At 64.2% G+C, this 56731-nt stretch carries 54 protein-coding genes and 3 riboswitches (1 of these 57 running past the window's edge); of the genes, 34 read left to right on the top strand and 20 right to left on the bottom strand.

Annotation, left to right across the window (positions count from 1 at the left end; translation table 11 throughout):
• Nucleotides 1-45: 45 nt before the first annotated feature.
• Nucleotides 46-366, bottom strand: coding sequence for a thioredoxin family protein (locus P0D71_RS17030; RefSeq protein WP_408345914.1), 321 nt, complete (start codon nt 364-366; stop codon nt 46-48).
• 241 nt (nt 367-607) lie between these two features.
• On the opposite strand from P0D71_RS17030, the gene P0D71_RS17035 reads away from it, so the two are divergent.
• From P0D71_RS17035 to P0D71_RS17050, 4 genes are all read left to right on the top strand, one after another.
• On the top strand, nt 608-904 hold the full coding sequence (locus P0D71_RS17035) for a DUF2628 domain-containing protein (RefSeq protein ID WP_091808309.1): 297 nt from the start codon (nt 608-610) through the stop codon (nt 902-904).
• A 174-nt stretch (nt 905-1078) separates the two neighbouring features.
• On the top strand, nt 1079-2401 hold the full coding sequence (locus P0D71_RS17040) for a sugar efflux transporter (protein WP_408345911.1): 1323 nt from the start codon (nt 1079-1081) through the stop codon (nt 2399-2401).
• A gap of 298 nt (nt 2402-2699) precedes the next feature.
• Nucleotides 2700-3797, top strand: coding sequence for a phosphogluconate dehydrogenase (NAD(+)-dependent, decarboxylating) (gnd, locus tag P0D71_RS17045; protein WP_408481258.1), 1098 nt, complete (start codon nt 2700-2702; stop codon nt 3795-3797).
• A gap of 15 nt (nt 3798-3812) precedes the next feature.
• Nucleotides 3813-4505 (top strand): HAD family hydrolase, encoded by a 693-nt coding sequence (locus tag P0D71_RS17050; RefSeq protein WP_091808317.1) that lies wholly within the window; start codon nt 3813-3815, stop codon nt 4503-4505.
• Between the two features lie 151 nt (nt 4506-4656).
• Here the strand turns inward: P0D71_RS17050 and P0D71_RS17055 are convergent, their stop codons facing one another.
• Both P0D71_RS17055 and P0D71_RS17060 read right to left on the bottom strand, forming a co-directional pair.
• Nucleotides 4657-5193 (bottom strand): ankyrin repeat domain-containing protein, encoded by a 537-nt coding sequence (locus P0D71_RS17055; protein WP_408481151.1) that lies wholly within the window; start codon nt 5191-5193, stop codon nt 4657-4659.
• A 136-nt stretch (nt 5194-5329) separates the two neighbouring features.
• Nucleotides 5330-5455, bottom strand: coding sequence for a hypothetical protein (locus P0D71_RS17060; RefSeq protein ID WP_286162203.1), 126 nt, complete (start codon nt 5453-5455; stop codon nt 5330-5332).
• A gap of 413 nt (nt 5456-5868) precedes the next feature.
• Between P0D71_RS17060 and P0D71_RS17065 the strand changes: the two genes are divergently transcribed.
• Both P0D71_RS17065 and P0D71_RS17070 read left to right on the top strand, forming a co-directional pair.
• Complete coding sequence (locus P0D71_RS17065) at nt 5869-8262, top strand: phosphoketolase family protein (RefSeq protein WP_408481153.1); 2394 nt, start codon at nt 5869-5871, stop codon at nt 8260-8262.
• A 13-nt stretch (nt 8263-8275) separates the two neighbouring features.
• Nucleotides 8276-9436, top strand: coding sequence for an acetate/propionate family kinase (locus P0D71_RS17070; protein WP_408481155.1), 1161 nt, complete (start codon nt 8276-8278; stop codon nt 9434-9436).
• 2 nt (nt 9437-9438) lie between these two features.
• Here the strand turns inward: P0D71_RS17070 and P0D71_RS17075 are convergent, their stop codons facing one another.
• Nucleotides 9439-9699, bottom strand: a complete 261-nt coding sequence (locus P0D71_RS17075) for a BON domain-containing protein (RefSeq protein ID WP_408345899.1) — start codon at nt 9697-9699, stop codon at nt 9439-9441.
• 181 nt (nt 9700-9880) lie between these two features.
• A complete protein-coding gene (locus tag P0D71_RS17080; RefSeq protein ID WP_091808326.1) occupies nt 9881-11092 on the bottom strand; it encodes a D-amino acid dehydrogenase in 1212 nt (403 codons plus the stop codon).
• Between the two features lie 190 nt (nt 11093-11282).
• A riboswitch (glycine riboswitch) is annotated at nt 11283-11375 on the bottom strand.
• A 209-nt stretch (nt 11376-11584) separates the two neighbouring features.
• Here P0D71_RS17080 and P0D71_RS17085 point away from each other — a divergent pair.
• Nucleotides 11585-12217: a LysE family translocator gene (locus tag P0D71_RS17085; RefSeq protein WP_408183923.1), complete on the top strand. Its 633-nt coding sequence runs from the start codon at nt 11585-11587 to the stop codon at nt 12215-12217.
• A gap of 41 nt (nt 12218-12258) precedes the next feature.
• Nucleotides 12259-12654, top strand: coding sequence for a PaaI family thioesterase (locus P0D71_RS17090; protein WP_091809312.1), 396 nt, complete (start codon nt 12259-12261; stop codon nt 12652-12654).
• 27 nt (nt 12655-12681) lie between these two features.
• Here the strand turns inward: P0D71_RS17090 and P0D71_RS17095 are convergent, their stop codons facing one another.
• The 3 genes from P0D71_RS17095 to P0D71_RS17105 form a co-directional block, all read right to left on the bottom strand.
• Nucleotides 12682-13209, bottom strand: coding sequence for a GNAT family N-acetyltransferase (locus P0D71_RS17095; protein ID WP_408481158.1), 528 nt, complete (start codon nt 13207-13209; stop codon nt 12682-12684).
• A gap of 6 nt (nt 13210-13215) precedes the next feature.
• Nucleotides 13216-13788 (bottom strand): helix-turn-helix domain-containing protein, encoded by a 573-nt coding sequence (locus P0D71_RS17100; protein ID WP_408481160.1) that lies wholly within the window; start codon nt 13786-13788, stop codon nt 13216-13218.
• Between the two features lie 104 nt (nt 13789-13892).
• Nucleotides 13893-14465 carry a lipocalin family protein gene (locus P0D71_RS17105; RefSeq protein ID WP_408183920.1) on the bottom strand — a complete coding sequence of 191 codons (573 nt, stop codon included), beginning with the start codon at nt 14463-14465 and terminating at the stop codon, nt 13893-13895.
• Between the two features lie 205 nt (nt 14466-14670).
• Between P0D71_RS17105 and P0D71_RS17110 the strand changes: the two genes are divergently transcribed.
• Nucleotides 14671-15375 (top strand): YceH family protein, encoded by a 705-nt coding sequence (locus P0D71_RS17110; RefSeq protein ID WP_091808336.1) that lies wholly within the window; start codon nt 14671-14673, stop codon nt 15373-15375.
• A 3-nt stretch (nt 15376-15378) separates the two neighbouring features.
• Here the strand turns inward: P0D71_RS17110 and P0D71_RS17115 are convergent, their stop codons facing one another.
• From P0D71_RS17115 to P0D71_RS17140, 6 genes are all read right to left on the bottom strand, one after another.
• Complete coding sequence (locus P0D71_RS17115; protein WP_408345887.1) at nt 15379-15897, bottom strand: SLATT domain-containing protein; 519 nt, start codon at nt 15895-15897, stop codon at nt 15379-15381.
• 104 nt (nt 15898-16001) lie between these two features.
• Nucleotides 16002-17267, bottom strand: coding sequence for an acyl-CoA dehydrogenase family protein (locus P0D71_RS17120; RefSeq protein WP_408481162.1), 1266 nt, complete (start codon nt 17265-17267; stop codon nt 16002-16004).
• A 146-nt stretch (nt 17268-17413) separates the two neighbouring features.
• Nucleotides 17414-18319, bottom strand: a complete 906-nt coding sequence (locus P0D71_RS17125) for an ABC transporter permease (protein ID WP_408481164.1) — start codon at nt 18317-18319, stop codon at nt 17414-17416.
• 2 nt (nt 18320-18321) lie between these two features.
• On the bottom strand, nt 18322-19236 hold the full coding sequence (locus tag P0D71_RS17130; protein WP_408481166.1) for an ABC transporter permease: 915 nt from the start codon (nt 19234-19236) through the stop codon (nt 18322-18324).
• Nucleotides 19237-19340: 104 nt separating this feature from the next.
• Complete coding sequence (locus P0D71_RS17135; protein ID WP_091808349.1) at nt 19341-20636, bottom strand: ABC transporter substrate-binding protein; 1296 nt, start codon at nt 20634-20636, stop codon at nt 19341-19343.
• Between the two features lie 101 nt (nt 20637-20737).
• Nucleotides 20738-21796 (bottom strand): ABC transporter ATP-binding protein, encoded by a 1059-nt coding sequence (locus P0D71_RS17140; RefSeq protein ID WP_408183916.1) that lies wholly within the window; start codon nt 21794-21796, stop codon nt 20738-20740.
• A gap of 316 nt (nt 21797-22112) precedes the next feature.
• Here P0D71_RS17140 and P0D71_RS17145 point away from each other — a divergent pair, with 316 nt between their 5' ends.
• The 3 genes from P0D71_RS17145 to P0D71_RS17155 are packed head-to-tail and all read left to right on the top strand — an operon-like array spanning nt 22113 to nt 24409.
• Nucleotides 22113-23078, top strand: coding sequence for a polysaccharide deacetylase family protein (locus tag P0D71_RS17145; protein WP_408345872.1), 966 nt, complete (start codon nt 22113-22115; stop codon nt 23076-23078).
• Nucleotides 23075-23809, top strand: coding sequence for a GntR family transcriptional regulator (locus tag P0D71_RS17150; RefSeq protein WP_408481169.1), 735 nt, complete (start codon nt 23075-23077; stop codon nt 23807-23809). The genes P0D71_RS17145 and P0D71_RS17150 overlap by 4 nt, the downstream gene beginning before the upstream one ends.
• 9 nt (nt 23810-23818) lie before the next feature.
• Nucleotides 23819-24409, top strand: coding sequence for a flavin reductase family protein (locus tag P0D71_RS17155; RefSeq protein WP_408481171.1), 591 nt, complete (start codon nt 23819-23821; stop codon nt 24407-24409).
• Nucleotides 24410-24458: 49 nt separating this feature from the next.
• On the opposite strand, the gene P0D71_RS17160 is transcribed toward P0D71_RS17155, so the two are convergent.
• From P0D71_RS17160 to P0D71_RS17170, 3 genes are read right to left on the bottom strand one after another with little or no spacing between them, the layout of a single operon-like run.
• The gene (locus tag P0D71_RS17160; RefSeq protein WP_408481173.1) at nt 24459-26045 is read right to left on the bottom strand and encodes a gamma-glutamyltransferase family protein; all 1587 of its coding nucleotides are present in this window, start codon (nt 26043-26045) and stop codon (nt 24459-24461) included.
• Nucleotides 26046-26055: 10 nt separating this feature from the next.
• The gene (locus P0D71_RS17165; protein WP_408481175.1) at nt 26056-27249 is read right to left on the bottom strand and encodes an amidase; all 1194 of its coding nucleotides are present in this window, start codon (nt 27247-27249) and stop codon (nt 26056-26058) included.
• Nucleotides 27246-28046 carry a cysteine hydrolase family protein gene (locus P0D71_RS17170; RefSeq protein WP_408297771.1) on the bottom strand — a complete coding sequence of 267 codons (801 nt, stop codon included), beginning with the start codon at nt 28044-28046 and terminating at the stop codon, nt 27246-27248. Before P0D71_RS17170 ends, P0D71_RS17165 begins: the two co-directional genes overlap by 4 nt.
• Before the next feature lie 208 nt (nt 28047-28254).
• On the opposite strand from P0D71_RS17170, the gene P0D71_RS17175 reads away from it, so the two are divergent.
• The 14 genes from P0D71_RS17175 to P0D71_RS17240 all read left to right on the top strand — a co-directional run bounded on the left by P0D71_RS17175 (nt 28255) and on the right by P0D71_RS17240 (nt 43285).
• Complete coding sequence (locus P0D71_RS17175) at nt 28255-29232, top strand: BMP family protein (protein WP_408481177.1); 978 nt, start codon at nt 28255-28257, stop codon at nt 29230-29232.
• 1 nt (nt 29233) lies between these two features.
• Nucleotides 29234-30904 carry an ABC transporter ATP-binding protein gene (locus P0D71_RS17180; protein ID WP_408481179.1) on the top strand — a complete coding sequence of 557 codons (1671 nt, stop codon included), beginning with the start codon at nt 29234-29236 and terminating at the stop codon, nt 30902-30904.
• The gene (locus P0D71_RS17185) at nt 30901-32001 is read left to right on the top strand and encodes an ABC transporter permease (protein WP_408345851.1); all 1101 of its coding nucleotides are present in this window, start codon (nt 30901-30903) and stop codon (nt 31999-32001) included. The genes P0D71_RS17180 and P0D71_RS17185 overlap by 4 nt, the downstream gene beginning before the upstream one ends.
• Nucleotides 31998-32915, top strand: coding sequence for an ABC transporter permease (locus P0D71_RS17190; protein WP_408481181.1), 918 nt, complete (start codon nt 31998-32000; stop codon nt 32913-32915). Before P0D71_RS17185 ends, P0D71_RS17190 begins: the two co-directional genes overlap by 4 nt.
• A gap of 81 nt (nt 32916-32996) precedes the next feature.
• Nucleotides 32997-33740, top strand: coding sequence for a TetR/AcrR family transcriptional regulator (locus P0D71_RS17195; RefSeq protein ID WP_091808374.1), 744 nt, complete (start codon nt 32997-32999; stop codon nt 33738-33740).
• Between the two features lie 218 nt (nt 33741-33958).
• Nucleotides 33959-35818, top strand: coding sequence for an allophanate hydrolase (gene atzF, locus P0D71_RS17200; RefSeq protein ID WP_408481260.1), 1860 nt, complete (start codon nt 33959-33961; stop codon nt 35816-35818).
• Nucleotides 35819-35867: 49 nt separating this feature from the next.
• A complete protein-coding gene (locus tag P0D71_RS17205; RefSeq protein WP_408481183.1) occupies nt 35868-36965 on the top strand; it encodes a BMP family ABC transporter substrate-binding protein in 1098 nt (365 codons plus the stop codon).
• A gap of 48 nt (nt 36966-37013) precedes the next feature.
• Nucleotides 37014-38129 carry an ABC transporter permease gene (locus tag P0D71_RS17210; RefSeq protein WP_408481185.1) on the top strand — a complete coding sequence of 372 codons (1116 nt, stop codon included), beginning with the start codon at nt 37014-37016 and terminating at the stop codon, nt 38127-38129.
• A complete protein-coding gene (locus tag P0D71_RS17215; RefSeq protein WP_408481187.1) occupies nt 38122-39048 on the top strand; it encodes an ABC transporter permease in 927 nt (308 codons plus the stop codon). Before P0D71_RS17210 ends, P0D71_RS17215 begins: the two co-directional genes overlap by 8 nt.
• Nucleotides 39049-39109: 61 nt before the next feature.
• The gene (gene biuH / locus P0D71_RS17220) at nt 39110-39802 is read left to right on the top strand and encodes a biuret amidohydrolase (protein WP_408183902.1); all 693 of its coding nucleotides are present in this window, start codon (nt 39110-39112) and stop codon (nt 39800-39802) included.
• A 2-nt stretch (nt 39803-39804) separates the two neighbouring features.
• Nucleotides 39805-41415, top strand: a complete 1611-nt coding sequence (locus P0D71_RS17225; protein ID WP_408481189.1) for an ABC transporter ATP-binding protein — start codon at nt 39805-39807, stop codon at nt 41413-41415.
• Complete coding sequence (locus tag P0D71_RS17230) at nt 41412-42107, top strand: cysteine hydrolase family protein (RefSeq protein WP_408481191.1); 696 nt, start codon at nt 41412-41414, stop codon at nt 42105-42107. Before P0D71_RS17225 ends, P0D71_RS17230 begins: the two co-directional genes overlap by 4 nt.
• Entirely contained in the window at nt 42098-42484 is a 387-nt protein-coding gene (hpxZ, locus tag P0D71_RS17235; protein ID WP_091808388.1) for an oxalurate catabolism protein HpxZ, read from the top strand. Before P0D71_RS17230 ends, hpxZ begins: the two co-directional genes overlap by 10 nt.
• A 33-nt stretch (nt 42485-42517) precedes the next feature.
• The gene (locus tag P0D71_RS17240) at nt 42518-43285 is read left to right on the top strand and encodes a GntR family transcriptional regulator (protein WP_408297791.1); all 768 of its coding nucleotides are present in this window, start codon (nt 42518-42520) and stop codon (nt 43283-43285) included.
• A 48-nt stretch (nt 43286-43333) separates the two neighbouring features.
• Here the strand turns inward: P0D71_RS17240 and P0D71_RS17245 are convergent, their stop codons facing one another.
• The 3 genes from P0D71_RS17245 to P0D71_RS17255 form a co-directional block, all read right to left on the bottom strand.
• Nucleotides 43334-44377, bottom strand: coding sequence for a rod shape-determining protein (locus P0D71_RS17245; RefSeq protein ID WP_091808392.1), 1044 nt, complete (start codon nt 44375-44377; stop codon nt 43334-43336).
• Nucleotides 44378-44538: 161 nt separating this feature from the next.
• Nucleotides 44539-45627: an ABC transporter substrate-binding protein gene (locus P0D71_RS17250; protein WP_143048424.1), complete on the bottom strand. Its 1089-nt coding sequence runs from the start codon at nt 45625-45627 to the stop codon at nt 44539-44541.
• A gap of 183 nt (nt 45628-45810) precedes the next feature.
• A riboswitch (guanidine-I (ykkC/yxkD leader) is annotated at nt 45811-45949 on the bottom strand.
• An 84-nt stretch (nt 45950-46033) separates the two neighbouring features.
• Entirely contained in the window at nt 46034-46402 is a 369-nt protein-coding gene (locus P0D71_RS17255) for a MarR family transcriptional regulator (RefSeq protein ID WP_408183896.1), read from the bottom strand.
• Nucleotides 46403-46558: 156 nt separating this feature from the next.
• Here P0D71_RS17255 and P0D71_RS17260 point away from each other — a divergent pair, with 156 nt between their 5' ends.
• From P0D71_RS17260 to P0D71_RS17295, 8 genes are all read left to right on the top strand, one after another.
• Nucleotides 46559-47482: a sugar phosphate isomerase/epimerase family protein gene (locus P0D71_RS17260; protein ID WP_091808396.1), complete on the top strand. Its 924-nt coding sequence runs from the start codon at nt 46559-46561 to the stop codon at nt 47480-47482.
• A 14-nt stretch (nt 47483-47496) separates the two neighbouring features.
• Nucleotides 47497-48558, top strand: coding sequence for an isopenicillin N synthase family dioxygenase (locus P0D71_RS17265; protein WP_408481193.1), 1062 nt, complete (start codon nt 47497-47499; stop codon nt 48556-48558).
• Between the two features lie 453 nt (nt 48559-49011).
• A riboswitch (guanidine-I (ykkC/yxkD leader) is annotated at nt 49012-49145 on the top strand.
• Nucleotides 49146-49202: 57 nt separating this feature from the next.
• Nucleotides 49203-49958 carry an urea amidolyase associated protein UAAP1 gene (locus P0D71_RS17270; protein ID WP_408481195.1) on the top strand — a complete coding sequence of 252 codons (756 nt, stop codon included), beginning with the start codon at nt 49203-49205 and terminating at the stop codon, nt 49956-49958.
• Nucleotides 49959-49969: 11 nt separating this feature from the next.
• On the top strand, nt 49970-50626 hold the full coding sequence (locus P0D71_RS17275; protein ID WP_091808403.1) for an urea amidolyase associated protein UAAP2: 657 nt from the start codon (nt 49970-49972) through the stop codon (nt 50624-50626).
• Entirely contained in the window at nt 50623-54228 is a 3606-nt protein-coding gene (gene uca, locus P0D71_RS17280) for an urea carboxylase (RefSeq protein WP_408481196.1), read from the top strand. The genes P0D71_RS17275 and uca overlap by 4 nt, the downstream gene beginning before the upstream one ends.
• On the top strand, nt 54225-55691 hold the full coding sequence (atzF, locus tag P0D71_RS17285; RefSeq protein ID WP_408481198.1) for an allophanate hydrolase: 1467 nt from the start codon (nt 54225-54227) through the stop codon (nt 55689-55691). Before uca ends, atzF (P0D71_RS17285) begins: the two co-directional genes overlap by 4 nt.
• On the top strand, nt 55678-56649 hold the full coding sequence (locus P0D71_RS17290; protein ID WP_091808409.1) for an ABC transporter permease: 972 nt from the start codon (nt 55678-55680) through the stop codon (nt 56647-56649). The genes atzF (P0D71_RS17285) and P0D71_RS17290 overlap by 14 nt, the downstream gene beginning before the upstream one ends.
• Before the next feature lie 59 nt (nt 56650-56708).
• Nucleotides 56709-56731: the start of an ABC transporter ATP-binding protein gene (locus P0D71_RS17295; protein WP_091808410.1), read on the top strand. The gene runs 892 nt beyond the window's last position; the window shows 23 of its 915 coding nt (coding positions 1-23); its start codon is at nt 56709-56711; its stop codon lies off the right edge, out of view.

Raw genomic sequence — 56731 nt, forward strand, 5'->3', positions numbered from 1 at the left:
GTACAGCACGACGCGGTTCGACGTAACTCGACATTAAAGAGACATTTAGAGCGATGTGAACGCCTCAGCGATTTGCGTTGCGTTCGCCGGTCGCACCACGCGCGCGACTTCGGCGCCATTGCGCATGAGGATCAGCGTGGGCCACAGCTTGACCTTGAACGAGCGGCCCAGCGGCCGGCCCGGGCCGTCTTCGATCTTCAGGTGCCGGACGTCCGCATGCGGTTCGAGCGCTTGGGCAATCGATGCTTGCGCACCCTGGCAATAGCCGCACCAGTCCGTGCCGAATTCGACGATGGTGGTGCCCGGCAGGGCATCGAGCTCGGCCCGCGAGGGGGCTTTGGAAGAATAGGCGGTCTGCGTGGCCATGCGTGCTCCGAAGCGGTTTAACCTGTGCTGGCGGGGTTGCGCTGTGATGGCGCGCCCTGCGGGTGAATCTGGTAAGAGTAGCAGCTATGCCCGCGATCGTCAGGCAACGCCGCGCCGACCAACGTGCGGCGAAGCACGCGGCAGCGTGAATTTCACGCGGACTCGCACAGTTGCCGGCATGACGTGGTAAACATCGTCGAGGCCGCGAGGCGGCGGCGAATCATCGTGGTCAGGAAAGGATATGGGCGAAAGGATTTATCTGCGGTACCCGGGCAAGGACGAAACCGTCGCGGTCGCCACGGGCTTCAGTTGGGGCGCGTGTCTGCTCGGTTTCATCTGGGCGTTGTCGAAGAAAATGTGGTTTGCCGCGTTCGTCATGCTGGCGGTCAATCTTCTGCTGTTCTGCTCGGGCTTGTGGGGCGAAACCGCCGACCTGATCGGATTGGCGCTGTCGGTGGTGTTCGGCATGGCCTGCGGCTTCTATGGCAATCAGTGGCACCGCTGGACGTTGGAAAAGCGCGGCTACGTCGTGCTGTGACCGGTGCCGCATCCTGCGGCCTGCGACCGGCGAATGTGCTTCGCAAATTTGGGACGCGGTGACGCGGGTTTACGCGCCCGCAAGCTAAGCCGATAATGCCCCGGTCGTTCCGGCCACGAAGTTTGCGGCGCGCATAGCGCGTGGCAGGCTCGCTTTCCCTGATCCTCCGCCCCCGTGTTGAAAACCTCACGTTTTTTCGACCTGCTACGCATCCCCGGCTTCAAGCCGCTCGCCGCCGCGACTCTGATGCTCGGTGTGGCGATGTCGTTCACCGCTCCCTATCTTTCCCTGTTCGGGGTCGAGCGCGCGGGCATGACGCCGTTCAGGCTCGGCGTCTTCATGACGCTGATCGCGGCGAGCGGGGTGCTCGCCAGCACCTTCGCGGGCCGCTGGAGCGACGCGAGCGGACGGCACCGGCCCTTGCTGCTGGCGGCGCTGGTGGCGGCGGCGCTGGGTTATCTGTGTTTATGCGTCGTGCGTGACTACCGGTTGCTGCTGGTGGTCGGGATCGTCTTTATCGGCGCGGGCGGCTCGGCTATTTCCATGGTCTTTTCGTTCAGCCGCGCGGCCTTGCCGGTAGCCGATCCGGCGGAGCGCGTGTTCGCCAGCGCGACCTTGCGGACGATTCTCTCGGCGGCGTGGGTGTTCGGGCCGTCGGTGGGCGCGCTGGTGCTCGCCGCCAGCAGCTTCTACGGGCTCTTTCTGTTCGCCGCCGCCAGTTTCGGTGCCTGCGCGGCCATTGTCTGGCGCATGCGGGAGCCGCAGGGTCATCTGGGCGATCACACGGTGGAAGACACGGCGTCCGAACCTTCCGCTTCGATTACCGTGCCGCCGCTCACCGCACCCGGCGAGGACGCACACGAGGACCTGCCCGGCGTCGCCTCGGCCAACGACATCCGCCGCGCGGTTGCCGCGCTCACGTTGCTCGGCCTTGCCGCGAACGCCACCATGATCGTGCTGCCGCTCTATATCGTGCACGGTCTGAGCGGCACGCACCTGGACGTGTCGATCATGCTCGGCCTCGGCGCTCTGATGGAGATTCCGATGATGCTCGCGCTCGGCGCGAAGTCGTCGGCGTTGCACAAGCCGAACTGGCTCGGCGCGTGTGCTGCGGTGCACGCGGTGTATTTCGCCGGGATGGCACTGGCGGGCAATGTTCATGTGCTGATTCCAATGCAGATGCTCAACGCATTCGTCGTCGCGGTGACCTCGTGTCTGGGCATGACGTATGTGCAGGATCTGATGCCCCACGCGCCCGGCCGCGCCACCGCGCTCTTCTTCAACGCGGCGCGGGTCGGCTCGATTCTCTCGGGCGTGTTGTCCGGTTTGCTGGTGCAGGCGTTCGGCTATCGCGGCACGTTTATGTTCTGCGGCTTGCTGGCGTTATGCGCGCTCGTGCTCTTCGCCGTGCCGGGAGATCGCTATCCGGTGATGTGGCAGGCCGTAAAGCGTTTTGTGCGTTCGCAATACGGCAAACTTCAGGCAAGGCGGCAATAGACGCTCAAGCCCGTTCGAGTCCCCGCCTGCGAGGCCGAAGTGTAAGAGGTCCGTCAGCCGAATCGAAGCCTGCGCGAGCGGGATGCCGCGCAGTCACTCATGTCAGGAACTTTACGCCGCGCAAAGCCTCTGCAAAGAAGCGTATCGTCTTTCGATACATACGGTGGCGCAGCTTCGCAGCACGAGACAAACGCGCGGCTGCCGCGCGTTTGGCGCACGCAGGAAAACACAACTAAAGTAAGCGTAGTCGCGCGCGATCGTTCGCGCCGCCATTGGAACACGCAGCGAAATCACAAACATTGCCGCAGTACAACGAAGCAAATCGAGCAGCGCAACGAGGCACTTTTCGGAGCGAGATATGCAGCTAGGCATGATTGGTTTGGGACGCATGGGCGCCGACATGGTGCGGCGTCTGACGAAGGGCGGTCAGCAATGCATCGCTTACGACGTGCAGCCGGCGGCGGTGGAGAAGCTGAAACAGGACGGCGTGGCGGGCGCGGCGTCGCTGGAAGATCTGATCGCGCAACTCGAGAAGCCCCGCGCCGTATGGCTGATGGTGCCGGCGGCGGTGGTCGATATGACGCTGGAGAAACTCGTGCCTTTGCTGGAGCCTGGCGACATCGTGATCGACGGCGGTAATTCCTACTATCACGACGACATTCGCCGCAGCGCTGAGTTGGCCAAACGGCGGCTTCACTATGTGGACGTCGGCACGAGTGGCGGCGTGGCGGGCCGCGAGCGCGGCTACTGTCTGATGATCGGCGGCGAACCGGAGGTCGTGAAGCGGCTCGAACCGATTTTCTCGACCCTCGCGCCGGGCGCGGGCGCCGCGCCGGCTACACCGGGCCGCGTCAGCGGCGCGAGCACCGCGGAGCAGGGCTTTCTGCACTGCGGGCCGCACGGCGCGGGGCACTTCGTCAAGATGGTTCACAACGGCATCGAGTACGGCATGATGGCCGCCTACGCCGAGGGGCTGAACATTCTGCGCCACGCGGACGCCGGCAAGCACGCGCGCGAGGCCGACGCCGAGACCTCGCCGCTGCGCCGTCCCGAGTTGTACCAATACGATCTGAATCTCGCCGACGTCACCGAGGTCTGGCGGCGCGGCAGCGTGATCGGTTCATGGCTGCTCGATCTGATCGCCGGCTCGCTGGTCAGCGACGCCGATCTGCAGAACTACGCAGGGCGCGTATCCGATTCGGGCGAGGGGCGCTGGACGGTGGCGGCCGCCATCGACGAAGGCGTGCCCACGCCGGTGCTGAGCGCCGCGCTGTTCGCGCGCTTCAGTTCGCGCGGCGAAGCGGATTTTGCGAACCGGGTGCTTTCGGCGATGCGGCATGATTTCGGCGGCCACGTCGAGAAAGCGGCCACGCCGTCCGATGGGCCGAAAGGCTGATTCCAGGGAGCCGCGATGCAAGCCACTACTGCTACGCCGCACGACGTCGTGTTTCTGTTCGATTGCGATAACACTCTGCTGGACAACGACCTTGTGCTGGCCGATCTGCGCGCGCACATGATGCGGGAGTTCGGCGCGCAGAACGCCGCGCGATACTGGGAAATCTTCGAGACGCTGCGCACGGAACTCGGTTACGCCGACTACCTGGGCGCGCTGCAGCGCTATCGCCTTGAGCGGCCGCGCGACACGCGGCTCCTGCTCATGTCCTCGTTCCTGATCGACTATCCGTTTGCGAGCCGTCTGTATCCGGGCGCGCTGAATGTGCTGCGGCACCTGAGCGCACACGGTCCCACGGTTATCCTCTCCGACGGAGATGTGGTGTTCCAGCCGCGCAAGATCGAGCGCTCCGGGCTATGGGATGAAGTCGAAGGGCGGGTGCTGATCTACATCCACAAAGAGTTGATGCTCGATCAGGTGATGGAGTGTTATCCCGCCCGCCACTATGTGATGGTCGACGACAAGCTGCGGATTCTGGCAGCCATGAAAAGGGCGTGGGGCGCGAAACTGACGACGGTGTTTCCCCGCCAGGGGCACTATGCGTTCGACCCGAAAGAGATCGCCAGCAATCCGCCGGCGGATGTGACCGTCGAGCGAATCGGGGAGCTGGTGGATATCGACGTGGAGTGGCTGTTGGCGGAGAAAGGCTAGGTCTTTCGCGGCGCTTGCGAGTCTGCGTGGATCATTCCCGCTCACAGAGATGTAACAAGCGCCGCAAGCCAACGCCGCTCCAGCGCAAGAACCGAGTTTCTTCAAGCCTCACCGCGGTTCAAGAGCCAGGTTCCTTCAAACTCGCTGCGTCTCAGGAACCAAGCTCCTTCAAGCGCGCTTGCGCATCGCCGGCGCCCATGCGGCCGGCTGCGTCCATGGCCGTTACGCCATTCGCATCGCGCGCTTTCGGATCAGCGCCGTGCGCAATCAGCAATTCCATGATCGCCGTGCGATTGAACATCGCGGCGATCATCAACGCGGTGCGTCCGTCCGGCGACGCGCCTTCCACATCCGCACCATGCGCGAGCAAGGTTTCGATCACCGTGTCGAAGCCCTTGAAAGCCGCGCCCGCTATCGGCGTCTGCCCGTTGTCGTTGCGCAGGTTCGGATAGGCGCCGCGTTCGAGCAGCGTGCGCACGGCTTCGACGTGACCGTGGTAACTGGCCAGCATGACGAGGCTGTCGCCCTTGTCGTTACGCAAATTCGGCGGTACGCCTTTTTCGATCACCGCCGCGAGCATCGCGGCATCGCCGCGCCGCGCGAGGTCGAAGACCTGCTGCGCCAGTTCGAGCAATTCCGGGTCAATCGGCTGGCCGGATGGCGGGGAAGTATCAGCGTGGTCCGTCAATGGCATCTCCTTGCAGTAAAGCCGGGCGTCGCACGTCTCGCGAACGCATGAGTGCGCACGAGTGTCCATAAGATGGCGCCGGCAAGATTCTCTCAGGATACACATCTTGCGCCGGCCACGCCCGCGTCAGCGGCGCTCAGCCGTGCCCGAACAGCTTGACCAGCAAGCCGAACACACCGATCAGAACAGCGACACCCGCGAACAGCAGCACGAATGTGATAACGAGGATCAACGGTGCTTTCCAGCGGCTGGGTGTCGGCATGATCGAGTGGTCAGGTAAGGAGGGCGGGCAAAGCGGGATGCGCAGATGCGCTCCGCCGCCGTGCGTACAAGATCACGAGGATAAACGCATTCCCTTAATATGCGCTTACGTCTGGCGTAAGCGGCGTGATGCTGAGTGCCTGCGATATTGCGGACATGTAGTTGGCTCAAGCCGGGGGCGATTGCATCGAACCATGCCGCGCGCTTCCTGTCACACTGCGTGACGTGAACGGGCTCGCCGCCTGAAAAGCGGCATGGATTCCCGCTGCAATGAGGTTTGGCCTCTACGCTTTCGTTATGTCATCTGCGTGACAGGATGGCCGGGTGCGCTGATTTCTGCGCGCCCGCCGCATCACGAACCATCGCCGCCGCGCCCGCTAACCCGCCTGACCGTCCTTTTCAAGGAGTGACGCCGTGGCTGAAGCAACTTCCCGTCCTACGCCGCCGCAAGTTCTAGACGCCGATACGTTGCGCAACATGGATCGCTACTGGCGCGCCTGCAACTACCTCTCGGCCGGCATGATCTATCTGCGTGACAATCCGCTGCTGCGCGAACCGCTGAAGCCCGAACACATCAAGAACCGTTTGCTGGGCCATTGGGGTTCGGACCCGGGGCAGAGTTTCCTGTTGGTGCATCTTAACCGGCTGATCAGGAAGCTCGATCTGAATGTCATCTACGTGGCGGGTCCCGGTCACGGTGCGCCGGCCACGCTCGCGCATTGCTATCTGGAAGGGCATTACTCGGAAATCTATCCGGACCGCAGCGAAGACGAAGCCGGCATGCAGCGCTTCTTCCGGCAGTTCTCGTTTCCCGGCGGCATCGGCTCGCATTGCACACCCGAGACGCCCGGCTCGATCCACGAAGGCGGCGAACTCGGCTATAGCCTCTCGCACGGCTACGGCGCCGCGTTCGACAACCCCGATCTGATCGTCACCGTCATGATCGGCGACGGCGAAGCGGAAACCGGGCCGCTTGCCACCTCGTGGCACTCGAACAAATTCCTCAATCCGATCCGTGATGGCGCGGTGTTGCCGGTACTGCATCTGAACGGCTACAAGATCGCCAATCCGACCATTCTCGCGCGCATTCCCCGCGAAGAGCTGGAAGCCTTGCTGACCGGCTACGGCCACAAGCCATATTTCGTCGAAGGCGACGATCCCGCCGTCATGCATCAACAGATGGCGGCTACGCTCGAACAGTGCATCGGAGAAATCCGCGCGATCCAGCAGCATGCGCGCGAGAGCAACGACGCGTCGCGGCCCCGCTGGCCAATGATCGTGCTGCGTTCGCCCAAAGGCTGGACCGGCCCGAAGGAAGTCGACGGCCACAAGGTGGAAGGCTCGTGGCGCGCGCATCAGGTGCCGGTGCTCGATCCGGTGACCAATGGCAAGAGTCTGAAGCTGGTGGAAAGCTGGTTGCGCAGTTACGAGCCCGAGTCGCTGTTCGACGAAGCGGGGCGCCTCGTGCCGGAGTTGCGCGAGCTCGCCCCGAAGGGCGCGCGCCGGATCAGCGCGAATCCGCATGCGAACGGCGGCATGTTATGCAAGACGCTCGACATGCCGGCGTTTCGCGATTTCGCGGCCGCGGTGAAGAAACCGGGTGGCTCGTATCTATCGCCGACCGAGGTGCTCGGCAAGTTCCTGTGCGAAGTGATGCGCCGGAACATGACGAACTTTCGTGTGTTCGGCCCCGACGAAACCGCGAGCAACAAGCTGACCGCGATCTATGAAGCGTCCGCGAAAACCTGGCTCGCGCAGACCGTCCCGAGCGACGCGGACGGCGGCGAACTCTCGGTGGACGGCCGCGTGATGGAAATGCTCAGCGAACACACGCTCGAAGGCTGGTTCGAAGGCTATGTGCTGACCGGCCGGCACGGCCTGTTCGCCACCTACGAAGCGTTCGTGCACGTGATCGATTCCATGTTCAATCAGCACGCCAAGTGGCTGGAGAAGGCGAAACGCGATCTCGGCTGGCGCCAGCCGGTGCCGTCGATCAACCTGCTGATCACCTCGCTCGTGTGGCGGCAGGATCACAACGGCTTTACGCACCAGGACCCCGGTTTTCTCGATGTCGTTACGAACAAGAGCCCGGACGTGGTGCGTATCTATCTGCCGCCTGATGCGAACTGCCTGTTAAGCGTCGCCGATCATTGCTTGCGTTCGCGCGATTACGTCAACGTGATCGTCGCCGACAAGCAGCCGCATTTGCAGTATCTCGACATGGACTCGGCGGTCACGCATTGCACCAAGGGTATCGGCATCTGGGACTGGGCGTCGACGGATCAGGGCGTCGAGCCCGATGTGGTGATGGCCTGCGCGGGCGACATCGCGACCATGGAGGCGCTCGCCGCCGTGCAGATTCTGAAGGAGCAGTTCACCGACCTGAAGATCCGCTTTGTCAACGTGGTCGATCTGTTCCGGTTGATGCCGGAGCACGCGCATCCGCACGGCTTGTCCGACCGCGATTTCGATTCGTTGTTTACCGACACCAAACCGGTGATTTTCAATTTCCACTCGTATGCGTCGCTGGTTCACAAGCTGACTTATAACCGCACGAACCACGACAACCTGCATGTGCATGGTTATCACGAGAAGGGCAACATCAACACGCCGCTCGAACTGGCGATCATCAACCAGGTCGACCGCTTTTCGCTCGCGATCGACGTGATCGATCGCGTGCCGAAACTGCGCGGTGTCGGCGACCATGCGAAGGAATGGTTGCGTGGCCAGATCATCGAACATCTGGCGTATGCGCACGCTGAGGGCATCGACCGGGAAGAGATCCGCAACTGGACGTGGAAAGGCTGAGCGAGGCATGACCATGCGCACTCCAGACGGTGCTGACGATCAAACGATTCTGGTGTTGAACAGCGGTTCGTCGTCGCTGAAGTTCGGCTTGTTCCGGTACGCCGGTGGCGACGAATCGCTCCTGCTGGAAGGCAGCGCGGAAGGCATTGGACGCAGCGACGGCAGTTTGTGGATCAAGGCGCCCGACGGCCGTGTACTGCTGCAGCAGGAGCACGAACTGGAATCGCAGACCGACGCGCTGCAAAAGCTCGCGCAGGTGCTTGCGCAACAGCATCATGCGCGGCCTTCGGCGGTCGGGCATCGGGTGGTGCATGGCGGACCGCATTTGCGCATGCATCAGCGGATTAGCGCCGACGTGCGGCGTCAATTGCAGGACGCCGTGCACTTTGCGCCGCTGCACATTCCCCCGGCACTTGCGTTGATCGACGAGGCCGAGAAAATTTTCGACGATGCACCGCATTTCGCCTGTTTCGATACGGCGTTTCACGCCACGCTGCCGCCGCGCGCGGCACAACTCGCGTTGCCGCGCCGTTATGTGGAGGCCGGCGTGATGCGCTACGGTTTTCACGGGCTGTCTTATGAATCACTGGTGACGCGGCTCGGCGCCGACTTGCCGGCGCGCGCGGTGTTCGCGCATCTCGGCAACGGTTCGAGCGTGTGCGCGTTGCGCGACGGCCAGTCGATCGATACGTCGATGGGCCTGACGCCGACCGGCGGCGTGCCGATGGGCACACGCAGCGGCGATCTCGACCCGGGTGTGCTGCTGTATCTGATGCGCGTGGAGAGGCTCGATGCCGGCGCGTTGGAGACGCTGCTCAATCGCGAGAGCGGTCTTGCCGGCTACGCGGATGGCGAGAGCGATATGCAGGCGTTGGAAAAACGCGCTGCGGCGGGCGATGCGAATGCGTCGCTCGCGATCGATGCCTTTGCCACTGCGGTGCGTAAGACGATCGGCGGCTATGCGGCGTTGCTGGGCGGAATCGATTTGCTGGTGTTTACCGGCGGCATTGGAGAGCACAGCGAGGCGATTCGCACGCGCGTCTGCGACGGACTGGCTTTCATGGGACTAACCGAAGGCGACCCGGCGGGCAAGGTGAAGGCGATTCACACCGAAGAGGAAAAGCAGATCGCGCGGCATTGCCGCGCGCTTTTACGTCAGACAACCAAGGGCTGACTTCATTCGGGCTTGATGACAGTGTGATCCAGAACGCCTGTTACACCGAACAGGCGCGTCACGTCTTCGAGTGCAGCGGTGCGTTGCTGGTCGCGCTGCAACTCGCCATGCAGCGTGATACGGCCGCGCGAGACTTGGACCTTCACGGCATGCTCGGGAACCGCGGCGTCCCAGGCGAGACGCCGCGTCGCTTCCATGGCGATCTGTGCGTCGCTCAGGCGTGTGTTGTGTGCCTTGGTTTTTGCGGTGCGGGCGTGCGGCATGGGTTCTCCACCGGAGTAACACGGATAGAAGAACACTAGCAGAAATGGAGCATCTGCCATTGGACGACGGCGGCGATTTCACGCCACAGCCGCCGCCCAAACTCCCGCAGCACGGGGAGTTCAAATCTGGGGACGGCTGTGATGTCGAGCCACCGCCGTTAGCGAAACCGCCGCATCACGCCTACTGAATCGCGCCCGCGAGTGCCTGGGCGGTTGCGGCCGACAAGGTCCAGCCCAAATGTCCGTGCCCGGTGTTGTAGAACACGCCACGCCGTTTTCCACGGCCCACCTTGGGCAGCATGCTCGGCAGCATCGGCCGCAAGCCCGCCCACGGAATCACGCGCGAGGTCGATACCTCGGGGAAATACCGCCGCGTCCAGTCCACTAGCGGTGCAATCCGGTCCGAACGGATATCCCGGTTGAAGCCGTTGATCTCCGCCGTGCCGGCCACGCGAAAGCGATCCACGCCCAGGCGGCTCGTCACGATCTTCGCGCTGTCGTCGAGCAGGCTCACCCAAGGGGCGCGCTGCTGGCTGATTTCGTCATCGAGACAAACAGTGATCGAATAGCCCTTCACCGGATAGATATTCACGTGGTCGCCGAGCATGGCTGCAAAATCGCGGCTCTTCACCCCGGCGCAGACGACGATCCGTTCGAACGCAAAGCGCTGCGATTCGCCTTCGAGATTGACCGCCAGTGTAAAACGGCCCTCGGCAGGCTGCTCGATCGAGGTGATCTCGGCATCGTAATGAAATTCGACGCCGTGCCGCACGCACGCCTGAGCAAGGCCGCGCGTGAACTTGTGAATATCGCCGGTCGAATCGGACGGCGTGAAGAATCCGCCGTAAAAATCGCCGTGCAGCGTGGGTTCGATGCCATGCAGCTCGCTCGCCGTCACCGGGCTGCGCTCGAGGCCGCCTTCGCGCAGCAATGCGTTCACCTTGCTGGCGGCATCGAATTCCTTGCGCGTCTTGTAGATATGCAGAATGCCGCGCCGTTCGAGATCGAAGTCGATGCCTTCGGTTTCGGCAATCGAAAACAGATGCTCGCGCGCGGCGATCGCGAGCCGCACGGTTTCGACGGTGTTCGCCCGATAGTGCGGAATCTGCCGCAGGAATTCGCCCATCCACGAGTACTTGTGCCAGGTGGGTGTGGGATTGAGCAACAGCGGGGCGTCGCGCGTGAGCATCCAGCGCAGGCCTTTCATGACGGTGGCCGCGCTGTTCCAGACTTCGGCATTGCTGGCGGACAACTGCCCGCCGTTGGCGAACGAGGTCTCCATCGCCGCATAGCGGTGGCGTTCGAAAACGGTGACGTGGTGGCCGCGCTGGGCGAGGGCGTGAGCGGTCGTGACGCCGGTAATGCCGGCGCCGATAATGGCGATTCGTGACATGTCATGGTCCAGAGTAGTTGAGCATCACCGGTGTCGATTTCATGTCGAAACCGGCGTCGATGCCCCATCTGTCCATGTACCTGAGAGTTTCTTCCCCGCGGCGGCCGGCCCGTCATGAGTGATGAGCCGTGCGCGGAGAATCCCCTTCGGTGGGCGCACGCGGTATGCCGGTGCGCCGCTCTCCAGATGTTCCTGCTGCGCGGTCCTTTTGCCTGAGAGTTTCCGGGGCGGTTGCTCCGTCGGCGTCGTCCGAATTTCTGACGATCTCTCCCGCGCTGCATTGCAGAACGGCTCGACGATACCGTTCAAAATAATTCGCCGCAAGTGTTTCGTGCGAGTCACCGCGCAAGAAGTGGCCAGAAGCGCCGCAATTGAACATGAATGCGGCTCATACGCCAATGCGAATTTCTCAAGCCGGCCGCGAAGCTGAAATCGGCGGCATCGGCTATATTTGGCGGCACTGTCCGACTTTCATTCGCCAAGGAGAATGCCGTGCCCGCCCTCACAACGCTGCTCGCCTTCGGTCTGGTCTCGCTCGGCATGGTGCTCACGCCCGGGCCGAACATGATCTACCTGATCTCGCGATCGCTCTGTCAGGGGCGTCGCGCGGGCCTCGTTTCTCTTGGCGGCGTCGCGCTCGGCTACGTGTTCTACATGTTCTGCGCGGCGTTCGGCATTACCGCGCTGCTGCTGACGGTGCCCTACGCGTACGACGCATTGCGTTTCGGCGGCGCGCTCTATCTGTTGTATCTGGCCTGGCAAGCGGTCAAACCGGGCGGCCGTTCGCCGTTCCAGGTGCGCGACCTGCCGCACGACAGCCGCAGCAAGCTCTTCACCATGGGGCTCGTCACCAACCTCGCGAATCCGAAGATCGCGGTGATGTACCTGTCGCTGCTGCCGCAGTTCATTTCGCCGGGGCACGGCAGCGTGCTCGCGCAGTCGATCGCGCTCGGCTGCGTGCAGATCGTCATCAGCGTGACGGTCAATGCGCTGATCGCGAGCATGGCGGGCTCGATTGCCGTGTTTCTCGCCGGGCGGCCGGTGTGGTTGCTGGTGCAGCGCTGGTTGATGGGCACCGTGCTCGCCGGACTTGCGGTCCGCATTGCGCTCGATTCGCGCCGTTGAGCGCATCTTGCATCTCTCATCTCGAACACAAAGGCATGCTCATGTCCGACTTTCCCATCGACAACCCGTTTCTCGAATCGCTCGGCGTTCGCCTGACGCAATGGCGCGACGGTTACGCGGAACTGGTCATGCCGATCGATGCCAGCAAGCTCAATCGCCAGGGCGTGCTGCAAGGCGGCGCGATCGCGACGCTGCTCGATGCGTCGGCGGGTTATGCGGGCATCTTCGCGCCGAGCGGCGACCCGGCCCGGCATGCGTTCACGCTGTCGCTGACCACCAACTATCTCGACAAGGGACTCGGTGAACTGGTCACCGCCAAGGGTTTTCTGGAGCGCGCGGGCCGCTCGATTTTTTTCTCGCGCAGCGAGGCGTGGGTGGACGGCAAGCTGCTGATCGCCAGCGCGCAGGGCACGTTCAAATATTCGAAGACCGCGTGAGGCGCACAGGCCGGGCCCGCGCTTCGCTCATAGCGCCTTGTACATGATGGTGGTCGAGTCGAACTCATGGGTGTGCGTGCCACGCGCGTATCCCGGGATCACACCTGCTGTCCGATAACCCAGTGCGCTATAGAGCGGCTCGGCGTGGTCGCCGGTGCGGGTGTCGAGCGTGAGCAGGCTGCGCTGCAATCCATGCGCATGGCGTTCGAGTTCCGTCATCAGCGCCCGCGCAATGCCCTGACGGCGGAACGCCGGATGGACCAGCAGTTTGCGCACCTCGGCGCGATGCCGCTGATTCGGCATCGTGTCGTAATCCAGTTGCACGGTGCCCGCAATCGCTTCGCCCTGACGCGCGACCAGCAGCACGAGGCCGCCGGCACGCAACGAAGGCAGCACTTTGCCGCGCCAGAACGCCTCGCACTCGTCGGCGCCACACGGCATCACGAAGCCGACGCTGGCCCCGTCATGCACGCAGGCGCCCAGCAGCGCGCCGAGTTCAGGGAGATGACGCACGAGGTCGTCGGCGGAGAAAGGGGTGAGGGTGGTCGCGCTCATGCTGGCTCACACGATGAACAGAAGATAGCGGGCCGCGCGGTGCGCGGGCGTCACGAAAGCGCTGGGGCCGAACAGTTGGTAGCGCAGGCAGTCGCCGGGTTGCAGGTTGTGGCGCTGGCCGTCCACGGTGATCTGCAACTGCCCTTCCAGCAGGATCAGATGATGTTCGAGGCCGGGCCGTGGCGACGCGTCGTAGGTAATGCGCACGCCGGCGTCGAGTTCGCATTCCAGCGCCTCGCCGCTCAACGCCTGCGCGGGTGGCGACACGGAACGCCGCCGGAAGCCGATGCTGGCGTCGGTCCAGAGCGGCTGGGCGTCGCGCGGCACGAGCGGCGCGAAGTCCTCCTCGACCATGTGCATGAGGCGCGACATGGGCAGGCCGTAAGCCACGCAGAGTTTGCCGAGCACGCTCGCCGTGGGGCTGACGGCGGCGTTTTCGAGGCGCGAGAGGGTTGCGCGACTCACGCCGCTCAGTTTCGCGAGATCGTCGAGCGACCAGTTACGCTCGGCGCGCAGCGCCCGCAGCCGCTGGGCGATACGGCGGTCGATGGCGTTGTCGTCGGAGAGTGGGGTTTCCATATTCGGGAAAATATCTCGAATATGGAAATCGGTCAATGAGGACAAAAATCGGATCTGTCCGGCTGACGCGGACCAACCGTCCGATAGCCGGCCAGGAGCGCGACTTACTCGTGCCTTGTCATACGCAGCATCGACGTGTCGTAACCCAGCGCGCGGACCCGCTCGATCAGCGCGTCTTTCACGCTCGCAGCCGGCGTGGCCTCACGCGTGAGGATCCACAGATAACGTCCGCTCGGCTCGCCGACGATCGACCAGCTATAGTCGTCCGCGTGATCTAGCACCCAGTAGTCGCCGAAGAAGAATGGGCCGAAGAACGACACCTTCAACTTGGCATTGCCCGAATCGGCGACCACCTTCGCGCGGCCCTTCGCGACGTCCAGCGGACCGTTCACCGCGCCTTGGTGGCAACTGTTGACCACGTCGATCAGGCCGTCGTCGCGCGTGGCGTACTCTGCGGTGACCGCTTCGCAATCGCGCTCAAAGCGGTTTTCATAGCGCGCCAGTTCATACCATCGGCCGAGATAGCGGCTGAGGTCCACGGGCTTCGCGGGCTCGGGCACGTGCGCGTTGCCGCTCTTGCCGGCCGGGCTGAGCGCGCACGCGCCAAGCAGGCAGACTGCGCCGACCACGAGTGAAATGGCGCTCAGGCGCAGGACCGGTTGACGGCGTAGGGGCATTGATCGACTCCATTAGCAAAGGATGTTCTGTGACAGCACGCCCCGTGCCAGACGGCCGCGCGCGCGCCCGGCCGTGGCGGAGATGGGTACACCTTCGCGGCCGTGGCCGTTTATCATAGTGCCCACCAACCAGAAAGCGCCGCCCGGCTGTGCAACGGTAAGGCAACATCCACGAGACCCGGCGGCTCATGCCGCGACATCATCCATGAATTCCACTCCCGACACTTCTTCCCGCCCTTCGATCCGCGCGTTGACCCTGCTTGAAGGACGCGTACTCGGCGTGCTCGTCGAAAAGCAGCACACGGTGCCGGACAGCTATCCGCTTTCGCTCAACGCGCTGACCTTGGGCTGCAATCAGAAGACCGGCCGCGCGCCGGTCATGAACGCCACCGAAGCCGAGGTGCTGACCGCCGTCGACGGCTTGAAACGGTTGAGCCTCGTGATGGAGGGCAGCAGCAGCCGCGTGCCGCGCTTCGAACACAACATGAACCGTGTGCTGGGTTTGCCGAGCCAGTCGGCGGCGCTGCTCACCACCTTGCTGCTGCGCGGCCCGCAAACCGCCGCCGAATTGCGGCTCAATAGCGCGCGTCTGCATGGTTTTGCCGATATCTCGTCGGTCGAGGCGTTTCTCGACGAACTCGCGGCCAACGACCCGCCACGGGTCGTGAAACTCGCGCGCACGCCGGGCGAGCGCGAGAACCGCTGGACACATTTGCTGTGCGGCGAAGTGAGTGCGAGCGAGCTGGCGCAGCCAGGCGCCGAAGACGACGCCGTGCCGCTGTCCGCGTTCGAGGCGGTCAAGGCCGAACAGAAGCGCCTTGCCGACGAAGTGAGCCGGTTGCAGGCCGTGGTGCGCCGCATGGCGGCGGAGTTGGGTATTGATGCCGGAGATCTGACGGCCGGCGAATGAGGCTTACGCGTCGCGGCTGCGCGGCGTATCCGCGGACAGCGTGCGTTGGGTGCGATAAAAGACGCGCGGCGGCACGTTGGGCGAGTCTTCGGCGAGCCGGTCGAGTTCGTCGCGGATCGCGCTGAGATAGTGGCCGTCACGCGCATCGGCGTCGCCGGCAAAGACCGCTTCGAGTCTGCGGCGCACCGCGCCATAGCGCGCGCCGGCGGCGCGATGCTTTTCGGCGCGTTCGGCGTAGCGCAGGAACGTTTGCAGCGCGGAGGCGACGGCGGCCGCCACGCTCACGAAGCCGATAAAAATCTTCAGTTCCGGCGAGACGGCTGACGCGTGCAGGGACGCAAACACAGCCGTTCCCACGAAGGCGGTCAACGCGGTGGCAAGCCAGCCGACCTGGCGGTCACGCGCCGATAGCAGATCCGCCATGTCGTAGTGGCTCATCTGGGATTCGCGCGCACGGCGAATCCACTTCAGCAGAAGCTGGTTTTCGTCGACCGGAGGCTCGTAGGCAGGCAGGTTCTTCATGTCGCTCGTCAGGGCAGTTCGATTGCGCAAGCTTAGCGCATGCGCCTGACGACACTGTGCCACATGAAGACGGCGAGCCTCACCAGGAGGCCGGCTGGCCGTGGTTATGCCGCTGCCGCTATCTCCGTCTGCCGCGCCACTCCGAAGCGCTCGTTATGCGCGTTGCCATTCAGGTAGAAGTCACCAATCGCGGCCTCGCGAATGATCGCCGGATTGTGCGACGCCAGCACGCGCGCATTGCGCCAGTAGCGATCGAAGCGGCGCGTCTCGCTGGTGGCCGATGCGCCGCCCACTTCGAACAGCAGCGTCGCCGCTTGCAAGGTCTGCTCGATGACGATCTGCTGCGCCTGGAAAGTCTGGATGTCGAGGTGAATGTAAGTCTGTTCGTCGGCACGGCCTTCCTCGCGCGCGACGGAGACTTCATCGATGGCGCGCGCGAGCGACGTGTTGATGCTTTGCGTCGAATAAGCGAGGCTCGCAAGCCGGCCGACCACGCGCTGCACGAGCGGATTGTCGCGCGGACTCGACGCGCCCGGCACGCCGAAGGTTCGGGTTTTGGTCTGCGTGAACGCGACCGCATCGCGCAGCGCGGCGCGGCTGATGCCCGCGAGGTTCGCGACATGCAGCGCCTGATAGTAAGCCGTGAGCAGGCTGTTGCGACGCGGTTCGGCGGCGTTATAGCGGCGGTAGAGGTTATCGAGCGAGACCGGCACCTGCGTGAAGCGCGCCGTGCCGCTGCCGGTGAGGCGCTGCCCGAAGCCGTCCCAATCGTCGATACGTTCGAGGCCCGGCGCGTCGGATTCCACGAGCACGCGCAGGTCGCTCGAACCGTCGTGCGCGGTGACGTCGACCCAGTCGGCGTAGAGCGTGCCGGTGGTGTAGTACTTCTCGCCGTCGAGATGCCATGCGCCATTGGTCTGCGTCAGGCGCACGCTGTTGTTGGTGACGCCCGTGCGCTCGGACACCGCGCCGCCGACAATCTGACCTTGCGCCACCCGCGTAAGCCAACGCTCACGCAGCGATTCGTCGCCGTTTTCCAGCAGCGCTTCGATAAAGCCGCCATGCACGCGCAGGATTTGCGGCAGATTCGAGTCCGCCTCGCCGAGACGCGTGACCAGCGCGAAGAATTGCGTGAGCGAGATGCCTTCGCCGCCGTATTTTTTGGGCACGCGCAGCCGCGTGTAGCCCGCTTCACGCAGCCATTCCACCGGCGCGTAAGCGAGTTCGCGCTGTTGCTCGCGCTCGACCGCGCCTTCCGCGATACGGGCGAAGACGGGAGCGAAGCGGCGCGTCAGCGGATCGTCGCCGAAGAGTTGTGCGGCATCGGCGATGCTGTGGTCAGCGTGGGTTGGCGATTCGACTGCGGACATGGGTTCTCCGAAACGAGGCGCGCGTGAGGCGCAATCAGAGAACGGTAAGGGACGGGGCGGGTGCGAGCAACGAAGTATTTGGCCGATTCTTAGCAGCGGGAGTGAAATGCCTGCCGGGCAGCGCCTGGAATCGGCGGAGAACGCGCCTATTGCAATCCCGCCACCGCGCGCCTGCGCGCCAGCAATCGCACGGCGAGCAGGCACACGCCCATCACCGTCAGCGACAACACCGTCGTCATGGTGCCCAGCGCGTAGATCACTGGTGTGGTCACCGACGTGGTGAGACCCTGAAGCTCGAGCGGCAAGGTGTTCTGATCGCCGATCGCCTGCGAGGTGCGGGCAATCTCGTCCCATGAGAGCGTGAAGCCGAACATGGCCACGCCCACCACCGAGGGGCCGATGATCGGCAGCACCACGTGCCGGAAACTCTGCCACGGCGTCGCGCCGAGATCGCGGGATGCTTCTTCGTAAGCCGGATTGAAGCGGTTGAACACCGCGAACATGACCAGCAAACCGAACGGCAGCGTCCACGTGAGATGCGCGCCGAGCGCGGATGTGAAGAGGCCCATCGAGGTGGTGTAGGTATCGGCGAACGACTGATAGCCCCAGGCCGTGGCCAGGTACTTCACGCCGTTATCGAGCAGGCGGAACGTTAGACCGATGCCGAGCGAAACGATAATGGACGGCATGATCAGGCTCGCCACGGAGACGTAGAACACTGCCGTATCGCCGCGAAATTTTCGGCGAAAGGCAAGGCCCGCCGCGACGGAGAACAGCACCGTCAGCACCGTGACAGCCACAGCGAGCCGCACGGAGCGCACGAACGCGGACCAGATATCCACATCCCCCACGCCGTCGCGCAGCACGGAGAACCAGTGCAGCGACACGCCGCGCATGGGAAACGTGAGGCCGCCTTCCGGACCCTGAAACGACAGGATGAAAATGGTGATCACGGGTCCGTACAGGAACAGCACGAACAGGCCGAACAGGAGCGCCAGCCAATAGAAACTCGCCGGGCGGCGCTCGCGATGTTTGAGGGCATTGGCCTGCATCTTCACAGCTCCTTGCGGATGTCGACGACCCGCGTCAAACCCCACACGATCATCAGCACCACGGCGAGCAAGATGATTGCATTGGCCGCCGCGGCGGGAAATTGCAGGTAGCCGGTCTGCACCTGAATGATCTTGCCTACCGAGGCGATCTGCTGGCCGCCCATCACGCCGACGGTCAGAAAATCGCCCATCACGATCGTAATCACGAAGATCGAGCCGATCACAATGCCGGTTTTCGACAGCGGCAGCACCACGTCGCGCACCACTTGCCAGCCGCTCGCGCCGGCGTCGCGCGCGGCTTCGAGCAGCGACCGGTCGATCCGCATCATCGCGTTGAAGATCGGCACGATCATGAAGAACGTGTAGAGGTGAACGAACGCGAGCACTACCGAAAAGTTCGAATACAGCAGCCATTCCAGCGGCTGATCGATCAGATGCGCGCCGAGCAGCGCCTGATTGACGAGACCGTTGCGGCCGAGCAGCGGCATCCATGAAATCATGCGGATCACGTTCGAGGTCCAGAACGGAATCGTGCAGACGAGGAACAGCACGGTCTGCATGCTCGTGGTGCGCACATGAAAGGCGAGAAAGTAGGCGATGGAAAAACCCAGCAGCAAGGTCACCGCCCACACGATCGCGCAGAACTTAAGCGTCGACCAGTACGTCTTGAAGGTGACGCAGAGGTCCGTCATCGACGAACAACCGTTGAAGATCGCCGTGTAGTTCTTCAGCGTGAACGCGGGGATGATCTGGTATTCGTTGAAGTCCCAGAAGCTGACGATCAGCGTGATGACCAGCGGCACGATAAAAAACAGCAGGAAGGTCAGCGAGAGCGGCGTCGCCTGCAACCATGCCGGCGCGCGGCGATGTTTGACGGGCGCGCCCTGCGCGTGCGAGGGAAGGTCGATCGTTGCCATGGGCGTATTTCTAAGGAGTGACGGTGCGTGCGGATAGCGGATGAGAACCGGCGCGGCGGGCGCCGGCTCTCATGCCCGATCGCGGCTTCGACCACGGTGGTCGGTCAAGCCGCGATGAACTCGTTCCACTTCTGGACCATATAAATGTTCTCGTCCATCACCGCGTTCCAGCACGCAATCGCGCCCATGCGCTGGTTGTACGAGCCGCCGTCACGCACGGTGCCGGCTTTTTCGAGCAGCTGGCCGTCCGGCGCCTTGATGTCCTGCGCGGCCGCCTTGCCTTCGATCCAGTAGTCCCACTCGTAAGGCTGCATATGCGTCTTCGCGGTTTCGAGCACGCCCGAGTAATAGCCCTGACGCATCAGATAGGCGCCCGCCCAGCCGTCCTGGAACCAGTTGACGAATTCATACGCCGCATCGAGCTTCTTGCCTTGCAGCGAACGCGGGAAGCCGAAGCCCGAGGCCCACGAACGATAGCCTTCCTTGAGCGGCTGGAATTTGCAGGCGATACCCATGGTGCGGACTTTCGTCACGGCCGGCGACCACATCGACTGGATCACGACTTCGCCCGAGGCCATCAGGTTCACGCTTTCGTTGAAGTCCTTCCAGAACGCGCGGAACTGGCCGGCGCGTTTCGCTTCGATCAGGATCTTGATGGTCTGATCGATTTCGGCCTTGGTCATGTTGCCTTTGTCGCCGTATTTCACGTGACCCATCGCCTCGATCGCCATGGCCGAATCCATGATGCCGATCGCGGGAATGTTCAGCAGCGCCGCCTTGCCCTTGAACTGCGGATTGAGTAGTTCGGCCCAACTGTCGATAGGCCGCTTGATCAGGTCGGGGCGAATGCCGAGCGTATCCGCGTTGTACGTGGTGGGAATCAGCGTCATCCATTCGGTCGGCGTGGCGGAGAATTCGGTGGAGCGCGGGCCGGTGAGGAACATCACCTTCTTCGGCGCGGTGCCCTGATCGCCGATCTTCTTGCCGTTGACTTCACCGCGCGTGAGCACTGGCGTGATCTTGTCGGCAAGCTTGATACGCTTCGCGTCCATGCCGGCCAGCGTGCCGGCCGGAATCAGCTTCTTCAGCGCGAAATATTCGGTGTCGACAATGTCGAACGAGTTGGGCTGCGTGATGATGCGCTTGGCGACGTCGTCGGTGGTCACCGGCACGTATTGAATCTCGATGCCGGTGTCTTCCTTGAATTTCTTCGCGATGTCGGCGCTCTGATTGACCGCCGTGCCGAGGTAACGCAACGTGATTTTTTCCTGCGCGTGCACGTACGGAAAACCGGCAATACCGGCTGCCGCCACTGCACCCTTGATGAACGTGCGGCGCGACAGGCCTTTTTCCTTCCCATCCGTTGCGGCCGGTGCCGGGCTCTCGTTCGTTTCACTCATTGCTTTCTCCTCAGTTGACGTTCGATTGACGTTCGGTTTTAGCTTGCTGGAACGCTCATGCGCGGCGATGTCATGCCGCTTCAATGCGAAAACTTCACTACTCAGGCCGCGAGCGGATGCGCGTCCTGTTCGTTCCACCAGACCACCACGCGGGCATCGGGACCGAGCCGCGCCGGATCGTAATCACCGTCGCTCACGAGCGAGATCAACTCGGGCGAACCGTCGAGCGGGTCGAGCGTCATGCGCAGATGCGTGCCCTGATACTCGGCTTCGCGCACTGTGCACGGCACGCCGCCAATGCGCGTCATGCCGTTGTCGCCGCTTGCGTTCTGCACCGGCGTGATGCCATGCGGCACGACGCGCAGGTGATCGGCACGCACGGTAAACAACCGGCCATTGGTTTTGAAGACGTTGTGGCCGCCGAGAAAGCGCGCCACGAATTCGGTGCGCGGACGGTTGAAGACTTCATGCGGCGTGCCGCTCTGCTCGATACGGCCGTGACTCATCACCACGACCAGATCGGCGAGCGCCATGGCTTCTTCCTGCGAATGCGTGACGTGCACGAACGTAATGCCGAGTTCTTTCTGCCAGCGCTTGAGTTCGGCGCGCATCTGCACACGCAGGAACGGGTCGAGTGCGGAGAGCGGTTCGTCGAGCAACAGGCAGCCTGGCTGGTTGAGCAACGCACGGGCGAGCGCGACACGCTGCTGCTGTCCGCCAGAGAGTTGGGCCGGTTTGCGTTCGGCATACGCCGACATGGCGACCAGTTCCAGCAGCTCGGCGGCGCGCTTGCGCCGCACATCTTTGGCGATGCCGCGCATCTTCAGGCTGAACGCGACGTTATCGAGCGCGCTCAGGTGCGGGAACAGCGCATAGTTCTGGAACACCATAGCCGTGCCGCGAGCAGCCGGCTCCGCGCGCGTGACGTTGCGGCCGGCGATCAGAACGTCACCTTCGGTGACGGATTCATGCCCGGCGATCATGCGCAAGGTCGAGGTCTTGCCGCAGCCCGACGGTCCGAGCAGGCAGCAGTACTGGCCGCCTGCAATGCGCAGATCGATTGCGTCGACGGCAAGCGAGTCGCCGTATTGCTTCGACACGTGCACCAGTTCGATATCGGCGGCTTTGGTTTCGAGCACCGTTGAAACAGGCTGAATCATGAAAAGGTGTCCTCGTGAACGGCGAAGAGCAGGGGCGCACGAAAACTGCAGCGGCGCCTGAACGAAACCAGCCAAATGCAAGACATGTGCCATCCGTTGCATCGAGTGGTTCGCTGATTGCCGACACAGCCGTGCGCTTAACGTCTACGAGTTGGCTCACATATTGCAAACGATCCGCAGTGTCGATCGTTAGCGATCCAAGTGAATTTTCTTGCGCGATCACGGTGCGTCTTCGGTCCGTCTCGGGGCATGAATCGGCCAATCCGGTTCATGCGTGACGCAACCGGCCGCGTTTCATCACCCACGGCTTCTTCACATGAACGACACACGGAATATGCCCGTAGCAGAGAACCGCGCGCGTCAGTTGCTCGCCACGCACGGCCGCTTTGCGTACCGGCCGATCACTGACAGCGACGCGTTCCGCTGGCCCGGCGACACCGGGCTCGCGGTCTATCTGGGCTTCAACATCGAACACTTTGCTTTCGGCGAGGGGCTCGGCGCGGCGCTCGGCCCGATCTCGCCGCAACCGGATGTGCTCAACCATAGCTGGCGTGAATACGGCAATCGCGTCGGCGCGTGGCGCTGCATCGAACTGTTCGATCAGCTCGATCTGCCGGCCGGTACGCTGATCAACACCGCGCTTTACGATCACTGTCCTGAACTGATCGAAGCCTGTGTGGCGCGCGGCGACGAACTGATCGGCCACGGCCACACGAACGCGCACCGGCAGAGCGATCTGGACGAGAACGGCGAACGCGAGCTGCTTCTGCATTGCCGCGAACGGATCGTCGAAGTGTCGGGCACGACACCGCACGGCTGGCTTTCGCCGTGGATTTCAGAGTCGCATCTGACGCCCGATCTGCTCGCCGAGACCGGCTACCGCTACACGCTGAACTGGTGTCACGACGACCGTCCGATACGAATGGCCACGCGCGGCGGGCCGCTGTGGTCGATTCCGTATCCGCAGGAACTGAACGATTTGCCGATGATGGTGGGCCGCCATATGGATGGCCGCGCGTTCGCCGACATGATTGTCGACCAGTTCGACGAGATGCTGGAACAGGCCAATCGCGGCACGCAGCCCCAGGCGCTGGTGATGGGCATTGCGCTGCATCCGTATCTGGTGGGGCAGCCGTATCGCTTGCGGCATTTGCGCCGCGCGCTTCAGCATATCGCCGCGGCACGCGCCCGAGGCGACGTGTGGATCACCACGCCCGGTGCAATCGCGGATCATATGGACCGACTGGAGCGGGACGGCGTCGTGCGCCCGGCGATTGCATGAACGCAAAAGCCGGCGCGGCCACCGCGAAACAATCCCGCAAGGACGATGCGGATCTCGACGCGCGCATCTATCAATCGATTTTCGACGGCGTGCTGAATCATCGGCTGACGCCGGGCACGAAACTGCCGGAGCCCGAGTTGTGCCAACTGTTCGGCGTGGGCCGCGCGGTCGTGCGACGCGTGCTGGAAAAGCTCGCTTATGACGGCATTGTCGTATTGCGGCCGAATAAAGGAGCGGTGATCGCCGAGCCCACGCCCGAGGAAACGCGCGAGATCTTCGAAGCGCGGCGCTCGGTCGAACGAATGCTGGTCGAACTGGCCGTGCAGCGCGCGAACGCGAGCGACATCAGGGCGTTGCGCGAGCAACTCGCGAGCGAACATGAAGCGATGCACCGCTTCGACCAGCCTTCATGGGCGAGGCTCGCCAGTGGCTTTCATATGCGCATCGCCGCGCTGGCGGGCAATTCGATTCTGCAAAACTATCTGAAAGAACTGGTCTCGCGCTGCTCGCTGATCGTGGGTGTGTATGAACCGCCGGGGCATGCGCCGTGCGAACACGCCGAGCATGCGGCGATTGTCGATTGCATCGAGGCGCGCGACGCGGCCGGCGCAATAGCGCATATGGAAGCGCATTTGCGTGACATCGAAGAACGGATCGAAACCTCGCGGATGCGCGGCGAAAAGAGCCTCGGCCAGCTGCTCGGCATTACCGGATCTGTCACTCCCAACTAGGCCGCCGACATGGAAATCGATTTCGAAGCGATCACCGAATATCAGCGTTACAAGCTGATGGCGAGTCTGATCGTGCCGCGTCCGATCGCGCTCGTCACCACACTCGGCGCCGACGGCACGATCAACGCCGCGCCGTTCTCGATGTTCAACATGCTCGGCGAGGAACCGCCGATCGTGATGATCAGCATCAACCGCGTGGCCGACGGCACACTCAAGGACACGGCGGTGAATATCGCGCGTACCGGCGAGTTCGTGGTGCATCTCGCGGACGAAGCCATCGCGGACAAAATGCATCGCTGCGGAGAAAGGCTGCCGCCGAACGTGAGCGAGCTGACCGCGGTCGGCTTGACGCCGCTGCCGAGTTCGCACGTCGCGCCGCCGCGCATTGCGGAAGCACCCGTTGCGTTCGAGTGCACGATCTGGGAGACGCTGGAGACAACCAGCCGGCAGATTTTCATCGGACGCGTGCACCGGTTGCACGCGCGCGACGAGTTGATCGACACCGAAACGTGCCGCGTGCGTTTGCAACACTACTTTCCGGTTGGGCGTTTCGGTGCGAGCGACTATGTGACGACGCGGGACCGCTTCACGCTCGGGTGACGCAGCGGCGTTCATCACATAGCCCGCATCACGTTGCATCATTGCGGCATCACACCGCCAGCGCTCGCCCGTCGCTGCGCGGATCATGCGCGCCCGAAGCCGACCCGTCCGCCTCGATGCGAATCACGCCCGGATGCCCCGCCAACGGACTCTGCGCCGCAATCGCGCTCACTTCATGACCCCGCGCGGCGAGCGCCGCGAACACGTCGGCGCCGGCGTCCGCTTCGAGCTTCAACGCATCGCGTGTGTCGGAGAAGGTTTTGCCGAGCAGAAAGCGCGGGCGGGCGAGGGCGGTCAGCGGGTCCATGCCGTAGTCGATCAGTCGCGTGAGAATGGCGGCCAGCGTTTGCGGCTGACCGTCCGCGCCTTGCGTGCCGAATAGCAGTTGAGGGCGGCCGTCCTTTACATACATGCCGGGATTCAGCGTATGGAAGGGCCGCTTGCCCGGCTGCACGGCGTTGTGATGCGCGGGGTTCGTGCTGAACGACGCGCCGCGGTTGTGCCACAGAATGCCGGTATCGCCCGCCACCACGCCGCTGCCCCAATCGAAGTACACCGTTTGCAGCACGCTCACGCTGCGGCCTTCGCGATCCGTTGCGCCGATGAACACCGTATCGCCCGGGCGAAATACGTGTGGCCATGCACGCGCTTCACGCAGGTTGATGGAGCGTGCGTGAGCGTCGAGCGTGGCGGGCGAGAGCATCTCGTCGACCGGCACGAAGTTGAACTCCGGATCGCAGACGAACCGATCGCGATCCATGAATGCGCGTTTGACCGCTTCCACCAGCAGGTGATAGTAATCGGCGCTGCCTTCCGGAATCGATCCAAGATCGAAGCGCTCCAGCGTGCCCATGATCTGCAAGGTCGTCACGCCTTGCGTGGGCGGCTGCATGCTCACCAGTTCGCCGCCGCGGTAGGCGACACGCAACGGTGCTTCATTGCGCGCGTGCGTGCGGGCAAGGTCGCTCGAACTGAGCGGCGAACCGGCTTGCCGGAGGCCATCGGCAATGCGTTCAGCCAACTCGCCTTCGTAAAATTCGCGTGCGCCGAAACGCGCAATCCGGTCGATGCTTTTCGCCAGCGCCGGTTGCACGAAGCGCTCGTCGATGGCGGGAATATGGCCGTGCGGCGCGAAGGTCGCGGCGAAGCCGGGCAACGCATGCAATTCGTCGGCGCGCATGCTCTGCCAGAAATGCTGCGACGGCGTGACCGGAAAGCCGTCGGCGGCCAGTTCGTGCGCGCGCTCGAACAGTGACGACCACGACTGCTGGCCGCCCCACGCGCTTTGGCTGATCTCGTACGCTTGCTGCCACGTATCGACGGTCGCGGCCGTGGTGATCGCCGACGCGGCCCCGCGCAGCGGAATCGCTTCGTTGTACGCGGGCAGTTGCGCCGCAGCCTGGCCGATGCCCGATACCGTGCGCAACATGCCTTGCCGGTCGCCGATTACCCAGAAGGCGTCGCCGCCGAGTCCGGTGAAATGCGGGTACGTCACACACAATGCGGCGCCGATGGCGATGGCGGCTTCGATCGCATTGCCGCCCGCGCGCAGCACCTCGCGGCCTGCTTCGCTCGCCAACGCGTGAGGGCTGGTGACCATGCCGCCGTGCGTGCCGGCGGGTTTCTGATTGTGCATCGAGGCTCCGCTACTGAGAGTTCGCCGAAGCGTGTCGCGAGTATAGATCGCGCGCGAGGGTCAGCAACGCGCGATCGCTGCCGCGCGCGCCGATCAGGGAGAGTGCGAGCGGCCGGTCGACTTCGTCGGTGAAAGGAAGGGTGATTTGCGGCAAACCGCCGAATGCGGCGATCGAGTTCATCGTGAGCGAGTCCTCGTAGAAGCGGCCAATGGCGTCGCTCGTGGCATCTTTGGGTAACAGCGCAACGGGGGTGGTGGGCATCATCAGGACGGTCTGTTCGGTTTCGAAGAGTGTGTCCAGTGTGCTACGGAGTTCGCGCAGAACCGCGCGCCATGACTCGGCCTGTTGCCTGTCGAGCGTGTCGAGCCGTGCGAATCGCGGCGCGATGGAAGGGCCGAAGCGCGGCCGCGCCGAGCGAATCCAGTCGCCGAGCGAAACGTCGATTTCAAGGTCTTGCACGGCCTGATAGCATGCAAGCCAACGGGCTTCTTCACCGGCGAACACATCAAGCGATGTCCGCGCGCCGAGCGATTGCGCGAGCGTGGTGAGTCGCGCCGCGTCGTCGGGTTCATTGCGCGCGCGTGCAGCGAAAGCTTCGGCGACACGCGTGAGACGCATTGGGCTTGCCGAAGCGCTAGCAGCGGACGGCGCCGCCGGCAACAACACATCGCCCACCGCCGCCAATACGTCGATCGACCGCGCGAACCAGCCCACGGTATCGAAGCACGGTGCGAACGGCAGCACGCCTTCGAGCGAAATCGCGTCGTGACTCGGCCGCATGCCGAACAGGCCGCAGAACGCGGCGGGCACGCGCACCGAGCCGCCGGTATCGGTGCCCAAGGCAAACTCCACGTCGCCGCTCGCCACCGCCGAAGCCGATCCACTCGACGACCCGCCCGGCAACGCACGCGGCCAACGCGAATTGAGCGGCGTGCCGTAATGGTGGTTCTCGCCTTCGAGGCTATAGGCGAGTTCGTCGGTGATCGTCTTGCCGTCGAGCGTCGCGCCGGCCGCCAATAGCGCATCCACGCAGGGCGCGTGAGCGCGCGCCGCCGTGTGGCTCGCGAGCCAGTCGGGATTGCCGCCGCCGGTCGTCACGCCGGCGACGTCGATCAGATCCTTCACCGCGAAACGCTGGCCGTTCAGCGGCCCGCTTGCCGTCGCGGCCACCTGCGTGCGCGGACCGGGAATAAACGCGTTCATGCGGCATCCGCCAGCGCGGCGACGATCCGCGCCGAATCGGTAACGAAGCCAAAGCACTTCTTCACGTTCCAGATCGTCGCTTCGGTGCAGAAGTCCGGCGACGACGTCGCGCAGCAGTCCTCCACCAGCACGCAGCCATAGCCGAGAAAATTAGCGTCGGTCAGCGAATGCAGCACGCACTGATCGGTGTTCACGCCCGCGAACATCACCGTGCGAATGCCGAGATTGCGCAGGATGCTATCGAGCGGCGTGTCCCAGAACCCGCTGATCCGATACTTGTCCACACAGATGTCTTCGGGCAGCGGCGCGAGTTCATCCACCACCGCCGCGGCCCACGAATCCTTTTCGAGCACGTGCGAGCCATTGCTCGCGAGCGGTTCGCCGAGGCCGGTGCCGGTGCCCTTCGGCTTATATAGATGCAACTGGTTGGGCGGCATGTTGGCGAGGTCGGGCCGGTTGCCCCAATTGACCCAGATGACCGGCACGCCGCTTTTGCGCAGCGCCGGCAACAGGCGCTGCAATGGTGCAATTGGCGCGCGGTCGACGGCGAAATCGCCCCCAATCTGGGCAACCCATCCTCCGTTGGTGCAGAAGTCGTTCTGCATGTCGATCACGATAATGGCCGTGCTGCGCAGATCGATACGAACGTTTTGCGGCTCGCACGGCAGCGTCGCGACGACCGGTTCGGGCGCGGGCAACGACATGTCGACGAGCGTTTCGCTGGCTGCCCAGCGCGGCCGGCCGTCGCGGCCCAACTGACCGGAAACGCTTGTGCCGTATGCGTCGTGCTGTTTCATCGAAGGTTCTCCATCGGGTTTCGATTGCTATAGAAAAGGTGTTGCGTGAGCGCTGCCACGCGCTGTTCGCGCGGCGTCCGGATCGCTCTATCGGGCAGGTTCAAACGAAGCCGGCATGCCGCAAAAACTGTCGCATGGCATTGAAGTTGCATTGGTTTCGTTCATGAATAACCTACTTACCCAAACCAAACGCAAGAGGAATGCCAGAATGTCGATCGCCAAGCTCAAAACTCTCGCGACCTGTGTCGTCGCGCTCGCCGCGTCCACCAGTGCGATGCATGCGGTGGCGGCCGATCCGCTGCGGGTCGGCGTGCTGATTCCCGGTTCCAAGTCGGATAAAGGCTGGATGGAATCCGGCTACGACGGACTGGTCGCCGCGCAAAAGGAACTCGGCCCGAAACTGAAGACGCAGATGATCGAGAACATCAACTACGCCGACATGGAGCAGGCGTTGACCAACCTCGCTTCGAAGAACCAGTTGGTGATCGGCGTGGGCGGGCAGACGCAGGCCTCGGTGCTGAAGATCGCGAAGCGCTTTCCCAATGTGAAGTTCGCGATCGTGGGCGGCAACAAGGGGCAGGACATGCCGCCGAACGTGGCGGGCTATGACGTCAAGCAGGCCGAGATCGCCTACGTGGCCGGTGCGGCTGCGGCGATGCTGTCGAAGAACGGCGCGGTGAGTTACGTGGGCGGCATGGAGATTCCGTCCATCGTCAACGCCGGCAAGGAATTCGGCAACGGCGCGCGCTCGATCAATCCGAAGATCAAATACTTCGAGAGCTATACCGGCGACTTCGACAACGTCTCGAAGGCCAAGGAAGCGACGCTCGCGGCGATCTCGCAAGGCGCGGACGTCCACTATCACATTCTCAATCTCGGCTTGCGCGGCATGGAGCAGGCGGCCAATGAAAAGCACACGCACGTGATCGGCAGCTATACCGACCGCTGCGGCACGGACCCGCTGTATATCGCGTATTCGATCACGGGCGTCGGCTATCAGGTGCAATACGCGATCGACCAGATGGCGGCCGGCACCTGGCAGCCGGGCTATAAGGCGTTCGGCCTCGCCATGGGACCGAAGGCGTCGGGCATGGTGGTGTGCAAGCCGACCCCGGAGATGTCGACGAAGATCAAGCAGATCGAACAGGACATCGAAAGCGGCAAGATCAAGGTATCCGAAGGCTGACATGGACGCGACTTCCGCTTCTGACCACGCGGCGGCCACCATGAGTGCCGGCGCGAATGTGGGCCACGGCCGGCCGCGCGCGGCGGTGCTGCGCATGGACGGCATCGTCAAACGCTTCGGCGCATTTCAGGCGTTGAGCGATGTCTCGCTCGAACTCTTCGCCGGCGAAGTGCATTGCCTGCTGGGCGAAAACGGCGCCGGCAAATCGACGCTGTGCAATGTGATGTTCGGCGTGCATCAGCCCGACGCGGGCGCGATGTGGCTCGACGGTGCGCGGTATGAACCGCACAGTCCGCGCGATGCGCTGACGCACGGCATCGCGATGGTGCATCAGCACTTCAGCCTCGTCGAAGACGTGAGCGTGCTCGATAACCTGCTGCTCGGGCAGGTGCGCGGCTGGCTCGATCGCAAGCGCGAGGCGCAGCGGGTGCGCGCGTTGGTGGCGGAACTCGGGCTCGCGCTGGATCCGGACGCGCGTGTAGCGGAACTGTCCGTGGGAGAAAAGCAGCGCGTCGAGATCGTCAAATGTCTGATTCGCGAGCCGCGTCTGCTGGTGTTGGATGAGCCGACCGCCGTGCTGCTGCCGGCCGAGATCGACGCGTTGCTCGATACCTGCGCGCGGGTCGTGGCGCGCGGTTGCGCAGTCGTGCTGGTGACACACAAGCTGGCCGAAATCCGCCGTATCGCGGACCGTGCGACGGTGTTGCAGAGCGGCCGCGTGGTGGCCCGTTCGAGCACGCCATCCGCGGACGTGAACGCGCTCGTACGGGCGATGATCCAACGTCCGGGGAATGCGGAGCAGGACTCGGCATCGGCTGCGGGAGCCAATGCCAGCACCAATGCCAATGCGAGCGCAAGCGCGACGCCACCTCCCGCAACCCGCAGCGCGTCCCCCTACGGCCGTCCGCTAGCCGACGAAGCCTTGCAGGTCGACGGCCTCACGGTGCGCGATGCCGACGGCGTGACGCGTCTCGAAGACTGCACGCTGGTGGTCAACCGTGGCGAGATCGTCGGCATTGCGGGCGTGGAAGGCAACGGCCAGAGCGAACTCGGCGCGGTGCTGGCCGGCATGCAGAAGGCGAGTGCGGGGCGCTTCTTCGTGCAGGGCGCCGACTGCACCCAGGCCGCGCCGCAGACGTTGACGAAGGCGGGCGTCGGCGTGGTGCCCGAAGACCGGCACGCGGTCGGCTGCGTGCCCGACATGAGCCTGACCGAGAACCTCTTTCTCAACCGGCTCGACGACTATGCGCGGCACGGCTTCATGCGGCGTCGCGCGATGCGCCGCGATGCGCGCGCGCTGATGCAGCGCTTCGATGTGCGCGCCGCGAGTCCCGATGTCGCGTTTCGCGGCCTCTCGGGCGGCAATCAGCAGAAAGCGGTGCTGGCGCGCGAACTCACGCTCGACGGACTCGCCGTGCTGATTGCCGCGCAGCCCACGCGCGGGCTCGATGTCGGCGCGGTGGCGGCGGTCTACGACCATATTCGCGCGGCACGCGACGAAGGCGTCGGCGTGCTGCTGATCTCGTCCGAACTCGACGAACTGATGGCGGTGGCGGACCGCGTCCTCGTCATGTATCGCGGCCGCATCATGGGCACCTGTGTGCCCGATGCGTCGCAACTCAATCTTCAACGCGAGCGCATTGGCGCATGGATGGCAGGCCAGACAGCATGACTCCGACGACCTCATTGAGTTCTTTTCCTCGCGCCGCATGGCGCGGCTCGCGGCGCCTGAGAACCGCCCTGGTGCTCGGCGGCGCGGCGCTCGTCGCGATTGTCGCGGCGCTGGCGCTGATCGCGATCGTCCACGTGCCGCTCGGCGACGCGTTGGCCGCGTTCGCCGACGGCGCGTGGGGCTCGCCCTACGCGATCGGCGCATCGATCAATCGCAGCCTCGTGTTCGCGCTGGTCGGCAGCGGCTTCGTGCTCGCCAATCGCGCGCAGTTGACCAATGTCGGCGGCGAAGGGCAGATCGCGATGGGCGGCATCGCCGCCACCGCGGTCAGTCTGTATGGACATGTCGCGCACCTGCCGTTCGGTCTCGCGTTCATCGTGCCGATGCTCGCGGCCGCGCTGGCGGGCGCCGCATGGGGCGCGCTGCCCGGCTGGCTGAAAGCCCGTGCCGGCACCAACGAGGTGATCAGCACGCTGCTGCTCACCTTCATCGCCGTGTGGTTTCTCTACTGGTGCGTGCAATCGGAAGCGCTGCTGCGCCAGCCGATGAGCAACGCGGCCACGCTCCCTGAATCGCTGGATATTCCCGATTCGACCAAACTGCCTTTGCTCGCGAGCGCAACCTCGACCGGGCTCAATATCGGCTTGCCGATCACGCTCGTGTTATGCATCGCGGTGGCGCTCGTGCTGGGGTATAGCCGTTTCGGCATGCATCTGCGCGCGGTCGGCCTGAACGCGCTGGCCGCGCGCCGCGCCGGCATGCCGATCACGTCGACGATCGTCGGCGCATTGGCGCTCGCCGGCGCGCTCGGCGGTCTGGCCGGTGCGTTGATGCTGCAAGGCGACCAGTACTCGCTGAAGGCGGGTTTTTCGTCGGGCTATGGCTTCGACGGCCTCGTGGTCGGTCTGCTCGCGCGCGGCTCGATTACCGGCGTCTGCGCGGCGGCGCTGCTGTTCGGCTTCATGCGCTCGGGCGGCATCAATATGGAAATGGTCGCATCGGTGCCGTCGGCGCTGGTGCTGGTGGTGCAGGGCATCGTGATCGTCGCGCTGGCGGGCGGTTCGTTGTGGCTCGAACCCAAGGGAGCACGCTCATGAACGCGGAATTCGCGGCGGTTTTCGTCGGTTCGTCGATTCGCTTCGCGGCGCCGTTGATGCTCGCATCGACCGGCGAGCTGATCAGCGAGCGCGCCGGCGTGCTCAACATGAGCGTGGAGGGCATGATGCTCTCGGGCGCGTTTCTCGGCGCGGCGGGCGCATGGGCGACCGGCAATGCGGCGCTCGGGCTCGCGATCGGCATGCTCGGCGTGCTGCCGATCGCCTTGCTGCAGGCGTTCCTGAGCGTGACGTTGCGCGCCAATCAGATCGTGACCGGCATCGGCATCAATATCCTTGCGCTCGGCGCGACCACGCTCGCGTACCGCGAGTTGTTCGGCGAGCGTTCGAGCGCGGTGATTCCTGGGCTCGCGCGCTGGTCGCCGCCGGGACTCGGCGCGATTCCCGTGATCGGCGAGTCGGTGTTTCATCAGGTATGGCTCGTCTATCTCGGCCTTGCGATTCTGCTCGCGACTTCGCTCGTCATGCGGCGCACTGCGCTCGGTGTCGCGCTGCATGCGGTCGGCGCGGCGCCCAGATCCGTCGATCAGTCGGGGCTTTCGGTGACGCGGCTGCGCTATGGCGCGGTGCTGTTTTCCGGCGTGATGTCGGGTGCGGCGGGCTGCTTCATTTCGATCGGCGATATTCACACCTTCACCGAAGGCATGACGAGCGGCGCGGGCTATCTGGCGATTGCCGCGATCATCTTCGGCAACTGGAAGATTGGCCGCACGGTGGGCGCCTGTTTGCTGTTCGGCGCCGCGAGCGCGTTGCAGTTCCAGTTGCCGCTGATCGGCGTGCACGTGCCGACCGCGCTGCTGGTCATGCTGCCTTATCTGCTCGCGCTGATCGCGGTGGCCGGGCTGATCGGCCGGCAAACCGCGCCGCTCGCGCTGACCCAGCCGTTCCGTCGCTGAGGCCGCGCTTACAATGCGGGAGTCGCGCATTCCGACGCATCCTCTTGACGCCATCACGCCGCTGTCCGGCTTTCTACCTCTATGACACGTGCTTCAGCCCGATCGACTTCCGCTGCATCCGCCGCCGGTTCAACGGCACCCACGACCCAGCGTCAGAAGCTCGCGGCGGCGACCCGTCAGCGCATCTTCAGGATCGCGATCGCCGAGTTCTCGGATAAAGGCTTAAGCGGCGCGCGGGTCGAGACGATCGCGAGCCGCTCGAAGGTCAATATCCGGATGATCTATCACTACTTCGGCGGCAAGGAAGCGCTCTATCTGGAAGTGCTCGAATTCGTGCTGGCGCGGCTGCGCGAAGCGGAGCTCAAGCTCAAACTGGATGTCGATCGCATCGATCCGGTCACGGCCATCGTGCAGCTTTACGATTTCATCGAAGGACACTTCGCGGCGCATCCCGAGTTGGCCAAGCTGCTCTCGTTCGAGAACCTGAACCGCGCCCGCGTGATGAAGCGTTCGAGCGCGATTCCGGAAATGTCGTCGCCGGTGTTGGCGCTGCTGCGCACGGTGATCGCGCGCGGCGAGGACGACGGCTCGCTGCGCCGGGGCATGGACCCGCTGCATCTGTATGTGGCGCTCGTTAGTCTATGTTCGTTCCACAAGTCGAACGCTTATACGTTGTCGCGCATCTTTAACACCGACATGCTCGCGACGCAGTGGCAGGAAGATCACAAAGCCCAGGCGCATGAGATGGTGCGCGCATTCGTGATGGCCGGCGCGTCGCATCCGGCGTTGCCGCTGCGCGCGCGGGCGCAAATCCAGGGCGCGTGAGCCCCGAGTTGGGGAGCGCTGCACCATCGGCAGCGTGGCCGGCGGGGGCCGCGTGAGCGTAGTGGCTGTTGAGACCAGAAAGGGGAAGGGCCGCCTGGCTTAGGTTTGAAGCCGTTTTCCACCGCCTGCCGAGCACTTGGCATAGCTCCTGCTAATTTGAGTCCAAACTTGTATTCAAGATTGAACTCAAGGACAAACAGGTGCCTATTTCTTCACCCATGACGGTCAAAGGTTTGCTGGCGGCATACGCGGCAGGCAGCCTCACACCGACTGAAACCGTAAGCTCGGCGCTGGCGCAAATCGACGCCATCGACCGCCCGGAAGTCTGGATTCTGCGCGTGCCCGCAGCCGACGTGCAGGCCCGCGCAGCCGCGCTCGAAGCGCTATATGAAGCGCAGGGCGGTGACGTGTTCCGGCAAATGCCGCTGTTCGGCGTGCCGTTCGCGGTCAAGGACAACATCGACGTGGCCGGCTTGCCGACCACGGCCGCTTGCGAACCGTTCGCCTATACGCCGGACGCGTCGGCGTTCGCCGTGCAGCGACTCCTCGACGCCGGCGCCATTCTGATCGGCAAGACCAATCTCGATCAGTTCGCCACCGGCCTCGTCGGTACGCGTTCGCCGTATGGCGCCGTGCGCAATGCCGAGGCGCCGCTGCGCGTATCGGGCGGATCGAGTTCGGGCTCGGCGGTGGCGGTGGCGGCGGGCTGTGTGGCCTTTTCGCTCGGCACCGACACGGCCGGCTCGGGCCGCGTGCCGGCCGGCTTCAACGGGCTCGTCGGACTGAAGCCCTCGCTGGGGCTGGTCAGCAAACGCGGCGTGGTGCCCGCGTGCCGCAGCCTTGACACGCTCTCCGTCTTCGCGCACGACGTGGACGACGCCTGGCGGGTGCTTGGCGAAATCGCCTGCTTCGATTCGCTCGACGGTTATTCGCGTAAGGTGCCAGGCCTTGGCCTGCTGCGCTCGGCGCCCCGCATCGGCGTGCCGGCACAACTGGAGTTCTATGGCGACGCAGTAGCGAAGGAGGCGTTCTCAGGCGCTCTCGACACGCTCACCACGCGCCTTTATCTAACCACCCAACCGATCGATTTCGAGCCGCTCAAATCCGTCTCCGCCTTGCTATACGACGGCCCGTGGGTTGCGGAACGGCGCGCGGCGCTCGGCACGTTCTTCGCAACCCATCACGAAGCGATCGATCCGGTCGTGGCCAAAGTGATTGGCAAAGCCGAGCAGTTCACCGCCGCCGATGCCTTCAACGGCCAGTATGCGCTGGCCGATCTGAAGCGCCACGCCGAAGCGCTCTTCGACACGATCGACATTCTTATCGTGCCCACCACGCCGACGCATCCGTTGATTGCCGACGTGCAGGCCAATCCTGTCGAATTGAACAGCCAGCTTGGCTACTACACCAACTTCGTCAACCTGCTCGACCTGTGCGCGCTGGCCGTGCCGTGCCGGCGGCGCAGCGACGGTCTGCCGGCCGGCGTCACGCTGATCGCGCCGAGCGGCGCGGACCGGCGGCTCGCCGAGCTCGGCGCGCGGATTCAGGCGCTGTTCGCTAATGCAGCCAATACCGCTGAGTCCACCGAAGTCGCTGAATCCATCGCAACGACCGCACTCATCCAGCCTCTGCCGTTCCAGGAACCGACGATCACGCTCGCCGTGGTCGGCGCGCATCTGCGTGGACAGCCGTTGAACTGGCAACTGCAGGAAGCCGGTGCGCGTTTCGTGAAAGCGACGCACACCGCACCCGGCTACAAGCTCTACGCGCTCGCCAACACCCAACCGCCGAAACCGGGTCTCGTACGCGCGACGCCGCAGCAAGGCCAGCCGATTGCGATCGAGCTATGGGAAGTGCCGCTGCGTACCTTCGGCAAATTCGTCGCCGACGTGCCCGCGCCGCTCGGCATCGGCACGCTGCAACTCGCGGATGGCGACAGCGTGAAAGGCTTCATCTGTGAGCCGTCGGCCGTCAGCGACGACAGCGGCGCACGCGATATCACTTCGTTCGGCGGCTGGCTCGCGTATCTCGCCAGCCTGAAGGCCAACCCGCGGGCCAACCCGCAGGCCACCCGCTAGGCCAACCCACGGCCAACGCTCTCTCACCCTCGATCAGGAATTGGACACCATGACAAGCCGCCGCAACTTCATCAAGAGCGCCAGTCTGCTGACGCTCGGCAATATTCTGCCCATCCAGTCGGTGTTCGCCGCGCCGAAGACCACCGTCGGCGTGATCTACGTCGGCGCGCGCGGCGACTACGGCTACAACCAGGCACAGGCGCAAGCCGCCGCGGTGATCAGTAAAATGCCCGACGTGAAGGTGGTGGAAGAAGAGAACGTGCCCGAGACCATCGCCGTGCAGAAGACCATGGAAGCGATGATCGAGCAGGACGGCGCGACGCTGATCTTTGCGACCTCGTTCGGCTACTTCGATCCGCACGTGCTGAAGATGGCGGCGAAATATCCGAAGGTGCGGTTCGCCCATTGCGGCGGTTTGTGGAAGCAGGGCAATCCGTCGAACATCACCAGCTACTTCGGCTATATCGACGAGTGCCAGTACCTGAACGGCGTGGTGGCTGGCCATATGACGAAGAGCAAGAAGCTCGGCTTCGTCGCGGCCAAGCCGATTCCGCAGGTGCTGCGCAACATCAATTCGTTCACGCTCGGCGCGCAGTCGGTGGATCCGTCGATCACCACCCAGGTGATTTTCACGGGCGACTGGTCGATGCCGGTGAAAGAGGCCGAAGCCACCAACAGTCTCGTCGATCAAGGTTGCGACGTGCTGACCTGTCACGTCGACGGTCCGAAGGTCGTGGTCGAGACCGCGGAAAAACGCGGCGCGATGAGCTGCGGCTACCACGCGAGCCAGGCCGCGCTCGCGCCCAAGGGTTATCTGACCGGCGCGGAGTGGGACTGGGCCACGCCGTACAAACAACTGGTGACGGGTGCGCAAGCCGGCACGCCGCAGCCCAACGTGCTGCGCGGCGGTTTGAAAGAGGGCTTCGTGAAGATGTCGCCGTACGGCGCGAAAGTCACGGCCGCGGCGAAGCAGAATGCCGACTCGATCAAATCCGGCATGGTGGCCGGCAATTTCGTGATCTTCAAAGGCCCGATGAAGGACAACAAGGGCGGCATGGCGATCGCCTCCGGCGCGAGTCACGCTCAGACCGACTACACGCTCGAAAGCATGAACTATCTGGTCGCGGGCGTCGTCGGCCAGATCTGATGGTCGCGCAGTGTGCGTGACGATGTTGGCGTCAATCGAGGAGCCGTGATGCGCCCCAATGCCTCTGTTGCGAGAGTGATGCTCTCGTTGCTGCCCGCGCTGCCGACCGTGCTGGCGGTGCTCGGCACCTTGCTGCTATTTTCGCTGTTCCTGCTGGTGCAGGGACAGCCCGCGCTCGACGCGATCGTGCTGATTTTCCAGGGTGCGTTCGGTTCCTCGTTCGCCTGGCAAAGCACGTTGCTGCGCGCCGCGCCGTTGATGCTGACCGCGTTGTGCGTGGCGTTGCCCGCACAGGTCGGGCTGATCGTGATCGGCGGCGAGGGCGCGCTCGCGCTGGGCGGCATGTGCGCCGCGATCGTTCCGCAGATCCTGCCGCACGGCACGCCCTGGCTCATCGCCACGCCGTTGATGGCGCTCGCCGGCATGCTGGCGGGCGGCGTGTGGATCGGCGCGGTCGGCGCGCTGCGGCAGTGGCGCGGCGTGAACGAGACCATCAGCAGCCTGTTGATGTCGTATATCGCGATTGCCGTGTTCAAGCATCTGGTGGAAGGGCCGCTGCGCGATCCCGCGAGTCTGAACAAACCGTCGACGCTGCCGGTTCCCGACGCGCTGATGATCGGCTCGATCCCCGGGCTCGAAACGCATTGGGGATTGTTCTGGGGCGTGGTCGCGTGCATCGCGGCGTGGGTGTTCGTGAAGTTCAGCACCAGGGGATTCGCGATGCGCGTGGTGGGCGGCAGCAATCGCGCGGCACGCCTGGTCGGCTTGCCGGTTAATACGCTCGCATTGACCGCGTGCGTGCTGGGCGGCGCGGCGGCCGGCCTCGGCGGCATGTTCGAAGTCGCGGCGGTGCAGGGCAGCGCGAACGCCTCGCTGCTTGCCGGCTACGGCTACGCCGGCATTCTCGTCGCGTTCGCGGCGCGACAGAATCCGCTCGCGATCATTGCGTGCGCGCTGATGATCGGCGGCATCGAGGCGAGCGGCAGTCTGCTGCAACGGCGTCTCGACCTGCCCGACGCCACCACGCTCGTGCTGCAAGGCCTGCTGTTCGCCAACCTGCTTGCGTGGGAAGCGCTAGGCGGCCGCATCGCCGCGTGGCGCGTGAAGTTGCAGGCCGCCGCGCAGACCGATCTTCCCGTGCAACTGGAGCAGACCCATGCCTGATATGCACTCGCCCATCGTGATCCTGTTGCTGTCGCTGTTCGCCGGTGCGATCCGCGTCAGCACGCCTTATCTGTTCGTCAGTCTCGGCGAGTGTCTGACCGAGAAGGGCGGCCGCGTGAATCTCGGCCTGGAAGGCATTCTCGTCTCCGGCGCAATGAGCGGCTATGCCGGCGCCTTTCTGAGCGGCTCGCCGTGGATCGGCGTGCTCGCCGCGGGCGCGGTCGGTTTGCTGCTCGGTTGTCTGCACGGTCTGGTGTGCTCGTTGCCGCGCGTGTCGGACATTGCCTTCGGCATCGCGTTGATGCTGCTCGGCACCGGACTTGCGTTCTATCTCGGCAAGCCCTTTATCGAACCGCAAGCGCCGATGCTGCCGTTCATCGACCTCGGCGCGTGGAGTTCATCGCCGCAACTGCATAACGCGCTGCATCTGAATCTGCTGTTCGTGATTGGCGTGGTGCTCGCCTTCGTTCTGCAATGGGGCTTGCGCAATACGCGCTGGGGCATGGTGCTGCGGCTCGTCGGCGATCACGCGGAAACGGCGCGCGCCATGGGCTATCCGCTGACTCGCGTGCGGATCGCCGCGACAGCGGCGGGCGGCGTGTTCGCGGGCGTGGGCGGCGCGTATCTGTCGCTGGTTTATCCGGGGAGCTGGAACGAAGGGCTCTCCAGCGGCCAGGGGCTGATGGCGGTCGCGCTGGTGATCTTCGCGCGCTGGCAGCCGTTGCGCTGTCTGTGGGCCGCATTGCTGTTCGGTGCGGCGGGCGCGCTCGGCCCCGCGCTGCAGGCGATCGGCGTGACGAGCGGCTACTACCTCTATAACGCCGCGCCGTATGTGCTCACGCTCGTGATCATGATCATCAATTGCCGTCCGGACCGCACGCTGGCGGGTGCGCCCGGCGAGCTGAGCCTGACGCGCTGACCGGTTCGCGCACAGCCGGACGCTGCCGACTCCTACGAAACCCATCCAGGATATTTCGACCATGACCCGATTCATCGAAGCCAAACCTTACCCATGGCCTTACGACGGCAACCTGCGCCCGGAAAACACCGCGCTCGTGATCATCGACATGCAGACGGATTTCTGCGGCCACGGCGGCTACGTCGACAAGATGGGCTATGACCTCTCGCTCACGCGCGCGCCGATCGAGCCGATCAAGCGTGTGCTGAAGGCGATGCGCGAGCAAGGCTTCACGATCATTCACACGCGTGAAGGCCACCGGCCCGATCTCTCCGATCTGCCCGCCAACAAGCGCTGGCGCAGCCGCCGCGCGGGTACCGACGGCGTGGGCATCGGCGACGACGGCCCGTGCGGCAGGATCCTTGTGCGTGGCGAACCGGGCTGGGAGATCATCGACGAACTGAAGCCGCTCGCCGGCGAGATCGTGATCGACAAGCCGGGCAAAGGTTCGTTCTGCGCGACGGATCTGGAACTGATCCTGCGCACGCGCGGCATCGAGAACCTGATTCTGACCGGCATCACGACCGATGTCTGCGTGCACACCACCATGCGCGAAGCCAATGACCGCGGTTTCGAATGCACGGTGCTCGCCGACTGTTGCGGCGCGACCGACCAAGGCAATCACGACGCCGCCCTGCACATGATCACGATGCAAGGCGGCGTGTTCGGCACCGTGTCGGACTCCGGCGCGTTGCTGCATACGCTAGGGGGATGATCATGTCGACGGTGCGGCAGGCTCTTGGTGTCGAAGTGCTGAATGCGAGCAAGTCGTTCGGTGCGTTTCGCGCGTTGGACGGCGTCTCGATCAAGGTCAAGGCCGGCACGATCCACGCGCTGCTCGGCGAGAACGGCGCGGGCAAGAGCACGCTCGTGAAGGGACTGGTCGGCTACGGTGTGCTCGACGACGGGCAGATCGCCGCCGACGACCGCGAAGTGCACATCCATTCGCCGCGCGATGCGCAGGCGCTCGGCATCGGCATGGTGTATCAGCATTTCACGCTGGCCGCGGGCCTCTCTGTCGAAGAAAACCTGTTGCTCGCGCGCGGCCAGATGCCGTGGAAAATCGACTGGAAAGCGGAACGCGCCGCGCTCAGCGCGTTCATGCAGCGCATGCCGTTTCGCCTGCCGCTCGACGCGCCGGTCGCCTCGCTCGCTGCCGGCGAAAAGCAGAAGCTCGAAATCCTTAAACAGCTCTATCTGCAGCAGCGCTTCCTCATACTCGACGAACCGACTTCCGTGCTCACGCCGCAGGAAGCCGACGAAGTGCTCGGCCTGATGCGCGAGCTGACCACGCGCGGCGAGCTGACCGTGCTGATGATCACGCACAAGTTCCGCGAAGTGATGGCCTACGCGGACGACGTCACCGTGTTGCGCAAGGGGCGTCAGGTCGGCACGAGCACGGTCGCGAACACCACACGCGACGAACTCGCCGCGTGGATGATGGGCACCGTGGCGGCCGGCGACGCGCCTGTGATGGCCGCCGTGACCGAAGAACGCGTGCAGCGCAAACCGCTCGACGAATCCGCCCAGGTGCGCCTTGCGCTGCGCGATGTCTCCGTGGAAGACGATCGCGGCCACACGGCCGTGAAGCACGCGACGCTCGCGGTGCGCGCGGGCGAAATTCTCGGACTCGCGGGCGTGTCCGGCAACGGCCAGAAGGAACTCGTGGAAGCGCTGGTCGGCCAGCGCCGCGTGAAGACGGGCGACATGCAGGTCGCCGGCAAGCCCTACCATGCGACGCGCGAGCAGATGACGCAGCGGCGTGTTTTCGCAATTCCCGAAGAGCCGCTGAAAAACGCTTGCGTCGGCGCCATGAGCGTCGCGCAGAATCTCGCGCTGCGCGACTTCGATCGCGAGCCGCTGCGGCGCGGCGGCTGGTGGCTCGATCGCCGCGCCATGCGCGAACGCGCCACGCAGTTGATCGAGGAATTCAACGTGCGCCCGCCGGTGCCGGAACGCGCGATCGGCACGCTCTCGGGTGGTAATGTGCAACGTGCCGTGCTCGCGCGCGAACTCGGCCAGCCGGTGGATGTGCTGATCGTCGCGAATCCGGTGTTCGGGCTCGACTTCGCCTCGGTGGCCGATATTCATGCGCGTTTGATGGCCGCTCGCGATGCGGGCGCGGCCGTGCTGCTGGTCAGCGAAGACCTCGACGAACTGCTCGAACTCGCGGACCGTATCATGGTGATTGCCGAGGGCGAGCTGGTGTTCGAGACGCCGGCCGCGCGCGCGGACCGGACCGTGCTGGGCCAGCATATGGCCGGACACGGCGACACACCCATGCGGCCCGTCGTCCCGGCCGAAAAACTGAGGGAAGCCATCGGATGACATCGACCCACCTGCTGACCATCGACGCCCAACCCGGACCATTCAGCTTCGATTCCGCAAAGACCGCGCTGGTCGTGATCGACATGCAGCGCGACTTCATCGAGCCGGGCGGTTTCGGCGAATCGCTCGGCAACGACGTCTCGCTGCTCGCGCAGATCGTGCCGACCGTGGCCGCGCTGCTCGCCTTCGCACGCAAACACCAGTGGCTCGTCGTGCATACGCGTGAATCGCATGCGGCGGATCTGTCCGACTGCCCGCCGGCCAAACTTCTGCGCGGCGCGCCGAACGCACGCATTGGCGATGCGGGGCCGATGGGGCGCATTCTGATTCGCGGCGAGCCCGGCAATGCGATTGTCGAGCCGCTCGCGCCGCAGGCCGGCGAACTGGTGATCGACAAACCCGGCAAGGGCGCGTTTTACGCGACCCGGCTCGGCGAGGAACTCGCGATGCGCGGCATCACGCATCTGGTGTTTGCCGGTGTCACCACCGAGGTGTGCGTGCAAACGTCGATGCGCGAGGCCAACGACCGTGGCTACGACAGCCTGCTGATCGAAGACGCGACCGCGAGCTATTTTCCCGCCTTCAAACAGGCGACGCTCGAGATGGTGCGCTCGCAAGGCGGCATTGTCGGCTGGACCGCACCGTTTTCTTCATTCATGAAACTCGACGAGACAATCCCGGCATGGAAGTAAATCAGCCCGATATCGTGGCGCAGGTAGAGGCGGCGTTTGTCGAATACGAACGGGCGCTGGTGGAGAACGACATCGCGGCGATGAACGCGCTGTTCTGGCATACACCCGAAACGGTGCGCTACGGTATCGCCGAAGTCCAGCACGGCGGCGAAGCGATCCGTGCATGGCGCGAGCGCTGCGAGCCGGTGCCGAAGTCGCGCAAGCTGCATCGAACGGTGGTGACGACCTTTGGCACGGACTTCGCCACCGTCAGCACCGAATTCACGAGCGACGCCACGCCCTTGCTCGGCCGGCAGATGCAAACGTGGGCAAGGCTCAGTCCCGCCGACGGCTGGAAGATCGTCGCCGCGCATGTCAGTCTTATCGCAATGCCATGAAACGCCGATAATAAGAAAAAGGACCTTGGCATCATGAACGACGACCCGACGAATCTGCTGGAGACACCCGCTGCTTCAGGCGAGCAGGAGACGCCCGCCACGTCCGCCACGCCGGGCGCGGCCAACCCGCTCGCCGAGCAGGTCTATCAGCAACTCAAGAGCGATATTTTCAGCTTCCGCCTGTTTCCCGGCGACCGTTTTTCGGAGAACGGCATTGCGCAACACTACGGCGTGTCGCGCACGCCGATGCGCGACGGCCTGTTCCGGCTGCAACGCGAAGGTTATCTGGAAGTCGGTTTCCGGCGCGGCTGGAAGGTCTCGCCGATCAACTTCGATCAGCTCGATCAACTCTACGATTTGCGCATCGTGCTGGAAGTCGCGGCGGTGGAGCGGGTAGGCGCGGGCGGCGATGCCGCGCATGCCGCCGTCGAGGCATTGAAGGCGGTCTGGTGCGTCGAGCCCGAGTTGCGCGAAAGCGATCCGGTGAAAATGTTCGGCATGGACGAAAACTTTCACCGTCAGCTGGTCGCCGCCACCGGCAATGCGGAGATGCTGCGCGTGCATAACGAAGTGACCGAGCGCATCCGCATTGTGCGGCGACTCGATTTTCTGAAACCGCACCGCACCAGCGCCACTTACGACGAGCATTCCACCATGCTCAATCTGATCGAACGCAACCGCCTGACCGAGGCGATCATTCTGCTGCGCGCGCATGTCACGCAGAGCAAGCTGGAAGTGCGCAAGATCACGCTATCCATGCTCGCCGCGGCGCGCGACAGCAAGCTGCCGTTCGTGTCCTGAGCGACTTGCTCGACTCGATCGACCAGCGCGCGCCGACACGCCTCAAGCTCACTCGTATGAGAATGCGCCGCCGAACTTCTCGATCCGTTCGAGCGCCATGCCGGAGCCACGCACCACGCAAGTCAGCGGCGCCTCGGCGACGAACACCGGCAAGCCGGTTTCCTCGGCCAGCAACCGGTCGAGATCGCGCAACAGCGCGCCGCCGCCCGCCAGCATGATGCCGCGCTCGGCGATGTCGGCGCCCAATTCCGGCGGCGTCTGTTCGAGCGCGATCTTCACGGCCGAGACGATCTGATTGAGCGGATCGGTCAGCGCTTCGAGAATCTCGTTACTGGAGACCGTGAAGCTGCGCGGAATCCCTTCGGACATATTGCGGCCTTTGACTTCCATCTCCTTGACCTCGGAGCCCGGAAACGCGGAGCCGATTTCCTTCTTGATCGCTTCTGCCGTTTGCTCGCCGATCAGCATGCCGTAGTTGCGGCGAATATAGTTGACGATCGCGTCGTCGAACTTGTCGCCGCCCACGCGCACCGAACCTTTATAAACAATGCCGCCAAGCGAGATCACGCCCACTTCCGTGGTGCCGCCGCCGATATCGACCACCATCGAGCCGGTCGCTTCCGAAACCGGCAAGCCCGCGCCGGTGGCCGCGGCCATCGGCTCCTCGATCAGATAGACCTGCGAGGCGCCCGCGCTGTGCGCGGCTTCCTTGATCGCGCGCCGCTCCACCTGAGTGGACCCGCACGGCACGCAGATGATAATGCGCGGCGACGGCGCGAACATTCGCGACTCGTGCGCCATCTGAATGAAGCGCTTGATCATCTGCTGGGTAATGTTGAAGTCGGCGATCACGCCGTCCTTCATCGGGCGGATCGCCTCGATATTGCCCGGCACCTTGCCGAGCATCTGTTTTGCTTCCTTGCCGACGGCCAGAATGATCTTCTTGCCGTTCGGACCGCCTTCCTGACGAATCGAGACCACCGAGGGTTCGTCGAGCACGATACCCTTGCCACGCATGTAGATCAGCGTGTTGGACGTGCCGAGGTCGATTGCCAGGTCGTTGGAAAAATAGCCGCGCAGAAAACCAAACATGCAAATTCCTGTCTCTCGGAAGACGGGCGCAAAAGCGCCGCTTTGGGAGTGCCGCCCGAAGGCAGCAGGCGACCAGTTGACGGTCGGGAGAGACGCAAGAATAACAGTTTCGGGTCCGCGGGCTATTTCGGCGGTTGTGGCGCGAGTGCCTGGCGGCCCGTTTAATGCGCGTTGGCGAGCGAAGGGTCGATATAGGCGCTCACGTTCTGCGACTGCTTGTACACCGCGTTGCGCACGTTGAACTTGTCGGCATTCACGCTCGAACCGTACACGGAGTCGAGCCCATCGCCTTTGGTGAAGGCCTTCTTCGCCGCCGCGGCGTCGAGCAGGTGCGTGCCTTTGAGCAGGGGCAGGTACTGCTCCGGCGTCAGGCCGACTCGCGCCGACATGATCTTGACCGCGTCCGGTTGCGTCTTCGGATCGTTGATGTAGGCCACGCAGCGATACCAGACCGTGATCACCTTGGCCCAGTCGGCCTTGCGCGATTGCAGGCTGACGGGGTTCACCGTGATCGCGTCGTAGATCAGGCCGGGGGCGTCGGCGGACGTGAAGATCGGCCGCGCGCCCGGCACGCGCTTGAGCGCTTCGCCTGCGTTCGGCTGCCAGGCGCCGACGGCGGCGACGTCTTTGGAAGAGGCCAGCACTTGCGGCAATTCATTGGTCTTCGCGTTGACGAGCGTGAGGTCCGATTCCTTCAGCGCATGTTTTTCGAGCGCGGTGTCGAGCAGCAGGTGATCGACGAGACCCATTTCAACGCCGACCTTCTTGCCCTTCAGTCCTTCTACCGTGCGCACCGGCGGCTTCGCGACGATCATGTCGTTGCCGCTCGAATAATCGGTCAGCAGGATCATCACGTTCTTCGCGCCGCTTGCGCCCGTCACGAGCGCGTCGCCGTTGGTTGCGCCGACCGCGTCGAGTTTGCCCGCGGCGAATGCATCGAGCGAAGCCGAGTAGTCGAACCACTGGAAATTGACATCCACGCCGGCTTCCTTGAACCAGCCTTTCTCGATCGCAATCTGGAAAGCGACGAAGCCTGGCCAGTCGCTATAGCCGATGGCGAGCGGCGTGGCCGCTTGCGCCGGCGTGGCGGCAAGACCCGCAGTGAGTCCCAAAGTGAGCCCCGCAGTGAGTCCGATATTGAGCGCGGCGGCGGCCGCGGCGAGCGCGCCACGCACGCGAAGGCCAGCGGCGAAGCGCTGGGGCGAGGCGATTGAATGAAGGGAAGTGCGGACGGATTCGAAGCGTTTCATCGTTTTCTCCAGGAGACCGGTCAATTGCGATTGTTGAGTTGGATCGCGCGGCGACTGCGCGATGAAACAACATGACCGGCTCCCGCGCGCAAACGAACGACAAAGCGCGGAGAACTGCACGAGACAGACGTGCACGAGACAAAAGCCGGCCATGGAGAGGCGCGATAGACATTGCTATCGCCAATCTCCCGGGCTTTTGTCCCGCCGTGTAGTGCGCCCGGCCGTTCGTGCTTGCAATGAAACCTGCAAGCGAACCGGCCGGCGTACCGGGCTGCTCTCGGACCAGACGTTCTCTCGAACCGGAACCCTAGCATCCCTAAGATGCGACGCTGCCGCACCTCTCGGTCAACTATCTAGCGAGAAATATGCCAATGAATTGCGCGCCAGGGTTTATGCGGAGATGCGGTCAATCCAGCGCCGCAAACCGTTGATGCACGTAGGCCAGAAACTGCTCGAGACGCTCCTCGATCGACGCCGCGAGGCTCACCTGCTTGATGCGGCGATCTTCGGCGGAATGCGTCTCCAGCAGCCAGCCGCCGTCGATCAGGTCCTGCACGTAGCGCACGGCAGTGCGGCGGCTCACACCAGGCATGAACTCGTAGAGCGCGGTCTTGGCGAAGTAGTTGTCCGGGTCCACCCACATGCGGCAGAACAGATCGCTGTAGTTCAGGTCGTTCAGGCCGAGATCGCCGAAATGCGCCGACCACTGCCAGTCCATGTCGAGAATGGCGCGCGCGACGGCCTGGCCCTTGGCACGCGCAATTTTCTTCTTCATCGATTCACCACGAGGAGGAGGGCTGCACAGTTTAAGTGCTAATTGAGCCGGAAATCGGGCGCGCCCGGATTTTTGCACGCCGCATGCCGATAGTTTATTGACTCGCAAATTTCATGTGTACTATTGCATGCAAATTTGCATGCAAATGGAGTGGCGATGAAATTCGAATTGTTCAAGACCTTCTGGGGATTCGATGGCGGCCCGCGCGATGCGGCGCCGCTGGTGCGGGCGGCAGGCTTCGACGGTATCGAAGCGCCAGTGCCGCCAGGCGGCGCGGCGCGCGACGCTTTTGCGCAGGCAATCGCGGACGAAGGACTCGGGTTCATCGCGGAGATCACGACAGCGGGCAGTTATGTGCCGGAGCGTTCGGCCACGCCGGCCGATCATCTGCGGGACTTCGAGGAGAAGATCGTGTGGGGCAAGCCGCTCGCGCCGCGCTTCTTCAATGTAATGGCCGGTTGCGACGCGTGGCCGGCGGCGACGCAAGTCGAGTTCTTCAGCCGTGCGGTGGAGATCGCCGCGAAGCACGAGGTGCTCTGCAGCTTCGAAACGCATCGCGGCCGCTCGTTCTACAACCCGTGGATTACCCGCGACGTCGCGCGTGCCGTGCCCTCGCTCAAGCTGACCTGCGACTTCAGCCACTGGGTGTCCGTCTGCGAGCGACTGCTCGACAGCGAGTGGGAGACGATCCTCGAACTCGCGCCGCATGCGCACCATCTGCATGGCCGTGTCGGCTATCCGCAAGGTCCACAGGTGCCGCATCCGGCGGCGCCCGAGTACGCGAAGTGCCTCGCGTCGCATCAGCGGATCTGGGAAGCGCTGTGGACCGCGCAGATCGAGCAGGGCTACACCGTCACGACGATGACGCCGGAGTTCGGCCCCGACGGCTATCTGCACACGCTGCCGTTTACGAACGCGCCCGTGGCTGATCTATGGGAGATCAACACATGGATGGGCCGCGAGGAACGGCGTCACCTCGCCGCGTTTCTTGCCGGGCGCGATACCGGCAACGCTCGCGGCATTCCCGGTGCCAATGGTAACCAGCCAGCGCAATCGCAGACCAACCCGCAAGCCGCATAGGCGCCAAACCTCTCATGAGCCCAACCCATACCTCTTTTCAGCAACTGCCTATCGTCGATGTCAGCGGCCTCTTCAGCGATGACCAGGACCGCCGGCTCGCCACCGCGCACGAACTCGATCGCGCTGCGCGCGACGCAGGCTTCTTCTACGTGACCGGCCACCAGGTGGCGCGCGAACAGCAAAGCGCGCTCATCGAGCAGGCCAAACGCTTCTTTGCCGCCCCGCACGACTGGAAGATGCGCTATTACATCGGCAACTCGACTGCGCATCGCGGCTATGTGCCCGAAGGCGAGGAAGTGTTCGCGGGTGGCAAGCGCGACAGAAAAGAAGCGTTCGACACAGGCCGGGAATTGCCCGCCGACGACCCCGACGTGAGCGCCGGCACGCCGATGCTCGGCCCGAACAGTTGGCCCGAACAAGCAGGTTTTCGCGAAGCCGTGGGCGGGTACTACGAAGCGGCGTTCGAACTCGGCCGTGCGTTGTTTCGAGGCTTTTCGCTCGCGCTTGGCTTGCCCGAACACCACTTCGAACGTTATCTGCGCAAGCCGCCGAGCCAGTTGCGCCTGATCCACTATCCGCTCGATCCGTCCGCGGAAGACCGGCCGGGTATCGGCGCGCACACCGATTACGAGTGCTTCACGATCCTGCTGCCGACCGCGCCCGGTCTCGAAGTGATGAACGGCGAAGGCGAGTGGATCGACGCGCCGCCGGTCGAGAACGCGTTCGTCGTGAATATCGGCGACATGCTGGAAGTGTGGACGGGTGGGACGTATGTCGCGACTTCGCATCGCGTGCGCAAGGTGAGGCAGGAGCGCTACTCGTTTCCGCTCTTTTTCGCCTGCGACTATCACACGGTGGTCGCGCCGCTACCACAGTTCGCAACGCCCGAGGCGCTCGCGAAGTACCCACCGGTGTCGGCGGGCGACCATCTGTTTGCGCAGACGGCGCAGAGCTTCACCTATCTGAAGGAACGTCTCGAACGAGGCGAACTGGTACTGCCCGATGGTTCGAAGGCGCTGGCAAGCTTCGGTCAACAGGCACGTTATGCAACCGCCGAACCGGATGTTCAGGTTTGAGAGAGGGCGCGCGGATCGGTTAGCAAAGCATTCACGCGGATCGGTACGGCAACAGCGCCGTTTGAGTTACGAGCGGCGCTGTTGCTTCTGCAGCTCGATGAAACGTGCCGACAAGAGGGTGTAAAGCGCGCGTCGAAAAGCGGCAAGCGTCGGCATGGTCGTGTCAGGAAGGGAGTGGACGTGGCCCATTGATACGCACACACCATGCCATCGCGTGACGCCATTGCTTACGTGGCGCGCGCGGCGAACTAGCCCAATCGTGGTGCCTTGCGCATCCATGTGGTGCGAAATCGCAAACGGCACTGGTGCGCGGGCGAACATCGCACGCCTATGAAAATCACCCTCCATTCACATCCAATCCCTTGCCACGCCGCACTTGCCGCATTGTCTGTGGGGCACTGGCACGCTACTCGCTTAAGTGCTTATCGAGAGGTGCGAAGTAATTTGCATCATCTTCAGGATCGCTAGGGTTCCGGTCGTGCGCTCTGCATGCGCACGATGCCTGGTCCGAGAGCAATCCGGTCTTGCCGTTCACCTTCTTTCAAGGCGCCGGCGAGGCTCCACGGAGGGATAAAAGCCCGGGAGGTCGCGATGTCGGTCAATCGCCCTCTCACGCTTTTTCCCAACCGATACCAGGAGCCTCCATGTCGACGCAACTCCCAGTCGATCTCGCACCGATCCCGCACGTGGCGTGGGAAACGGTGATTCCCGCCGGCACCCATTGGTCCGGCGTGCTGCGCCGTGGCATGGCGTTGCGCGTCGTCGATATTGAAGGCGGCGCGAATCTGGCCGCCGTGTTCTACCGGCACGACGAACCACTTGAACGCTACAACATGGCCGATACGCTGAAGGCGCAGCACACCGCGCATCTGACGCGCGGCCACGTGCTCTATTCGGACATGGGGTGCGTGCTGGCGTCGATCACGGCCGATACGCTCGGCTGGCACGATCCGCTCGGCGGCGTCGGCGACGCGGAACTGTTCGCGAGCAAATACGGTGTGGCGCGCTATCAGCAGCATCGCAATGCCATGATCCGCAACGGCCGCGACAGCCTGCTGCTCGAACTGGCGAAGCACGGCCTCGGCACGCGGGACCTGGTCGCGAACATCAACTTCTTCAGCAAGCTCGCGATCGGCGAGGACGGCGCGCTCGACTTCGTCACTGGCCATTCGCCAGCCGGCGCCGCGTTCGATCTGCGCTTTGAAATGGATACGCTCGCCGCGTTCTCCACCGCGCCGCATCCGCTGAACCCTTCATCCGAATACGAACCGAGGCCCGTCAAGCTGATCGCATACCGCGCGTATGCAACCGACGCCTGCGTACCGGCCGACGATTTCTGCCGCTCGGCCTGTCCCGAGAATGAGCGCGGCTTCGTCAACACCGACCGTCTGTTCGTTTAAGGAGACCCGCGATGCCTATTATCGAAAGCAAGCTCGAACTCCGTCATGCGGTCTACGACCTGACGCTGCCTTCGGGCGAACCGTGGCTGCATGAAGTCAAACGCGGACAGCTGTTCCGCATTCTCGACCTGGAAGGCAATCAGGCGGTCGACACGCTGTTCTACAACAGCGCCGATCCGCTCGAGCGCTATAGCGCGCAAGACACGATCCGCGCGCAACGCAATCTCTATCTCTCGGCCGGCAGCGTGTTGATGTCGAACCTCGGCAAGCCGATGCTGACGATCGTCGCGGATACCTGCGGCCGGCACGATACGCTCGGCGGCGCATGCGCGGCCGAAAGCAACACGGTGCGCTACGCGTTGGACAAGCGCCATATGCATAGCTGCCGCGACAGCTTCCTGCATGCGATCACGCATTGCACGTGCGGCGTGGGCACGCAACTCGGCAAGCGCGACATTGTCAGCAACATCAACTTTTTCATGAACGTGCCGGTCACGCCGCTCGGCAAACTGACTTTCGAGGACGGCATTTCCGCGCCGGGCAAATATGTCGAAATGCGCGCGGAGATGGATGTCACGGTGCTGATTTCGAACTGCCCGCAGTTGAACAACCCGTGCAACGGCTACAACCCGACGCCCGTGCGACTGACGATATGGGATGCCCAATGAGATTCCACAAAGTCCTGATTGCCAATCGCGGCGAGATTGCCTGCCGCGTGATCCGCACGCTCAAGCGTCTCGGCATTGCGTCGGTGGCGGTGTATTCGGAGGCTGATCGCCACGCCATGCATGTAATGCTCGCCGACGAAGCCGTCTGTATCGGCCCGGCGCTCGCGGCGCAGAGCTACCTGAACAGCGCGGCGATTCTCGAAGCCGCGCGTGCGTGCGGCGCCGACGCCGTGCATCCCGGCTACGGTTTTCTGTCTGAGAACGCCGCTTTCGCGCAGGCTTGCGACGACGCGGGGATTCGTTTCATCGGCCCGACGCCGGCGCAGATGCGTGAGTTCGGCCTGAAGCACACGGCTCGCGAAATCGCGAAAGCCAACGACGTTGCGCTGCTGCCGGGCACCGGCTTGCTGCCCGACGCAAGCGCGGCATTGCGCGAAGCGGAATCGATCGGCTACCCGGTCATGCTGAAAAGCACCGCGGGCGGCGGCGGGATCGGCATGTCGCTGTGCCGCGACGCGGCGCAACTGGCGAGCGTGTTCGCGTCGGTCGCGCGGCTCGGCGAAGCCAACTTTGCCAACGCCGGTGTCTATGTCGAAAAATTCGTCGAGAACGCGCGCCATATCGAAGTGCAGATTTTCGGCGACGGCCGCGGCGGCGTGATCGCCTTGGGCGAACGCGACTGTTCGGTGCAGCGGCGCAACCAGAAGGTGATCGAAGAAACGCCCGCGCCTGGATTGACCGACGCGGAGCGAAGCGCGCTGCATGCGAGCGCGGTGCGTCTCGCGCAGGCCGTGAAATACAAATCGGCGGGCACGGTCGAGTTCGTCTTCGATGCCGATACACGGCGGTTCTATTTCCTCGAAGTGAATACACGGCTGCAGGTCGAGCATTGCGTGACGGAAGAGGTCACGGGCATCGATCTGGTCGAGTGGATGATTCGCGAGGCAGAGGGCGAACTTGCGCCGCTCGACTCGCTTGCGCCGGTGGCGCAGGGCGCGAGCATCCAGGTGCGTCTGTATGCGGAAGACCCGCACAAGCAGTTTCAACCGAGTGCCGGCGTGCTGACGCATGTGGCGTTCGCCGCTGCGGCGCGGGCCGACACCTGGGTCGATGCGGGCACGGAAGTCAGCGCTTTCTACGATCCGTTGCTGGCGAAACTGATCGTCAAAGGCGAGACGCGCGAGGCCGCGCTCGCGGCACTGCGCGCCGCGCTGGAGGAAACGCAGCTCTACGGCATCGAGACCAACCTCGACTATCTGCGCGCCATTGCCGGCTCGGCGACATTCGCACGCGGTGAGCAGACCACGGCGTTCCTGTCGCGCTTCATGTTCGCGCCGCACACCATCGACGTGCTCGACGGCGGCGTGCAGACCACCGTGCAGCAAACGCCCGGACGCACAGGCTATTGGGACATCGGCGTGCCGCCCTCGGGTCCGATGGACGACCGCTCGTTCAGCCTCGCCAACGAACTGCTCGGCAATCCCGCCGACGCCGCGGGGCTCGAATGCGCGATGGTGGGCGCCACGCTGCGCTTCAATACCGCGACGCTGTTCGTGCTGGGCGGCGCGCCGCTCGCCGCCACGCTGGACGGCGAGCCGGTTGCGCTCTGGCAGGTCACGCGCGCGCCGGCGGGTTCGGTGCTCAAGATGGGCGGCGTGACGGGCGCCGGTATGCGCTCCTGTCTCGCGCTCAAGGGCGGCCTGCAAGTGCCGGACTATCTGGGCAGCAAGGCGACCTTCACGCTCGGCCAGTTCGGCGGCCATGCTGGCCGCGCGCTGCGTAAGGGCGACGTACTGCATCTCGCGGACGGCGCGGGCCGCGGCGAAGCGGGCGCGCAACTGGACGCCGCACGCGTGCCGGAAATGACGCACGACTGGACGCTCGGCGTGCTCGACGGCCCGCACGGCGCGCCCGATTTCTTCACGCCCGACGACATCGCGATGCTCTACGGCACGCGCTGGACGGTGCATTACAACTCCAGCCGCACAGGCGTGCGCCTGATCGGCCCGAAGCCGCAATGGGCGCGCACGGACGGCGGCGAGGCGGGGCTGCATCCGTCGAACATTCACGACAACGCGTATGCGGTCGGCGCGGTGGATTTCACCGGTGACATGCCGGTGATTCTCGGCCCCGACGGTCCGAGCCTGGGCGGGTTCGTGTGTCCGGTCACGGTGGTGGGCGAGGAGTTGTGGAAGCTCGGGCAACTCCGCCCTGGCGATACCGTGCGCTTCGAACGCATGCCGGTCAAAGCAGCGCTCGCGGCGCCGAAGCATGTGGCTCAGGCGGGCGACGAGAGCCACGATTGCGTGCTCTATCGCGATCCCACGGCGGGCGAGGGCACGGGCGTGGTGTATCGCCGCTCCGGCGACCAGAACGTGCTGATCGAATACGGCCCGCTCGTGCTCGACCTGAACCTGCGCTTTCGCGTGCATGCGTTGATGAACTGGCTCGACGCGCACCGGCTGGCGGGCATTATCGATCTGACGCCCGGCATCCGTTCGCTGCAGGTGCATTTCGACCACCGTGTGCTGTCGCACGACACCTTGCTTGCGCATTTGCAGCAAGCCGAACGCGAACTGCCCGCCGTGGACGAGATGCGCGTGCCGAACCGCATCGTGCATCTGCCGCTCTCGTGGGACGACCCGTCGACGCGGATCGCGATCGAACGCTACATGCAATCGGTGCGTCCGGATGCGCCGTGGTGCCCGAGCAATATCGAGTTCATTCGCCGTATCAACGGGTTGAATAGCATCGACGACGTGAAGCGCATTGTGTTCGACGCGCGCTACCTGGTCATGGGTCTCGGCGACGTCTATCTCGGCGCGCCGGTCGCGACGCCGCTCGATCCGCGCCATCGGCTCGTCACCACCAAATACAATCCGGCGCGGACCTGGACGCCGGAGAACGCGGTGGGCATCGGCGGGGCGTATCTGTGCGTGTACGGGATGGAAGGCCCCGGCGGCTATCAGTTCGTCGGCCGCACCGTGCAGATGTGGAACCGCTATCGCACCACGCGTGAGTTCGAAGCGGGCAAGCCCTGGCTGCTGCGCTTCTTCGATGAAATCCGTTTCTACGAGGTCAGCGAAGCGGAACTGGCCGAGCTGCGCACGGACTTCATCGCGGGCCGCGCGAGCCTGAAGATCGAGGAGTCCGTGTTCGACCTCGGCGCGTACAACCGTTTCCTGAAGGACGAAGCCGAATCGATTGCCGCCTTCAAAGGCGCGCAGCAAGCCGCGTTCGACGAGGAGCGCGAGCGCTGGAACGCGGCCGGCCATGCCGAATACGTCGGCGAAACGGATAGCGATGCAGCCGGCGGCGCCACGGCGAACAACGCGCTCGCGGCAGGCCAGCAAGGCATTGTCGCCGACGTGTCGGGCAGCATGTGGAAGCTGCTCGTGAGCGAAGGCGACCGGGTCAGCGACGGGCAGGTGGTCGCGATCGTCGAATCGATGAAGATGGAAATTTCCGTGACCGTGAGCGGCGACGGCGTGATCGAAGCGATCGATTGCGCGGAAGGTGCGGCGGTCGTCGCGGGACAACGTTTGATGGTGATGCGCGCCGGCGTTGCAGCCGACGCCACCGAGGAGGCTACGTGCAAATGAAATCACACGACGATCTGTTCCAGTCCATGTCGATCGCCGGGCTGCAGGCGCGCTACCGCGCTGGCAGCCTGACGCCCAAACAACTGGTCGAAGCGATCGCCGCGCGCACCTCGGGCGACGATCCGCATCATGCGTGGATCCGTCCTTTGAGCCGCGACGAGATGATGCGATACGTCGATGCGCTCGAAGGCCGCGACCTTGAAACGCTGCCGCTGTACGGCGTACCGTTCGCGATCAAGGACAACATCGATCTCGCCGGTATCCCGACCACGGCCGCGTGCCCCGCCTATGCGTACACACCCACGGCCAGCGCGCCGGTGGTTGCGCGCCTGATCGCCGCCGGTGCGATTCCGATTGGCAAGACCAACCTCGATCAGTTCGCCACGGGGCTGTCCGGGCAGCGTTCGCCGCATGGCGCGTGCCGCAACGCGCTCGATCCGCGCTATGCGTCGGGCGGTTCGAGCTCCGGCTCGGCGGTCTCGGTCGCGCTCGGGCTGGCGGCGTTTTCGCTGGGCACCGACACCGCGGGTTCGGGGCGCGTGCCCGCGGCCTTTCATGGCCTCGTCGGATTGAAGCCGACCAAGGGTTTGTTGAGCACGCTAGGCGTGGTGCCGGCGTGCAAATCGCTCGACTGCGTGTCGATCTTCGCGCGCTCGGCGGACGACGCACAGCGCGTGTTCGACGCCGCTCGCGGCGTGACGGAGAACGACCCATATGCGCGGGAATTCCAGCCGCCGCAAGACGGTACGCAAGCCTCCACGCAGCACGGCGCGCAACGCTCGCTACGCGGCGTGCGCTTTGGCGTGCCGCGCGCTAACCAGCTCGAATTTTTCGGCGACACGTCTTACGCACACGCTTTCGACGCCGCGCTGACGCGCCTGCGTTCAGCCGGCGCCGAGCTGATCGAGATCGATTTCGGGCCGTTCCTCGCCACCGCGCGGCTGCTCTACGAAGGACCGTGGGTCGCGGAGCGGCTCGCGGCGATCCGCGAGTTCGTCGACACACAGCCGGACGCGCTGCATCCGGTGATCCGCGAAATCATCGGCGGCGCGGCGCGCTGGAGTGCGGCCGATGCGTTCGCCGCCTTCGACCGCCTTGCGTTCCTGCGCATGCAGGCGGCCGAAGTCTGGCCGCGCATCGACGCCATCGTCACGCCGACCTCGGCGACGACCGCCACCGTCGACGAACTGGAAGCCGACCCGATCCGCGTGAATTCGCGCTTCGGCTACTACACCAACTTCGTGAACCTGCTCGATCTGTCCGCGCTGGCGGTGCCGGCCGGCGTGTGCACGGTTGGCAAACACGCGGGCCTGCCGTTCGGCGTGACCTTCGTCGCTCGCGCGCATGAAGACGCGATGCTGCTCGACCTGGCGCGTGCATGGCGCGATCAGATGGCCACGGCGTCACCGTCCGCCAACGACGCAACCGAAGTCTGCCTCGGAGAATCCCATGGCCGTCATTGACAGAACCGAATGGTTCGCGGTGCGCCGCGAACTTTCCGTACGCGGCAAATGGCTGTTGGGCGCAGGTTCGTTCCTGTTGCCGCTCCTCGTCTGGTGCGTGGTCAGCTATGTGCCGTTCATCTGGCATCCGCAGGTGCTGATCGACAGCCCGGGCAGCGTCGACTATTTTCAGCCGGGCATGCGCGTCGACAAGGAGGTATTCGCCGACGAACTCAGCCACGCGCGCGAAGCGCATGCGGCCTTGCCGGCAGGCGAGCCGGTCAACCCGGTGTATCTGCCCGCGCCGCACGAAGTGCTGCGCGCGTTCTACACCGCGTTCACCACGCCGCCCGCGTCGCGTGACGGCGTCTGGCTGCATCAGAGCCTGTGGCACAGCATTCAGGTGATTTTCTGGGGCTTCGTGCTCTCGTCCGTGATCGGTGTGCCGATCGGCATTGTGTGCGGCACGTATAGCGCGATTGCGCGTTTGCAGGAGCCGTTCTTCGAGTTTTTCCGCTACTTGCCGGCGCCCGCGTTCGGCGCGCTGATGGTGGCGATCCTCGGCATTTACGACGGCCCGAAGATCGCGATCATCGTGATCGGCACGTTGTTCCAGCAAGTGCTGATCGTGGCGAACACCACGCGCAAGCTCGAATATGGCCTGTTCGAAGCCGCCATGACGCTCGGCACGAAGAAATTCAAGCTGCTCACGCATGTGGTGATTCCCGGCATTCTGCCGGATCTGTATCGCGACCAGCGCATTCTGCTCGGCTGGGCGTGGACCTATCTGATCGTCGCGGAACTGGTGGGCACCAGCTCCGGCATCACCTGGTACATCACGCAGCAGGCGCGCTACGAGCATTTCGAGAACGTCTACGCGGCGATCATGATGATCGGCATCATCGGCCTCGGCACCGATCTCGTGCTGGCGTGGCTCGGCCGCAAGCTGTTTCCGTGGGACCGCACGCTCAAGGCGTAGCAAACGGCCTCGTGACACAGCCTATCGTAAGCACCGCACAGCATTCCAAGGATTCCATCATGTTAAATCCGCAACCGATTCC

Origin of the sequence: Paraburkholderia sp. RL17-383-BIF-A, from assembly GCF_046028015.1 — a bacterium.
In the GTDB taxonomy this organism is placed as follows: Bacteria; Pseudomonadota; Gammaproteobacteria; order Burkholderiales; family Burkholderiaceae; genus Paraburkholderia.

Coding starts and splice junctions, on each gene's coding strand:
- P0D71_RS17260 (WP_091808396.1), top strand. CDS start 46,559: ATGAAATTCGAATTGTTCAAGACCTTCTGGGGATTCGATGGCGGCCCG.
- P0D71_RS17240 (WP_408297791.1), top strand. CDS start 42,518: ATGAACGACGACCCGACGAATCTGCTGGAGACACCCGCTGCTTCAGGC.
- P0D71_RS17140 (WP_408183916.1), bottom strand. CDS start 21,796: ATGATTCAGCCTGTTTCAACGGTGCTCGAAACCAAAGCCGCCGATATC.
- P0D71_RS17110 (WP_091808336.1), top strand. CDS start 14,671: ATGAATTCCACTCCCGACACTTCTTCCCGCCCTTCGATCCGCGCGTTG.
- uca (WP_408481196.1), top strand. CDS start 50,623: ATGAGATTCCACAAAGTCCTGATTGCCAATCGCGGCGAGATTGCCTGC.
- P0D71_RS17105 (WP_408183920.1), bottom strand. CDS start 14,465: ATGCCCCTACGCCGTCAACCGGTCCTGCGCCTGAGCGCCATTTCACTC.
- P0D71_RS17090 (WP_091809312.1), top strand. CDS start 12,259: ATGTCCGACTTTCCCATCGACAACCCGTTTCTCGAATCGCTCGGCGTT.
- P0D71_RS17185 (WP_408345851.1), top strand. CDS start 30,901: ATGACTCCGACGACCTCATTGAGTTCTTTTCCTCGCGCCGCATGGCGC.
- P0D71_RS17075 (WP_408345899.1), bottom strand. CDS start 9,699: ATGCCGCACGCCCGCACCGCAAAAACCAAGGCACACAACACACGCCTG.
- P0D71_RS17215 (WP_408481187.1), top strand. CDS start 38,122: ATGCCTGATATGCACTCGCCCATCGTGATCCTGTTGCTGTCGCTGTTC.
- P0D71_RS17035 (WP_091808309.1), top strand. CDS start 608: ATGGGCGAAAGGATTTATCTGCGGTACCCGGGCAAGGACGAAACCGTC.
- P0D71_RS17195 (WP_091808374.1), top strand. CDS start 32,997: ATGACACGTGCTTCAGCCCGATCGACTTCCGCTGCATCCGCCGCCGGT.
- P0D71_RS17190 (WP_408481181.1), top strand. CDS start 31,998: ATGAACGCGGAATTCGCGGCGGTTTTCGTCGGTTCGTCGATTCGCTTC.
- P0D71_RS17150 (WP_408481169.1), top strand. CDS start 23,075: ATGAACGCAAAAGCCGGCGCGGCCACCGCGAAACAATCCCGCAAGGAC.
- P0D71_RS17225 (WP_408481189.1), top strand. CDS start 39,805: ATGTCGACGGTGCGGCAGGCTCTTGGTGTCGAAGTGCTGAATGCGAGC.
- P0D71_RS17255 (WP_408183896.1), bottom strand. CDS start 46,402: ATGAAGAAGAAAATTGCGCGTGCCAAGGGCCAGGCCGTCGCGCGCGCC.
- P0D71_RS17165 (WP_408481175.1), bottom strand. CDS start 27,249: ATGAACGCGTTTATTCCCGGTCCGCGCACGCAGGTGGCCGCGACGGCA.
- P0D71_RS17145 (WP_408345872.1), top strand. CDS start 22,113: ATGAACGACACACGGAATATGCCCGTAGCAGAGAACCGCGCGCGTCAG.
- P0D71_RS17100 (WP_408481160.1), bottom strand. CDS start 13,788: ATGGAAACCCCACTCTCCGACGACAACGCCATCGACCGCCGTATCGCC.
- P0D71_RS17170 (WP_408297771.1), bottom strand. CDS start 28,046: ATGAAACAGCACGACGCATACGGCACAAGCGTTTCCGGTCAGTTGGGC.
- hpxZ (WP_091808388.1), top strand. CDS start 42,098: ATGGAAGTAAATCAGCCCGATATCGTGGCGCAGGTAGAGGCGGCGTTT.
- P0D71_RS17210 (WP_408481185.1), top strand. CDS start 37,014: ATGCGCCCCAATGCCTCTGTTGCGAGAGTGATGCTCTCGTTGCTGCCC.
- P0D71_RS17230 (WP_408481191.1), top strand. CDS start 41,412: ATGACATCGACCCACCTGCTGACCATCGACGCCCAACCCGGACCATTC.
- P0D71_RS17060 (WP_286162203.1), bottom strand. CDS start 5,455: ATGCCGACACCCAGCCGCTGGAAAGCACCGTTGATCCTCGTTATCACA.
- P0D71_RS17050 (WP_091808317.1), top strand. CDS start 3,813: ATGCAAGCCACTACTGCTACGCCGCACGACGTCGTGTTTCTGTTCGAT.
- P0D71_RS17135 (WP_091808349.1), bottom strand. CDS start 20,636: ATGAGTGAAACGAACGAGAGCCCGGCACCGGCCGCAACGGATGGGAAG.
- P0D71_RS17095 (WP_408481158.1), bottom strand. CDS start 13,209: ATGAGCGCGACCACCCTCACCCCTTTCTCCGCCGACGACCTCGTGCGT.
- P0D71_RS17265 (WP_408481193.1), top strand. CDS start 47,497: ATGAGCCCAACCCATACCTCTTTTCAGCAACTGCCTATCGTCGATGTC.
- P0D71_RS17130 (WP_408481166.1), bottom strand. CDS start 19,236: ATGGCAACGATCGACCTTCCCTCGCACGCGCAGGGCGCGCCCGTCAAA.
- P0D71_RS17275 (WP_091808403.1), top strand. CDS start 49,970: ATGCCTATTATCGAAAGCAAGCTCGAACTCCGTCATGCGGTCTACGAC.
- atzF (WP_408481260.1), top strand. CDS start 33,959: ATGACGGTCAAAGGTTTGCTGGCGGCATACGCGGCAGGCAGCCTCACA.
- P0D71_RS17125 (WP_408481164.1), bottom strand. CDS start 18,319: ATGCAGGCCAATGCCCTCAAACATCGCGAGCGCCGCCCGGCGAGTTTC.
- atzF (WP_408481198.1), top strand. CDS start 54,225: ATGAAATCACACGACGATCTGTTCCAGTCCATGTCGATCGCCGGGCTG.
- P0D71_RS17290 (WP_091808409.1), top strand. CDS start 55,678: ATGGCCGTCATTGACAGAACCGAATGGTTCGCGGTGCGCCGCGAACTT.
- P0D71_RS17120 (WP_408481162.1), bottom strand. CDS start 17,267: ATGTCCGCAGTCGAATCGCCAACCCACGCTGACCACAGCATCGCCGAT.
- P0D71_RS17250 (WP_143048424.1), bottom strand. CDS start 45,627: ATGAAACGCTTCGAATCCGTCCGCACTTCCCTTCATTCAATCGCCTCG.
- biuH (WP_408183902.1), top strand. CDS start 39,110: ATGACCCGATTCATCGAAGCCAAACCTTACCCATGGCCTTACGACGGC.
- P0D71_RS17115 (WP_408345887.1), bottom strand. CDS start 15,897: ATGAAGAACCTGCCTGCCTACGAGCCTCCGGTCGACGAAAACCAGCTT.
- P0D71_RS17180 (WP_408481179.1), top strand. CDS start 29,234: ATGGACGCGACTTCCGCTTCTGACCACGCGGCGGCCACCATGAGTGCC.
- P0D71_RS17080 (WP_091808326.1), bottom strand. CDS start 11,092: ATGTCACGAATCGCCATTATCGGCGCCGGCATTACCGGCGTCACGACC.
- P0D71_RS17270 (WP_408481195.1), top strand. CDS start 49,203: ATGTCGACGCAACTCCCAGTCGATCTCGCACCGATCCCGCACGTGGCG.
- P0D71_RS17160 (WP_408481173.1), bottom strand. CDS start 26,045: ATGCACAATCAGAAACCCGCCGGCACGCACGGCGGCATGGTCACCAGC.
- P0D71_RS17030 (WP_408345914.1), bottom strand. CDS start 366: ATGGCCACGCAGACCGCCTATTCTTCCAAAGCCCCCTCGCGGGCCGAG.
- P0D71_RS17070 (WP_408481155.1), top strand. CDS start 8,276: ATGCGCACTCCAGACGGTGCTGACGATCAAACGATTCTGGTGTTGAAC.
- P0D71_RS17245 (WP_091808392.1), bottom strand. CDS start 44,377: ATGTTTGGTTTTCTGCGCGGCTATTTTTCCAACGACCTGGCAATCGAC.
- P0D71_RS17175 (WP_408481177.1), top strand. CDS start 28,255: ATGTCGATCGCCAAGCTCAAAACTCTCGCGACCTGTGTCGTCGCGCTC.
- P0D71_RS17205 (WP_408481183.1), top strand. CDS start 35,868: ATGACAAGCCGCCGCAACTTCATCAAGAGCGCCAGTCTGCTGACGCTC.
- P0D71_RS17155 (WP_408481171.1), top strand. CDS start 23,819: ATGGAAATCGATTTCGAAGCGATCACCGAATATCAGCGTTACAAGCTG.